The sequence below is a fragment of the Kitasatospora sp. NPDC015120 genome (assembly GCF_043080305.1).
In the GTDB taxonomy this organism is placed as follows: Bacteria; Actinomycetota; Actinomycetes; order Streptomycetales; family Streptomycetaceae; genus Kitasatospora.
Genome location: NZ_JBIBVJ010000002.1, coordinates 795,335 through 851,617, shown reverse-complemented (window position 1 = coordinate 851,617; position 56,283 = coordinate 795,335). Strand labels below are relative to the sequence as shown.

Sequence of the window (56,283 nt, the reverse complement as noted above, 5' to 3'; positions counted from 1 at the left end):
CGTCGGCGAGGCCGTAGGCGCCGAACAGCTCGCCGCTCTCGCGGTACTTGGTGTTGAACGCCTCCTGCTTGGCGATCGCGGCCGGCCACTCCTCGGCCGGGAACGCGTCCCACTTGGCCTGGTTGCCGTAGATCATCGCGACGTACTTCATCTCGGGTGTCCTCCCGTCCCACGCACCCCTCGCGGCGCGTTCTCACCCCGTGGTCGGAGCCGGGCCCGGAGCCTCGACATCCGCCGGAAGATTTTTTCGACATCTTTCCGCACGGTGGCGGCGGGTGCGCGGCGGGTGCGCGGCGCCTGCGCCAGGCAACTGGACGCAGCGCCGTTCGGTCAAGGCGCTCCGGGCTGGTCGCGGGCGGCGGGCAGGGCGACAGTGGGACCGGCCCGGTCCGGGTCGGTGCCCGGGACGCCGTCGGTAGCACCCGTCATCGCGGTCCGCGGCGCCCGGGCTCCCGCGCATCCGGCGGAGCCGCGGTGCGGGTGGAGCCGCGGTGCCCGTCCGGGGAGGCGCCGGGGGGGGAACACTATCGAGATCATCCGTGAACTGACTACCCTTCATGGGCGCTTCGCACCGGGCGCACCGTCCACCGACACGAAGGCGGCACCATGAGGAAAAAAGCCATGAGGGTGCTCATACCCTCCCTGACCGCGCTCCTGCTGGCCCCCTTGCCACCCCTCGTCACTGCCGCCTCCGCCGCGACCGCACCGTCGGTCTGGGTGGAGAGCGGCTACGAGCACGTCTTCTCCTCCTCCCCCGCGCCGTCCCGCGCGACCGACCAGCGGGTCGAGCTGCACGCCGCCCGCAACGAGACCCAGGCCGCCCAGATCGCGGTGCGCTCCGACAGCGCGCTGACCGGCCTGCGGCTGGTCCCCGGTGACCTCACCGGCCCCGGCGGTGCCGTCATCCCCGCCTCGCGGATCACCGTGAACCGGGAGTACAACCACCCGAACATCCACAAGAGCACCAGCCCGGACGACCACCACCAGGAGCCCCCGGACGGCGGGACCAGCTACTACGACGCGCTGGTGGAGAACGACCCCGGCCCGCTCGCGGCGAACACCACCCAGCCGTACTACTACAGCGTCGCCGTGCCGGAGGGCCAGGCCCCCGGGACGTACACCGGCCGCACCACCGTGCAGAGTTCGGCGGGCCCGGTCGACGTCCCCGTCTCGGTGACGGTGTACGCCGCCGCGCTGCCGCCCACCAACCGGTCCACCTTCCGGATGAACAACTGGTTCACCTCGGTCGGCTGGGACTACACGTGGACGTCCAGCGCGATCCCCTCCCAGTACACCAAGAAGGACGAGGACAAGAAGCACGACATCCCGATCGAGGCGTACGACGAGCAGTGGTGGCAGGTCATCACCAACTTCGCGGCCGACCACGCCAAGCACCGCAACAACGTGATCTACGCCGACTTCCAGGCGCTGGCCATCCCGGACACCACCGCGGACGCCCACGGGAACCTCACCTTCACCTGGAAGACCTTCGACCGGTTCGTCCAGATCTTCCAGGACGCCGGGGCCCTCCAGTACATCTACACTCCCACCCTCCTCGCCGGCGGCTACGCCGTCGAGACGCTCGTCCCGGACGGCCACGGCGGCGTCCGGATGGAGAAGCAGAACGCGGGCACCGGGCCGGCGAACGACTACATGAAGAACGTGCTCATCGAGCTGAAGAAGCACCTCGACACCAAGTGCCTCGACGCGGGCACCACCTGCGCCCCCGGACGCCGCTGGAGCGACGTCTTCTACATGAGCGCCTCCGACGAGCCCAGCCCGGCGGACACCCCGCTGATCAACAGCGCCGGCTGGCTCTACGACATCTACCACGAGGTGTTCGGGCCGCAGGCGCTGAGCAACGAGTCCCGCCAGGACCCGGTCTCCGCCATCGACGACAAGCTCAGCACCATCACCTCCATCGGCGGTCCGCAGTACGACGCCAACACGGGCTACTACCAGTCGCGCCGCCTGGACGGCGGCAAGGACTTCTGGCTGTACTACTGCAACAACCCCAACGACAGCCACCTCAACCGCTACATCGCCTACCCGACCTCCGACTCCCGGCTGACGCCGTGGATGGTCGCGGCCACCGGCGGCAACGGCTTCCTCCACTGGGGCTGGAACATCTGGTCCCAGTCGGAAACCGACCCCTCCGCCCGGGACACCTTCGACGGCGAGGAGACCGGTGACAACTACCTCGTCCGCCCCAACAAGGCCACCTACGGCGTCTACGACAGCGTCCGCAGCGAGGCCCTGCTCGCCGGGATCCAGGACTACGAGCTGCTGAACCAGCTCTCCGCCACCAAGCCGGTGCTCACCCGCGCCCTGATCAACTCCCTGATCAGCGGCACCACCAAGTTCTCCAAGTCCGGCGCGGCCACCGACCAGCGCCACCGGCAGATCCTGACCGCCCTCACCACCCCCGGCCCCGACGCCGTCTTCCCGTACACCGACGAGTTCGGCGCCGAGAAGGACACCAACTGGCGGACCGTGCGCGGCTCCTGGAAGGCCACCGGGGACGGCGTCTACGCGCAGACCGACCCCGAGACGGGCTGGGACGTGGTCGCCGGACTGACCGGCCGGGCGTACGGGGACGTCTCCGCCTCCGTCGACGTGCGGATCGACGACGTCCGCGCCGAGGGCGGCCAGAGCAACTGGGCGGGCCTGGTGCTCCACAACCAGAACCCGACCGAGGCGCAGACCGGCTACCTGGTCGCGCTGCGCAACACCGGCCAGGTGTTCATCGACCGCGGCGGCAAGCCCCTCGGCTCCGCGCAGGTCCCGGGCTACACCCCCGGGCAGACCGTCAGCCTGCGGGTCTCCGTCCAGGGCGGCACGATCCGCGTCTACGCCGGTCCGACGCTGCTGCTGACCGCGACCGACACCGGCTACCCGGTCGGCGGCTTCGGCCTCGCCACCGGCGGCGCCTCGGCCCGCTTCCAGCACGTGCGGCTCAACCCCGGCACCGACGTGGCGGAGAACGCCGCCGTCCAGGCCGACACCTCCTACGAGGGCGACGGCTGGAGCACCCGGGCCCTGACCGACGGCCGGCGCGGCCCGGTGGGCGGCACCAACGGCTGGAGCAGCAACGGCACCCCGGGCAGCGACCACAAGGAGTCCGTCACCCTGGACCTCCTCACCGCCCGGCGGATCGGCCGGGTGGACCTCCACCCCCGCGCCGACGGCACCGCCGCGGGCCGGGGCTTCCCGGTGGACTTCACCGTCAAGGTCTCCGCCGACGGCGCCAACTGGACCACCGTCGCCGACCGGACGAACTACCCCACGCCCGTGGACGCCTCCGTGCAGTCCTTCCCCTTCCCGGCCACCGACGCCCGCTACGTCCGGGTCGAGGGCACCCGGCTGGGCACCGACCCCAAGGGCGACTACCGGATGCAGTTCGCCGAGATCGAGGCGACCGGCGGCGAGCTGGCCACCGGCCGTCCGGTGACGGCCTCCAGCACGGTGGGCGACGTCGTCTGGCGTCCGGGCGCGGCCACCGACGGCATCGTCAACTCCACCTCCGACGCCTTCGGCTGGTCCAGCGCGAAGGCCGCCGGTCCCGTGGCCACGGAGTGGATCACCGTGGACCTCCAGGGTCCCAGCCTGATCGGCCAGGTCGCCCTGAACCCGCGCACCGACGGCGCCAACACCGGCCTCGGCTTCCCGGTGGACTACACCGTCAAGGTCTCCGCCGACGGCGTCAACTGGACCACCGTCGCCGACCGGACCGGCACCCCGCGTCCCGGCGCGGCCCCGCTGGTCCACACCTTCGCGCCCACCACGGCGCGCTACGTGAAGGTCACCGGCACCCGGCTGAGCGCCGACCAGTTCGGCGACCACTACCTCCAGCTGGGCGAGATCGGCGTGCGCTGATCCTCACCCTCCCTGTGGGCCGTACAGCATCCCGCCGTACGGCCCGCAGGGGCCCGGCGAAGACGGCTGCTGCGGATCGTCTGCGCTCCACCCGAAGTACCAGGGCGGCCGGCCGAGGACGTTCACCCTGCCCGAGCGCCGGGGAGTCAAGAAGATCGCCGAGGCCAGGCCGGCCGAGCACGGCCTGGCCTTCTCGCCGAAGACCGCACCGTCGAACGAGCGGTCTCCACGTACGACGCCCGCGGACCCGCGATCGACCGGACAACCCGCAAGGCCGCCATCAGCGTCAACACGCTCACAACCGACCCTTTGACGCAGCCCGGAGCGCCTTGACCGAACGGCGTTGCGTCTAGCTCTCCTGGCGCAGGCGCCGGCGGTAGTTGCGCATGGACACCTGGGAGCCGCAGCCGGGGCTGCAGTACAGCCCTCCGCCGTTGCGGGTGCGGTCGAGGAAGCCGAAGTGGCACGGGGGATTCCGGCACGCCTTGACGCGGCCCCAGTCGCCGCTCTGCGCGAAGGTGGCCACCGCGGCCAGCACCGTTCCGAACACCCGCTCCACCCCCGCCTGGGGCGACGCCAGTTCGACACCGCCGGCCGTGACCACCGTCGCCAGCGGGTAGAGCGAGCCCGCGCGCCGCAGGTGCCGTTCGGCGTGCCGCAGCGGCTCGCCCAGGCTCGCCTCGTCGCCGGAGTGCGCGAGCAGCACGGTCACCAGGGCGTCGCGCAGCTCGCGCGCGGCGGCGGCGTCGGCATCGGTCGCCACCGCCTCACCGCCGAACTCGTCGAACTCGTCGAACTCCGCCAGCCAGTCCGCGAACGAGTCCCCGTCCTCGAACAGCTCCCGCCGACCGGTCCCGTCCGCGCGCGTGTTCACGAACGCGAGCACCGTCTCCACTGCCGCCGCAGCCGTACCACCCATAGCCTCACCCTACCTCAGGAAGGAAACGCGCTAACCAATCTAGCGGGCAACCAGACACATTTTCAGGCTTGACGCGTTGCGAGCTAACTCATTACGGTCGCAACATGACCAAGGAATCCAACCAGCAGACCCGTCCCCGCGTCTGGCTGATCACCGGCGCCACGTCCGGCATCGGCCGCGAACTGACGCTCCAGGCGCTCGAAAACGGCGAGTCCGTCGCGGCGCTCGCCCGCGACACCGCTCCCCTGGCCGAGGTGGCCGACGCGTACGGCGAGCGACTGCTCGCCGTCCAGGCGGACGTGCGTGACGAGCAGGCCGTCCGGGCGGCGGTGGAGCGTACGCTCGCCCGGTTCGGCCGCCTCGACGTGGTGGCCAACAACGCCGGCTACGGACTGTTCGGAGCCGTCGAGGAGGCCTCCGACGCGCAGGCCCGCGCCGTGTTCGACACCAATGTCTTCGGAGTCCTCCACGTGCTCCGCGCGACGCTGCCGGTGCTCCGCGCCCAGCGGTCCGGGCACATCCTCCAGGGCTCGTCGGTCTACGGGCAGTCCGCCCACCCCGGCGTGGGGCTGCTGGCCGCGACCAAGCACGCGGTCGAGGGGCTGTCGGAGGCGCTGGTCGCCGAGGTCGCCCCGCTCGGCGTCAAGGTCACGATCGTCCAGCCCGGGCTGACCGCGACCCCCTTCCTGGCCAACCTCGACGTCGCGGCCGGCCTCACCGACTACGACCGGACCGTCCGCGAGGTCCAGCAGGGCATCGGCGAGCTGCCGGCGTCCGCGTTCTCCGCCGCCGCGCGGATCGCCGAAGGCATCCGGGCCGCCGTGGACAGCCCCACCCCTCCGCTGCGCCTGGCCCTCGGCGCCGCCGGCGCCACGCAGATGCGCACCGCGCTGGAGGCACGCATCGCCGGCCTGGACGGCTGGAAGCACCTGACGGACGCCGTCGACCGCTGACCGCAGGGGCGCGCGGGGTTCCGTTCGGGGCGGGAATTCGGGATCGTCGACGGGAGGGCGGCGTGAAGGGGGCGGGTGGGGGTGACGGGGACGACCGCCGTGGCGGCGCCGACCGTGCGCCGGATCGCGGGCTTCGCCGCGCCGGTCGTGCTGAGCGAGGCCGTCGCCCTCGGGGCGCAGTTCGCCGTGGTGGCGATGCTCGGCGCGGCCGGCGGGCACGCGCTCTACCTGCGCTCGCTCTACACCCCCGTCGGCTTCCTCCTGGTGGCCCTGAACTCCGCGCTCTCGGTCGCCCTCCAGGTGGTGGCCGCGCGCGCCGCCGGGGCCGGGCGGCGGTCCGAGCTGCCGGGCCGACTCGCCGCCGCGGCGCGGCTCGGCGCCTGTTGCTACCTCGTGTGCGGCGTCCTGGTGACGGCCGGTGCCGGGCCGCTGGGGGTACTGCTCGACGTGCCCGCCGCCGACCGGACGCCGTTCCTCGCCTTCCTGACCGCGATGGTGGCGGTGAACGCGGTCGGTGCGCTGGGCGAGCTGTGCGCGGCGGTGCTGCGCGGCTCCGGCGCGACCGGGCGGGGCCTGCTGCTCACCCTCACCTCGGCGGGCCTGCTGCTGGCCGGAGTCGGCGGGTTCGGCCTCGGGGCGGGCTGGGGGCTGACCGCGCTGCCGGTCGCCGCCCTCGGGTCCGGGGTGGTCGAGGTGCTGCTCGGCGCGCTGCTGCTGCGGCGGGCGGGGCTGCTGGGCCGTCCGACCGCCCGTCCGACCGCCGACGGGACCGGTGAGGTGCGGGCGGCGGTGGTGTCCGTCGGCCTCCCGGTCGGCGCGTCGTTCCTGCTGCTCTGCGTCGTCAACCTGGCCCTGCTGCGCGTGGTCGCCCCGTTCGGCCCCGGCGCGGTGGCCGGGTTCACGCTCGGCTCGACGCTGCAGAGCGCGGTGATCGTTCCGGCGGTGGGCTTCGGCTCCGCCGTCGCGATCCTGGTCAACCAGGCGGGCGCGGCCGGTGACCGCGCCGCCGCCCGGCGGGCCGTGCGCACCGGGGGCCTGCTGACGGCCGGCTGCTACCTGGCCGTGACGGCGGTGCTGTGGACGGCGGGCGCGCCGCTGGCCGCGCGCCTCTCCGCGGACCCGGCCACCGCCGGGCAGGCCGTCCGCTTCCTCCAGCTGGCCGGGCCGTCGTTCGGCTGCACGGCGCTGGCGCTCACCGCGCTGACGCTGCTGGAGCAGACCGGGCACGGCCTCGTCGCGTTCGCCCTCAACGTGGTGTACTTCGGCGCCGTGATCGCCGTGGGCGGGCCGCTGAGCGCCGCCCGGCACTCCACCGACGCGCTGTACCTGACCATGACGGCCGGGGCCTGCCTGGGCGTCGCGGTCTGCTGGACGGTGCTGTGGTGGCTGCTCCACCGGCCGCTGGGCGCCGCCCGGGGGGACTCGCCCCCGGGCGGCGGGCGGTCCGGCGTCAGGCCGCCGCCAGGCCGAGGCGCTCCAGGCGCTCCGGGTCGGTGAAGATGTCCAGCGCGACGATCCTGCCGCCGCGCACGGTGAACGCCGCGAGCGAGACCGGGCGGCCGTCCACGAAGGCGGCCACCGCCGGTTCGCCGTTGACCAGCACGAGGCGGGACTCCCCGGCGAACTGCGCGCCGAACGCGCTCGCGCCGGCCGCCACCTCGGTCGCGCCGCGCCGGAAGGTGGCCGGCCGCAGGGCGCCGCCGTCGGAACGGGCCACCACGTCCGGGTCGAGGACGGTGAGCAGGGCGTCGAAGTCCCCGCCGCGGGAGGCGGCCAGGAACGCCTCCACCACCTCGCGGCGCAGCGCCAGGTCGGCGTCCGGCGCGGGGGCGGCGCCCTGGACCCGGCGGCGGGCCCGGCTGGCGAGCTGGCGGGTGGAGGCGGAGGTGCGGCCGAGGATCGGGGCGATCTCGTCGAACGGCACCGAGAACAGGTCGTGCAGCACGAACGCCAGCCGCTCCGCCGGGGCCAGGGTCTCCAGCACGATCATCAGCGCGATGCCGACCGAGTCGGCCGTCAGGATCTCCTGCTCCGGGTCGAGTCCCCGGGCTCCTGCGATGAGCGGGTCGGGCAGCCGGACCACCTGCCCGTCCTGGTCCTGCAACGGGTCCTCGCGCCGGGCGGCCCGGGAGCGCAGCAGGTCCAGGCAGACCCGGCCGGTCACGGTGGTCAGCCAGCCGCCCAGGTTGGCGACCTCGCTGACGTCCGAGCGGCTCAGTTTGAACCACGTCTCCTGGACGGCGTCCTCGGCCTCGCTGAGCGAGCCGAGCATCCGGTAGGCGACCGCCCGCAGATGGGGCCGGTGCTCCTCGAAGCGCCCGGCCAGGAAGTCTTCCCCGTTCATCCGTCACATCCTCGCGTCGGGATCCGTCGGTTCCTTGACGGACGCTAGCCGGTCGGCGTGACGCGGACGCGGGCGGTCCTGCCCCGGCGCCCCCGGACCGGACGCGGGAGCGGGGGCTCAGGGGCGGCGCGGGCCGCGGGCGGACGGGGACGGGCCGCCGGAGGGGCGCGGGCGCGGCGGGCGCGGCGGGCGGGCCGCGCCCAGGGCGGCCTGGCGGCGCTGGATCTCCCGCCAGATCCGCGGCGGGCACGGGCCCTGCGGGTGGTCGGAGAGAAAGCTCTCGTACGGCACCCGGCGCGGCGTCATCCCGATCTCGACCCAGGACGGCTTGCCGGTGCGGTCCCAGCCCTCGTTCTCCATCCGGAGGTAGTCGGCGCGGTGGTCCTTGTCCTTGCTGGTGATCTGCAGGACCTCCGCGTACCCGGCCCGGACGCCGACGACCACGCAGTAGTGCCGGGCCGCCTCCGCGCGGTCCCGGAACGGCACCATCGCCACCCACACCTCCCCCGCCGCCGGGCGGGTGACGGTGGCGGTGCGGGAGGAGGCCCGGTCCGGGGCCGCGGCCGTCCGGCGGGGCCGGGCGGGCTCCACCGGGTCGCCGGCCCAGGACCGCACGCCCAGCCGCCAGACCCAGGCGAACACGCCCACCACGAGGCACTGCAGGGCGTAGCCGTTCGCCGAGGCCGGGTCCTGGCCGGTGCCGAAGGCCCTCGGCACGAGGTACGCCCCGGCCAGGTGGGCGGCCAGCGAGCACGCGGCGGTCAGCACGGCCGCCCGCACCGGCACCACCCACCGGGCCACGGGCCTGCGGTGCCGGCCCGCCAGCCAGTCCACCGGCAGGGCGACCGCGTAGGCGATGCCGGCCAGGATCGCCACCTGCCCGGGCGTGGCGTGCAGCGGCGGGGTCTGCGCCCGCATCAGGGCGGGGACCAGGACGGGAACGGCGAGCGGGTATCCCAGCAGCACGCAGAACAGCGGCAGCAGGAGAACGGTCGGGCAGCCGCCCCGGCCGGGCCGCCGTCTTCGCTGCGGAACCGCTGAACTCCCTTGCCGGTACGCCATGTTGCCACCCCCACCGCGATCGTGCGTCCGGCGCAATGTACCGGAGATCCGGGGGCTGCGGGGGTGGCGGGGATAATCCCGCCATGAGCCGCCCCCGAACCACCCGTGACGCCGCTTCGTGGACCGCGTTCGGCGGCGACCTGCACCTCGACCTCGGCGAACGGCGCGCCGCCGGATCCGGGCTGCGCGCGGCGCTGGAGGACGCGCTGCGCGCGGCCGTCCAGGACGGACGGCTCGCGCCCGGCACCCGGCTGCCGTCCTCCCGGGCGCTGGGCGAGGACCTCGGGATCGCCCGGAACACCGTCGTCGAGGCGTACGGGCAGCTGACCGCCGAGGGCTGGCTCAGCTCCCGGCAGGGCTCCGGGACGACGGTCGCCGGACGCGCCGCGCCCCGGCCCGCCGGGCGGGCCGCCGGGGTGCGGGCGGGCGGGCGCCCCACCGGACGGCACGACCTGCTCGCCGGGCGGCCCGACCTCTCGCTGTTCCCGCGCAGCGCCTGGCTGGCCAGTGCCCGCCGGGCGCTGGCGGTGGCCCCGCACGAGGCCTTCGACTACGGCTCGCCACTGGGGCGGATCGAGCTGCGGCGGGCGCTCGCCGACTACCTGGCCCGGGTGCGGGGCGTGCGCACCGACCCGGACCGGCTGCTGGTCTGCGCGGGCTTCGGCCAGGGCCTCGGCCTGCTGGCCGCCGCGCTGCGCGAGCGCGGGGCGGGGCGGGTCGCCGTCGAGGCGTACGGGCTGCCGCCGCAGCGGGAGGCCCTGCGGGCGGCCGGGCTCGGCCTCGCCCCGCTGCCGCTGGACTGCTCCGGGGCGCGGACGGAGCTGCTGGCGGAGCTGTCGGGCGCGGCAGCGGGCGAACGGGAGGGCCGGCGACGGGCGGCGCGGCCGGGGGCTGAGCGGCCGGCGGCGGAGCGGCTGGGGGCGGTGCTGCTCACCCCGGCGCACCAGTTCCCGACCGGCGCGGCCCTGGCCGCCGACCGCCGGGCGGCCGCCGTCCAGTGGGCCCGCGAGCACGACGGCTACGTGATCGAGGACGACTACGACGGCGAGTTCCGCTACGACCGGCAGCCGCTCGGCGCGATGCAGGCGCTCGACCCGGACCGGGTGGTGTACGGCGGCACCGCCGCCAAGAGCCTGGCGCCCGGCCTGCGGCTGGCCTGGCTGGCACTGCCCGACGACCTGGTCGAGCCGGTCGCCCGGCTCAAGGCCAGGGCGGACACCATGAGCCCGGTGATCGAGCAGCTCACCTTCGCCGAACTGATCACCTCCGGCCGCTACGACCGGCACGTGCGGCGCTGCCGGCTGCACTACCGGCGCCGCCGGGACCGGCTGGTCGCGGCGCTCGCCGAGCGCGCCCCGCGGGTGCGGGTCACCGGGATCGCCGCCGGACTGCACGCCGTGCTGGAACTGCCGCCCGGCTCCCGCCCGGAGGCGGAGTCGGTGGAGCGGGCCCGCGCCGCCGGCCTGGTCCTCACCGGCCTCGGCTGGTACCTCGCCGGTGGCACCCCGGCCCCGGACGCCGCCCCGGCCCTGGTCGTCGGCTACGCCACCCCGCCGGAACACGCCTTCCCCGCCGCCCTCGACGCCCTCTGCGAGCTGCTGCGCACGGTGTGAGGGCCCGGGACGGCCCGGGGCCGCCGGGCGGGTGCCTCGGCGGCCGGGGGCGGGACGCGGCGGGGACTACTTGTTGCGGCTGCCCAGTTCGAACAGCAGCATGATGAAGCCGGCGAAGAGGTGGATGCCCGCGGTGTAGATCACCAGGCGGTGGTAGACGCGGCGGTTGGCCCACTTGCCCGCGTCCATGGTCTTCGGGGCGTCCTCGGCCCTGGTGTCCGGGACGGGCACGGCGGTCGGGGCGGGAGTGGCGGCGGTCTCGGCCATCGGGGTTCTCCTCCGGTTGTCCTGACGGCGGGTCAGTGGTGCGGGGCGGCGGGGCCGCCACCGAGGCAGAGTTCGCCGCCGGGGCTCTGCAGCAGGGTGTGCATGAAGAGCAGTTCGACCCCGGACGAGGAGTCGGCGGCGATGCAGTGCGGGGTGAGCGAGTCGAAGTGGGCGGAGTCGCCCACCTCCAGCAGGTGGACGCGTTCGCCGAGGGTCAGCTTCAGCCGGCCCTGGAGGACGTACAGCCACTCCTCGCCGGGGTGGACGCGGACCACTGCGTCCTGCACGCCCGGGGGGACGTGCACGCGCAGCGCCTGCATCGCCCGGCCGGGCGCGCCGGTGCGCCGGTAGCCCCAGCCCCCGGCGCGGCCGGGCTCGATCGCGCCGCCGCGCACCACCGGGTCCGGCTCGGTGAAGGTCTCGCCGAGCAGGCCGGAGACGGTGGTGCCGTAGGCGCGGGCGAGACCGAGCAGCACGGGCAGCGAGGGCTGCCGGCGTCCGGTCTCCAGTCGGGACAAGTAGGCTGGGGACAGACCGATCCGGGCGGCGGCGACCTCCAGGGTGAGGCGGCTGCTGAGCCGGTGGTCGCGCAGCCTGGCGGCGAGGCCGGCCACCTCCTGCGTCTCGTGGTCGCCCGCGGGGGCGACGGGGACGGCGGCGGCGGGAGCCTCGGGCGGACCGGCTGGGCTGGTGGTCATGTGTCCAGTGGACACCCCACATGCCGCCCGGGCAATTTTTTTGCCCCACAGGCAAGGGCCGGTGCCGGACCGCTACGGGCGGGGGATGTTCCTGAGGTTGGACCGGGCCAGGTCGATCATCCGGCCGACGCCGCCGGAGAGCACCGTGCGGCCGGCGGCCAGCGCGAACCCCTTCAGCTGGGCGGCCGTGATGTGCGGCGGGATGGACAGCGCGTTCGGGTCGGTGACCACGTCCACCAGAGCCGGGCCGGGCCGTTCCAGCGCCTCCGCCAGTACCTCCCGCACCCGGGACGGCTCGGTGACCCGCTTGGCCGGGATGCCCATCGCGCGGGCGATCCCGGCGTAGTCGACGTCGCCGTTGTCGATCTCCGACTCCGGGTAGCCGGAGACCAGCATCTCCAGCTTGATCATGCCGAGCGCGCCGTTGTTGAAGACCACCGTCTTCACCGGCAACCGGTGCTTGACCACCGTCAGCAGCTCGCCGAGCAGCATCGACAGGCCGCCGTCGCCCGCCATCGCCACCACCTGCCGCCCGGGGAAGGCGAGCTGGGCGCCGATCGCGTGCGGCAGCGCGTTGGCCATCGAGCCGTGCAGGAAGGAGCCGATCACCCGGCGGCGGCCGTTGGGCTGCAGGTAGCGGGCGGCCCAGACGTTGTTCATGCCGGTGTCGACGGTGAACACCGCGTCGTCGGCGGCCACCTCGTCCAGCACCGAGGCCACGTACTCGGGGTGAATCGGCAGGTGCTTCTCGATGTCCTTGGTGTACGCGCCGACCACCCCCTCCAGGGCCCGGTAGTGGCGGCGCAGCATGTCGTCGAGGAAGGAGCGGTCGGTCTTCCGCTCCAGCAGCGGCAGCACGGCGCGCAGGGTGGCGGAGACGTCGCCGTGCACCGCGAGGTCGAGGGCGGTGCGGCGGCCGAGCCGGGTGGCGTCGTGGTCGACCTGGACGGTGCGGGCCTGCGGCAGGAAGGAGTCGTACGGGAAGTCGGTGCCGAGCAGCACGACGAGGTCGGCGGAGTGCAGCGCCTCGTGGCAGGCTCCGTAGCCGAGCAGACCGCTCATCCCGACGTCGTACGGATTGTCGTACTGGATCCACTCCTTGCCGCGCAGGGAGTGCCCGACCGGCGCGTGCAGCACCGCCGCGAGCTCCATCACCTCGGCGTGCGCCGCGCGCACGCCCGCGCCGCAGAACAACGCGACCCGGCGCGCGGCGTTGAGCGCCCGGGCGAGCTCCTGCACCTGGGACCAGGGCGGGGCGGCGACGGCCTGCTCGGTGAGGAAGTGGCTGGTGCCGGTCGGGTTGGCGGCGGAGAGCGCGGCGACGTCACCGGGGAAGGCCAGCACGGAGACGCCGCGCGCGCCGAGGGCGTGCTGGATCGCGACGCGCAGCAGGCGGGGCAGCTGGCCGGGCGTGGAGAGCATCTCGCACCAGCTGCTGCAGTCGGTGAACACCCGCTCGGGGTGGGTCTCCTGGAAGAAACCGGTGCCGATCTGCGCGGAGGGGATGTGCGAGGCGAGGGCGAGGACGGGGACGCCGCTGCGCTGGGCGTCGTAGAGGCCCTGGACGAGGTGGGTGTTGCCGGGGCCGCAGGAGCCCGCGCAGACCGCGAGGCGGCCGGTCAGCTCGGCCTCGGCGGCGGCCGCGAAGGCCCCGGCCTCCTCGTTGCGGACGTGCACCCAGCTGATGCCCTCGGCCCGGCGGATCGCGTCCACCACGGGGTTGAGGCTGTCGCCGACCACGCCGTGGACCCGTTCCACCCCGGCCTGCCGGAGCACCTCCACCATCTGCTCGGCCACACTCACCACGGGGGATCTCCTGACGCCGGGGACGCGCGACACCAGCACCGTCCACCGCCGGCGGGCGCCCCGCACCCGGGGTGGGCCGGACGGGTGAGGACGGCGGCGGCCTCCGGCCGGACCGAGGGGCGCCCCGGTGGTGCGGGGCGCCCCTCGGGGCGGACCGGTGGGCGGGCTACTCGGCGGCCAGGTGGTCGGGGCCGGAGGTGATCCGGCCGGTGGAGAGGCCGGCCTGGGCCTGGCGGCGGGCCGGTGCGCGGCCGGGGGGCTGGCTGCAGCGTTCCTGGGCGGGCGGGGTGGTGGTGGGCACCGAGACCGGCCGGCCCGCCTTCACCTGGACCGTCTCGCCGTCGTGCCGCAGGTGGATCACCTCGCCCCGGCGCAGCGTGTACGTGGTCTCGTCGTGGTCGATCCGCACCCCCAGCAGCTGTCCGCGGACCAGCAGCGAGAAGCTGAGCCGCATGATCCCGCTGGGCAGCCGGGGCCGGAACCAGAGCACCTCGCCGTGGTCGCGCAGCCCGCCGAAGCCGGCCACCAGGGCGATGCAGGCCCCGGCGAGCGAGGCCATGTGCAGGCCGTCGCGGGTGTTGCCGCCGAGGTCGTGCAGGTCCATCAGGGCGGCCTCGGCGGTGTAGTCGTACGCGAGGTCGAGCTGCCCCACCTCGGCGGCGATCACCGCCTGGGTGCAGGCGGAGAGCGAGGAGTCGCGGACGGTCAGCCGTTCGTAGTAGGCGAAGTTGCGGGCCTTCTGCTCGTCGGTGAAGGCGTCGCCGCGGACCTGCATGGCGAGCACCAGGTCGGCCTGCTTGACCACCTGCTTGCGGTAGAGGTCGAAGTACGGGTAGTGCAGCAGCAGCGGGTAGTTCTCCGGCGGGGTGTTCTCGAAGTCCCAGACCTGGTGGTCGGTGAAGCCGTCGGCCTGCGGATGGACGCCGAGGTTCTCGTCGTAGGGGATGAACATCGCAGCGGCAGCGTCCCGCCAGGCGGCGGTCTCCTCGGTGTCGACGCCGAGCGCCGCGGCCTCGCGCGGGTGCCGGACGGCGGCCTCGGCGGCGGCGCGCAGGTTCGTCTGCGCCATGAGGTTGGTGTAGACGTTGTTGTCCGCGATGGCGCTGTACTCGTCGGGGCCGGTGACGCCCTCGATGCGGAACCGGCCGACGGCGTCGTGGTGCCCCAGCGAGCGCCACATCCGGGCGGTCTCGACGAGCAGTTCCAGCCCGTACTCGCGCTCGAACTCGTCGTCCCCGGTGGCCCGGGCGTAGCGGGCGGCGGCGGACGCGATGTCCGCACCGATGTGGAAGGCGGCGGTGCCGGCCGGCCAGTAGCCGGAGCACTCCTCGCCGCGGATCGTCCGCCACGGGAACACCGCCCCGGCCAGCCCGAGTTGGGCCGCGCGGTCGCGGGCCAGCGGGAGCGTGGTGTGCCGCCAGCGCAGGGCCTGGTTGACGGCGGCGGGCAGGCAGTAGGTGAGCACCGGCAGCACGAAGGCCTCGGTGTCCCAGAAGCTGTGGCCGTCGTAGCCGGGGCCGGTCAGCCCCTTGGCGGGGATGGCGCGTTCCTCGCTGCGGGCACCGGCCTGGAGCACGTGGAAGACGGCGAACCGGACGGCCTGCTGGAGTTCGACGTCACCCTCGATCTCGATGTCGCTGGTTTCCCAGAACTCCTTGAGGAAATCGGCCTGTTCGGCGATCAGACCGTCCCAGCCGGTGTACCGGGCGGCGGTCAGCGCGGCCTCCACCTGGTCCCGGACGGCCGGCAGCGAGCGGGTCGCCGACCAGCCGTAGGCCATGAACTTCACCAGCCGCAGCCGCTCGCCGGGGTGCAGCACGGTGGTGACCGTGATCCGGCAGTGGTCGGCCTCCGACTCGGCGACGGTGTCCATCCGCTCCGGGCCCTCGATCACGTGGTCCATGCCGGCCGCGACCCGGATGCCGCTGTACCGGGTGCGATGGACCAGCACGCCCTTCGTGCCGCCCGCGTGGTGCGCCTCGGCGAGCAGCGGGGCCTCCAGCACGGCGGCGGCCCGCGGGTCGCCCTCGGGGCCGCCGGGCAGCTGCTCGTTGGCGACCAGCTCGCTCTGCAGCACGACCCGCACCGGGCCGTCCACCGCCTCCACGGTGTACTCGACGGCGGCGACGGCCCGTTGGGTGAGCGAGACCAGCCGGGTGGAGTCCACCTTGATGGTCCGCCCGGCGGGAGAGGTCCACTCGGCGGAACGCCGCAGCAGGCCCTCGCGGAAGTCCAGCCAGCGGCGGTGGCTGACGAGTTCGCCGTAGCGCAGGTCGAAGGGCTCGTCGTCCACCAGCAGCCGGATGATCTTGCCGTTGGTGACGTTGATGACGCTCTGGCTGGACTCCGGGTAGCCGTAGCCGCCCTCGCCGTAGGGCAGCGGGCGCAGCTCGAAGACGCCGTTGAGGTAGGTGCCGGGCAGGCCGTGCGGCTCGCCCTCGTCGAGGTTGGCGCGCAGGCCGATGTGGCCGTTGGAGAGCGCGAAGACGGATTCCGCGCGGGCCAGCGCGGTGAGGTCGAGGCCGTGTTCGGCGACCTGCCACGGGTCGACGGCGAAGGGCTGCTCCTGGCGGTCCTTGCGCTCCTGGCCGGTCATGCCGACGCCCCCTCGTGCCGGCCGGGATCGTCGGGGTGCCCGGCGTCGGGGCGGCCGGGTTCGGGCCGGCCGGGTTCGGGGTGCCCGGCGTCGGGCCGGCCGGGACCGTCGGCGTGGTCCGGGTCGTCGGGGATCAGCTCGGCGAGGTCGCGGACCACCACCGTGGCGCCGTCGCGGCGCAGTTCGGCGGCCTGGCCGGTGCGGTCCACGCCGACCACCGCACCGAAGCCGCCCGCCCGGCCGGAGGCCACCCCGGCCAGCGCGTCCTCGAACACGGCGGCGTGCGCGGGCTCGACGCCCAGCGCCCGGGCCGCGGCCAGGTAGGTGTCCGGCGCCGGCTTGCCCGGCAGGCCCTCGCGCTTGGCGACGACGCCGTCCACGATCACGTCGAAGAAGCCCTCGATGCCCGCCGCGCGCAGCACGTCCCGGCAGTTGGCACTGGACGAGACGACGGCGGTGGGCAGGGCGAGCGCGCGCAGCCGGCGCACGTAGCGGACCGAGCCGTCGTACGGGGCGACGCCCTGCTCGCGGATCATCCGCAGCACGGTGTCGTTCTTGGCCCGGCTGACGCCGTGCAGGGTGCGGGCACCCGGCGGGTCGGCGTCGGTGCCCTCGGGAAGGTCGATGCCCCGGCTGTGCAGGAAGGCGCGGGTGCCGTCGAGTCTCGGCCGCCCGTCCACGTGGGCGTCGTAGTCGGCGACGGCGTCGAAGGGGATGAACGGCCCCCCGGTGCGGGCGGCTTCGGCCCGCAGGAAGGCGTCGAAGGTGTCCTTCCAGGCCGCGGCGTGCACCGTGGCGGTCTGGGTGAGCACCCCGTCGAGGTCGAAGAGGAAAGCGCGGATGTCGTCCGGTAGCCCCAGCATGGGTGCAGTCTTACCCGTCCGCGCGCGCCGTACCGCCCATTCCCGGCGGCGCGTCGCGGGAACGGGCGGTCCGCCGGGGGCGGCGGGCGCTCAGGGCGAGTCCGGGGTGGAGGTGACCGCGAAGGCCGCGCCCTGCGGGTCGCGCACCACGGCCATCCGCCCGGCCTGCATGTCGAACGGCGGCTGGATCACCGAGCCGCCCGCCTTGACCAGGGCGTCCACCGTGGAGTCGGTGTCGTCCACCGAGAAGTAGGTCATCCAGTGCGAGGGCGTGCCCGGCGCCAGGTACTCGGCGACCGGCTGCATGCCGCCCACCGTGTGGTCGCCGACGTTGAGCGAGTAGAACCCGTCCATGCCCTGGATGGTCCCCGGGCGCAGGCCGAACGCCTGCTGGTAGAACCGGCCCGCCGCGGCGGTGTCGGTGGTGTTGAGCTCGTTCCAGACCAGCGCGCCGGGCTCGTTGACGATGCCCGCGCCGATGAAGTCCAGCTTCTGCCAGACGCCGAACACCGCGCCGGTCGGGTCCGCGGCGACCAGCATCCGGCCGGTGCCGCCGACCTCCGCCACCGGGTGGACGATCGTGCCGCCGGCGCCGGCGACGGCCTGCGCGGCGGCGTCGGCGTCGTCCGTGGCGAGGTAGGTGGTCCAGCCGACCGGGGGCAGCGGCTGGCCCTCCGGGGCGGAGCGGGCCATGATCCCGGCGACCGGCCTGCCGTTCAGCGAACACACGGCGTAGCCGCCGAACTCGGCCGGGCCGACCTCGCCCTGCCAGCCCAGCAGGTCGCGGTAGAAGTCGAGCGCGGCCTGCTGGTCGCTCGTCGTCAGGTCCACCCAGCAGGGGGTGCCGGGCTTGTACGGTGCGGTGACTACGGGCATTCCTGGGCCTCCAAGCGATGGTCGTCCGCCGCGCGGCCCGCCGGGGGGCGCGGCCTGCCCGGCCGCGCGGCCGACGGCCGTACACCGCCCACGATCGCCGCGCCTCCGCGATCCCGCCACCGGACGGCGTCCCGGCGGGTCGCCGTGCGCCGGGCGTTCACCGGCGGAGCGCCGGCGGTCACGGCGCGTGGTGGTGGCCGCCCGCGGTGTGGAACGGCTGCGCCTTGCCGCTCTGCGCGTAGTCCTTGAGGCGGACGAGCAGCTGCGCCCAGGTGCCGGCCACCATCGGCACGACCTCCTCGCTGCCGGGCTGCCAGCCGCCGTGCCGCAGCAGCAGCCGGGTGCGGTGGCCGGACCCGCCCTGCGCGTCGGGCCGCTCGGCGAGGTCCCAGCTGATCCAGGTGCCGGCCCAGTACGGCGGGAAGGCCCCGGCGTTCGTCCACACCACCCGCTCCGGGCCGGTGCGCTCGCGCCGCAGCCGGTAGGGCTCGGGGTCACCGGGGACGCCGATCAGCAGCAGGTCGTCCTCCCGCTCCACGTCGGTGGTCCACCAGGAGGTGAGGCCGTCGTGGGTGGTCAGCGCGGCCAGGACGACGGTGCGCGGAGCGGCGATGTCGAGCTCCAGGGCGATCTCGGCCATGGGTTCCGCCTTTCGGGCCTGCTGCTCCCCCCGGCGTGTCCGACAGGCCCACCATGGCACGCGGCCGGGGGCCGCGCGCCCCGGGCCTCAGCCGCCGGAACCGTACGTCGTCCTGTCGCAGATGTTGTCGTCGGCCGAGCGGGCGTCCTCGGTGACGCTGGTGGGCAGCGGGGTGGGCACGGCCGGGGCGGAGGGGGCGGACGGGGACGCCGCGGCGCTGGCGGCGGCGCCGGGGGCGGTCGCACCGTTGGCCGCGGCGAAGTCCTTGCCGACGATCACGGTGACGCCCGCCGCGGTGCCGGGCTCGACGACCGCGCCGGGGAACAGCTCGGCGACCTTCTCGGCGTTCGCCTTCTGCCCGGAGCCGTACTGGACCATCGTGGTCGTGTACTTGAGGTTGCTCGCCGGACCGACCGCGGTGGCGGTGAACTTGGCCGCCTTGAGCTGCTCGGTCGCCTTGGTGGCCATGCCGGTGGCGGTGGTGCCGGAGTAGACGGACACCTTGACGTCCTTGTGGGCGGTCCCGGTCGCGAGCGGGGAGGCGGCGGACGCGGCGGCCGTGGCCGCCCCGGTGTCCGGAGCGGTCGGGGCGGCCGGCGGGGCGGCCTCCGGGGGCTGCTCACCGGTGGCGTTCTGGCCGTCGATGGTCCGGTCGGCCTTGAGGGTCTCGAAGAGTCTGTCGGCGTCCGGCTGGACGACGTCGAGCTCCTTGTCGACCTTGCGGAAGCGCCAGGGCAGGGTGACGAACTTGAGGTCGTGCAGGTCGATGTTGCGCAGCGACAGGCCGAAGGACATCAGCTTGTCGGCGCTGTCGAGGCCGGGGTCGACGGTCAGCGACTTGGTGGCGGCGTCGGCCAGCGGCAGCAGGTTCGCCGGGTTGAGGCCCTGGCTCTTGATCTTGGCGGCCAGCGAGCTGATGAAGGCCTGCTGGCGCTTCATCCGGCCGATGTCGGAACCGTCGCCGATGCCGTGGCGCAGCCGGACGTAGTCGAGCGCCTGCTGGCCCTCCACCTTCTGCAGGCCCTGCTTGAGGACCACCGCGCCCTTCTTGCCGAGGTTCGGGTTGACGTCGCCCTCGTGGATGTCCTGCGGCAGGCAGACGTCGACCCCGTCGACCGCCTTGGTCATCGCCGAGAAGCCCGAGAAGTCGACCACCATGGTGTGGTCGACCCGGATCCCGGTGAGCTTCTCCACGGTGTTCTGGGTGCAGGCGGGGTTGCCCTCCTCGGAACCGCCGGTGGCGAAGGCCGCGTTGAACCGCTGGCTCTTCTCGCCCTTGGTCCACGTGCCGTTGGGCAGCTTGCAGGGCGGGATGGCCACCATCGCGTTGCGCGGCAGGGAGATGCCCACGGCGTGCTTGTGGTCGGCGTAGACGTGCAGCAGGATCGTGGTGTCCGAGCGGGCGCCGCCCTCCTCGCCGCCGCCGAGGTCGGAGTTGCTCTTGCCCCGGCTGTCGGAGCCGATCAGCAGGACGTTGACCGGCTTGTTGCCGGCCGCGTCGGCCTGCGCCTCCGGTGGGCGGTCCTTGGCCACCGCGTCCTGGTCGAAGGCCTTGATGTTGCCGTTCAGCTTGTAGTAGATCAGCCCGCCGGTCCCCGCGAGCAGCACGAGCACCCCGGCGGCGGACCAGGCGACGATCTTCTTGGCGCCCCACTTGGGCTTGCGCGCCGCCGCCCTGGCCGCAGCGCGGCCACCGGGCGGTGCCGCCGGCGGCCTGCCCTGGGCGGCCCGGCGGGCCTCGGCACGGCCGCCAGGACGCGGCGGGGGCACCGCGCCGGTGTGCGCGCCGTCGGCCGTGAGCGCACCGGGCGCGTCGTCACCGCGAGCCGGGCCCTCGCCCCACTGACCTGACATGCGTGTACCTTTCACCGCCGGACAGCGCGCCCCCCTACCTCCGGACGCGTTGCACACAGAGAGACGGCCGAGGTCGCCCCGGGGTTGCACATACGACGGTCGCAATAACCGACCAACGCCCCCGGGTCGCGTCCCACGCGGCCCCCACAACGGATCCGTCGTCCCCCAACAGACCCGCTTCGGATCATACAAACTGTTCGTCAGATTAAGACGGTCCACCTACCCCGCGCACCCGCCCGCAACGGCGAAGGCCCGGGGCGGAGGTGGTCCGGCCCGGGCCTTCGTGTCGGTGGGGCGCCAGGGGCTCGAACCCTGAACCTACGGATTAAAAGTCCGCTGCTCTACCCATTGAGCTAGCACCCCGACACCGTGGACATCATGCCAGACCGGGCCGACGCGCGCGGCCGAATGCGGTCCGGGGACGCCCCCGGAGGGGTCAGCCGCGCAGCCGGACCGCCGGGGCACCGGGACGCCGGTGCGTCATGAGCGGCCGGCCGACGGCGAACTCCCGGAACCGGCGGGCCGCTTCGGAGTGGTAGGCGGACCGGTTCCAGACCAGCGTGAGCACCCGGTGACAGCCCGGTGCCTCCACGTGCACCCAGGCGACCGGAACGTGGGTGTCGGTGCCGGACAGCCGGGACATCGCCGGGATGAGGCCGACGCCGAGGCCGCAGCTGATCATGTCCTGGCTGGCGCCCGGTTCGTCCCCCTCGCAGGACAGCCGCGGGATGAGCCCCTCGGCCGCGAACAGCCGGTCCAGCAGGGCGCGCTGCCAGTGCCCCCGGCGGGTGGTGACGAACGGCTCGTCGGCGAGCTCGGCGATGGTCACGCTCCCCCGGCCGTCCAGCCGGTGCCCGCGCGGCACGGCCAGCAGCACCTCCTCCCGGAGCAGTTCGACGGACGCCAGGTCCGGGCCCGTGAGCGGCTGCGAGGCCACGCAGAAGTCGACGTCCCCGCCACGCAGTTGGCGTTCCATCTCGACCGCGTTGGCCTGCGCGAGCCGCACCTCGGCCGCCGGGTGGGCGGCCCGGAAGGCGCCCATCAGATGGGTGACCGTCAGCAGGGTCTCGGAGGCGACGCCGACCCGGCCGAGCCCGCTCTCCCGGGCCTCGCACAGCGCCCGGCACCCGGCGTCGAGCTCGTTCAGCGCGCGGTCGACGTGGCGCAGGAACACCGCGCCGTACTGGTTGAGCCGGATCCGCCGCCCCTGCCGGTCGAACAGCGGGGTGCCCAGGTCGGCCTCCAGCCGGGCGATGGTGCGGCTGAGCGAGGGCTGGGCGATGTTCAGCTCCTCGGCGGCGCGGCTGATGTGCTCGAAACGCGCGACGGCCTGGAAGTGGCGCAACTGCAGCAAATCCACGGTTCACCTCTGCTGATGCCTGACGGGTTATCGGCACATAGCAAAACCGGTCTTGGAACGTATAAGCAATCATCACTTACCGTCGTCGGCGGGGTTCGTCGCACCGGTGGCGGGCAGCGATGCCCGCCACCTCGCACGTACGGGGCGGGGAACCCGCTCCCCCCTCACCCTGCCCGTCCGCCGACCCGGAAGGTCGCCTCATGAGCGCTGCGGATCTGGCCCGACTCCAGTTCGCGGCCACCACCAGCGTGCACTGGCTCTTCGTCATCCTCACCATGGGGCTGGTCCCCCTGGTGGCGTTCATGCACACCCGGGCCGCCTTCACCCGGGACCCCGCCACCCGCGCGGTGCGCGAGCGCATGACCCGGTTCTGGGGCCAGCTGTACGTCATCAACTACGCGGTCGGCATCGTGACCGGCCTCGTCATGGAGTTCCAGTTCGGACTCAGCTGGAGCGGACTGAGCAAGTACGCCGGGAACGTCTTCGGCGCCCCGCTGGCGCTGGAGACCCTGGTCGCCTTCTTCGCCGAGTCCACCTTCCTCGGCATGTGGATCTTCGGCTGGGGCCGGCTGCACCGCGGTGTGCACGTCGCGCTGATCTGGCTGGTCGCGCTCACCGCGTACGCCTCGGCGTTCTGGATCATGGTCGCCAACGGCTTCCTCCAGCACCCGGTCGGCCACGAGGTGCGCTCCGGCGTCGCCTACCTGACCGACTTCGGCGCCCTGCTGACCAACGACAACGCGCTGGTCGCGCTCGGTCACGTCGCGCTCGCCGCGCTCACCACCGGCGGCGTCTTCGTCGCCGGCGTCAGCACCTGGCACTTCGCCAAGGGCACCCGCGAGACCGCGCTGTTCCGCAGCTCGCTGCGGCTGGGCGTCTGGGTGGCCATGCTGTCCTCGTTCTTCGTGGTCGTCGTCGGCAACCTGCAGGTCCCGGTGATCGAGCGGACCCAGCCGATGAAGGCCGCCGTCCTGGAGGGCAGCGGCGTCGCCGAGGAGCAGGCACGGCTGGTCGCCCAGTACGGCCCCGGGGACTACGTGCCCTGGCAGGGCTGGGTGAAGGGCTCGATGGACCTGATGTCGGGCCTCGGCAACCTCGTCTCGACCATCACGTTCGTCGCCGTCTTCCTGCTCCTGAAGGACCTGCTGGTGCGCAAGCGCTGGCTCTGCTACCTGATGACCGCGATCATCCCGCTGCCGTTCATCGCCTCCGTCGGCGGCTGGGTGGTGCGCGAGATCGGCCGGCAGCCGTGGCTCGTCTACGGCGAGCTGACCGTCGACGACGCGCTCTCCCACGTCGGCCGGGGCTCGCTGGCCGTGTCCTGCACGGTGTTCGTCGCCGTCTTCGCCGCCCTCGCGGCGGTCAACTGGACGCTGATCACCCGCTTCGCCCGGCGCGGCCCGGACGGCGCCCAGCTCGGCGCCGCCGATCCGGCCGACGACGAGCTGCCCGAGGCGGGCGGCAGCGGCGAGACGCTGCCGGTCCCGGCCTTCTGAGCCCGGCGAAGGGTCCCGCACCGAGATGAACTCCCCTGACGTGACGGAAGGTTGGGCCGCATGAGCCTGGAGACCCTCTGGCTGGCCCTGCTCGGGCTGCTGCTCGCCGGCTACTTCGTGCTCGGCGGCTACGACTACGGCGTGCAGATGCTGTCCCCGTTCCTCGGCGGCCCGGCCGCCGGCCCGGCCCGGGAACGGGGACCGGAGCCCGGCCCGCGCAATGCCGCGCTGGACGCGATCGCCCCGTTCTTCCTCGGCAACGAGGTGTGGCTGGTCGCCTTCGCCGGTGTGCTGTTCGGCGCCTTCCCGCACCTGGAGGGCGGCCTGCTGTCCGGCCTGTACCCGCTGGTCGTGGCGATCCTGGTCGGCCTGGTGCTCGGCAACGCCGCGGTCCAGCTGCGCGGCCGCTCCCGCGACGCCCGGGCGCTGCGCCGGTGGAACGCCCTGGTGGTGCTCGGCGGCGCGCTGCCCGCGGTGTGCTGGGGCCTCGTGGTCGGCCTGCTGCTGCACGGCGTGCCCCGCCGGGCCGACGGCTCCTTCCACATCGGCCCCGGCGAGGTGTTCGCACCCTTCACGCTGCTCTGCGGGGCGGCCGCGGTGCTGCTCTTCGCCGGGCACGGCGCGGCCTTCCTCGCGCTCCGCTCCGAGCCCGCGCTCGCCGCCGCCGCCCGGCGCACGGGCTCGGCCCTGCTCGCCGCGGCCGGCGCCGCGAGCACCCTCGCGCTGGTGCTCTCGCTGTTCGGGGCGGGCGCCTCGATGACGCGCACGGCCCCCTCGGTGGTCCTGTTCGCGCTCGTGGCCGCCGCCCTCGCGGCCGGCTGGTGGTTCCTCGGCCGCGGCCGCGACGGCCTGGCGTTCACCGCCACCTGCGCCGCGACCGCGCTGCCCGTGCTGCTGATCGGGGCCGGCCAGTACCCGTACCTGCTGACCGCCTCCTCCGGGGCCGGGATGACCCTCGACGAGGCCGTCGCCGACGAGGCCACGCTGAAGCTGCTGATCGGGTTCGGCGCGGTGGTGATCCCGCTGATCCTGGTGTACCAGGCCTGGAGCTGGTGGGCGTTCCGCGGCCGGACCGGCGTGCGCCACACCGGCTACTTCTGACCGTCCCCCGCGGGCCGGCGGCCCACCGCCGCCGGCCCGCGCGATCCATCCGCACCGCACACCGGGCAGGCCCGGGAGGGAGCAACGGGATGAAGCCCGCCGAACGCCGTCTGCGGCGCGAACTCCCGGTGGTGCGGCGCCACCTCACCACCTCGGCCGGACTGGCCCTGCTGGGCGCCGTGCTGGTCGTCGGCCAGGCCGTCCTGCTGGCCGGGCTGCTCGCGGACGGCGTCGCCGGACACGGCCCGCAGCGCACCGCCCTCGCCGCCCTCGGCACCGTCCTCGCCCTGCGGGCCCTGCTCGCCTGGGCCCGCGGCGCACTCGCCCAGCGCGCCGCCGCCGAGGCCCAACGCGCCCTGCGGGAGCGCCTCGTCGAACGGCTGCGGCACACCGGCCCGCGCCGGCTGGCCGCCCGGCGGCACGGCGAGACGGCCACCCTGCTCACCCGCGGCCTGGACGCCCTCGACCCCTACCTCACCGGCTACCTGCCCGCCATGGCCGCCACCGCCGTCGTCCCGCCCGCGGTGATCGGCTGGCTCTGGTGGACCGACTGGGCCTCCGCGCTGATCATCGTGGTCACGCTCCCGCTGATCCCGGTGTTCGGCGCGCTCGTCGGCATGCACACCGCCCGCCGCACGGCCCGGCAGTGGCGGCTGCTCGCCCGGCTCGGCGGCCACTTCCTGGACGTGGTCGCCGGGCTGCCGACGCTGCGCGCGTTCGGCCGTGAGCACCACCAGACGGGCGTGGTGCGGGAGATGGCCGATGCCCACCGGCGGGCCACCATGCGGACCCTGCGGGTGGCCTTCCTCTCCTCCCTCGTCCTGGAGACCGTCGCCACCCTGTCGGTGGCCCTGGTCGCCGTCCCGGTCGGCCTGCGGCTGCTGGCCGGCGAGCTCGACCTGCGCACCGGCCTGGTCGTCCTCCTCCTCGCCCCCGAGGCCTACCTGCCGCTGCGGGCGGCGGGCGCGGCGTTCCACGACAGCGCCGAGGGCATCGCGGTGGCCGAACGGGTCTTCGCGCTCCTCGACGAGGAGGAGCCCACGGCGGCGGCCCCCGTCGCCTCCGTCATCCCCGCCGCTCCCGTCACCCCCGTCACCCCCGTCGCCTCCGCCGTCCCCGACGGCCGGACGGCGCGGCTGTGCCTCGACGCGGTCACCGTCCACCACCCCGGCCGTGCCGCGCCCGCGCTCGACGCAGTCTCGCTCACCGTCCGCCCCGGCGAGCACCTCGCCCTGGTGGGCCCGAGCGGCGCCGGGAAGTCCACCCTGCTCGCACTGTTCCTCGGCTTCACCGCCCCCGACGCCGGCCGGGTGCTGGTCGACGGCGCCGACCTCGCCGGGCTCGACCCCGACGGCTGGCTCACCCAGATCGCCTGGGTGCCGCAGCGCCCGCACCTGTTCGCCGCCAGCGTCGCCGACAACATCCGCCTCGGCCGCCCCGACGCGACCGACGCCGAGGTCCGCGCCGCCGCCCGGGCCGCCTGCGCCGACGGCTTCGCCGAGGCGCTCCCGCAGGGCTACGACACCGTGCTCGGCGAACACGGCGCCGGGCTCTCCGCCGGGCAGCGCCAACGCCTCGCGCTCGCCCGCGCGTTCCTCAAGGACGCGCCGATCCTGCTGCTCGACGAACCGACCGCCCACCTGGACCCGCAGAGCGAGGCCGCCGTGAGCCGGGCCACCGCCGAGCTCATGCGCGGGCGCACCGCGATCGTGGTCGCCCACCGCCGCGGCCTGCTGCCGCACGCCGACCGGATCGTCACCGTCCGGGCGGGCGTCCTGCACCCCGACCCGGCCGCCGAGGGGCTGGTGCTCTCATGACCGCCCCCGCCGTCCCAGCCGCCCCCGCCACCGCCCGCACGGCCGCCCGCACCGCGTCCCGCCCCACCGTGCGGCTGCTGCGGTACCTCCTGCCGCACTGGCGCCGGCTGCTGCCCGCCGTGCTCGCCGCCGCCGGCAGCGAGCTCAGCGGCGCCGCCCTGACGGCCACCGCCGCCTGGCTGATCACCCGCGCCGCCGAACAGCCGCCGCTCTCCGCCGTCGCGGTCGCCGTCGTCGCCGTGCGCGCCCTCGCGCTCGGCCGCGGCACCCTGCGCTACGCCGACCGCCTGCTCGGCCACGACGGCGTGCTGCGCGCCGTCGCCGGCTTCCGCGCCCGGGTGTACGAGGCGCTCGTCCCGCTCGCCCCGGCCGGCACCCCGGCGTTCCGCGGCGGCGACCTGCTGACCCGGCTGGTCGCCGACGTCGACGCCGCCCAGGACCTGCTGCTGCGCGTCCTCCTGCCGGTCACCGCCGCCGTCGTGGTCGCCGCGGCCGCCACCGGCGCGGCCGTGGTGCTGCTGCCCTCCGCCGGGCTCCTGCTCGGGACGCTGCTCGCCGTGGCGGGCCTGCTGGTGCCCGCCCTGGTGCTCGCGCTGTCCCGCCGGGCGGGGCACGCCGAGAAGGCCGCCCGCGCCGAACTGGCCGCGCTCACCGTCGACCTGACCGAGGGCGCGGCCGACCTCGCGGCGTACGGCGCCCGCGGCCGCGCCCACCGGCGGGCCGTGACCACCGTCGAGCGGATCGCCGCCCTGGAACGCCGCGCGGCGCTCACCACCTCGCTCGCCTCCGCCGTGATCCTGCTGCTCCAGGCCGCCGCCGTGGTCGGCGTCACCCGGCTCGGCCTGGACGCCCACGCCGGCGGCCGGCTGCCCGCCGTCCGGCTCACCGTCCTCGCGGTGCTCGCCCTGGTCTCCTTCGACGCCCTGGCCGCGCTGCCCGCCGCCGCCCGCCGGCTCTCCGGCGTCCGGGCCTCCGCCCGCCGGCTCGCCGGCCTCCTGGACACCCCGCCCCCGGTCACCGACCCGGCCGACCCGGCCCCGCTCCCCGCCGACGGCCCGCTCGGCGTCGAGATCACCGGCCTGCGGGTCCGTCACCGCCCCGGCGGCCCGGCCGTCCTCGACGGCGTCAGCCTCCACCTGCCGCCCGGCCACCGGGTGGCCCTGCTCGGCGCCAGCGGCTCCGGGAAGTCCACGCTGGTCGCCGCGCTGATGCGGTTCGTCCCCTACGAGGCCGGCAGCATCCGGGTCGGCGGCCGCGAACTGCGTGACTGCGCGGGCGCCGACGTCCGCCGGGTGATCACCGGCATGACCCAGGACGCCCACGTCTTCCACACCACGATCCGGGCCAACCTGCTCCTGGCCCGCCCCGGGGCCACCGACGAGGAACTGCGCGAGGCCGCCCGCCGGGCCCGGCTGCTCGACTGGATCGAGTCCCTCCCCGACGGCTGGGAGACCGTGCTCGGCGGGGACGGCGCCACCGTCTCCGGCGGCCAGCGCCAACGCCTGCTGCTGGCCCGCGCCCTGCTCGCCGACCCGCCGGTCCTCGTCCTCGACGAGCCCACCGAGGGCCTCGACCCCGACACCGCCGCCGCCGTCCTCGCCGACGTCCTCGACGCCACCCGCGGCCGCACCACCCTGCTGGTCACCCACGACCAGGCCGCCCTCACCGCCGTGGACGCCGTCCTCACCCTCACCCCCGGCCCGGCCCCGGACAGGCGCGAGGCCCGGTCGGCGGTGGCCGACCGGGCCTTCGAGGCAGTGGGCCGCCAGGGGCTCGAACCCTGAACCTACGGATTAAAAGTCCGCAGCTCTGCCAATTGAGCTAGCGGCCCGTGGCCCGGCCGGGTGGCGGCGGGCCGCCGTGATCCTACCCGGTGGGCCCGGAGTCACGCCTGCGTGTCCGGTGGGCGGTGCGTCCAGTGGGCGGCGCGCACCCGGCGGAGCCAGGCATCGGCGGGACGCTCGTCGGGGCGGTCGGGGAGGACGCCGGGGCGGTCGAGCCGCTCGGCGGCCGCCGCGAGGAGGCGCTCGGCGCGGGCCGGGTCCTCGACGATGCGCTCGCCGAGGTCGCGGACCCGCCCCGCGTCGGGCAGCCGGACCAGGTTGCGGCCGCTCTCGTGCAGGTGGACGGCCTGGTCGAGCAGCCGGACCAGGTGCCGGGCGTGCTTGGCGGCCCGGGCACGGGTGACCGGGTCGGAGGTGTCGCGGGTCCGCAGCTTGCGCAACTGCTGGGTGGCGTAGCCGAGATAGGCGGAGCGAACGGCCCGCGCGCCGAGGAAGGAGCCGCGGATCGCGATCAGCTCCTCGCCGAGCGGGGTGCGGACCTCGTAGAGCTCGTCGGGCAGCCAGACCAGCTCGGCGGCGGTGGGGTTGCCGGCGAGCGCCAGCCGGCACCACTTGGCGGCCTCGTGCAGGGTGCGGTCGGGGGCGGTGGTGACGTGCGACTCGGCGGGGCGGTGCAGGCCGTGGATGTCCTCGGTCGGGGCGGCGAACACGCCGAGCCGGTCGACGTCGGAGCCGGCGTGGGCCAGCCCGTACGCGGTCGAGCCGACGATGCCGGAGAGCAGGACGGTGCCGGGCGCGGTGGACACGGATCGGGCTCCTCCCGTCGGCCGGTGACGGGAGCCCCCGGGAGCGGGGGTCCGCCGGTACCGGGAGTCTGCCGGTCGGGGCCGCCGCGGGCCAGCGAATTCCCGGCGCCGGGGCACCGCGGCGGGCGGCGCGTAGGGTACGGGGCATGGCCACCGCGAACGGTTCCGAGCAGCCCGACGTCGTCCTGATCACCGGTGCCGGACGCGGCATCGGCGCCGCCACCGCGCTGCTCGCCGGGCGGCGCGGGTACCGGGTGTGCGTCAACTACCGGGCGGACGAGGCCGCCGCCGCCTCGGTGGTGGAGGCGGTCCGGGCCGAGGGCGGCACCGCGCTCGCCGTCCGCGCGGACGTCACCCGCAGCGCCGAGGTGGCCCGGCTGTTCGACACCGTCGACGCCGAGCTCGGCCCGCTCACCGCCCTGGTGAACAACGCCGGCACGCTGGAGCGGCAGTGCCGGCTGGAGGACATCGACGAGGCACGGCTGAACCGGATCTGGGCCGCCAACATCACCGGCCCGTTCCTGTGTGCCGCACAGGCCGTACGCCGGATGTCCACCCGGCACGGCGGACGCGGCGGCGCGATCGTCAACGTCTCCTCGGCGGCCTCCCGGCTCGGCTCGCCCAACGAGTACGTGGACTACGCGGCGGCGAAGGGGGCCGTCGACTCGATGACGCGCGGACTGGCCCTGGAGGTCGCCGCCGAGGGCATCCGGGTCAACGCCGTGCGGCCCGGCCTGATCCACACCGGCATCCACGCCCTGGGCGGCGAGCCCGGCCGGGTCGACCGGGTCGCCCCGGCCCTGCCGATGCGCCGCGGCGGCCGGCCCGAGGAGGTCGCGGAGGCGATCCTCTTCCTGCTGTCCCCGGCCTCCTCCTACAGCACGGGCGCGTTCCTGGACGTCTCCGGCGGCCGCTGACCGGGCAGCCGGACCGTTTCCTTCCCCTGACCCGGGGGCCGACCGTACGGTGGTGGCCATGACCGACGACGCGCAGTCCGCCTTCATCGACATCCCCGGTGTCCGCAACTTCCGTGACGCCGGGGGCGTCGGGGCGCTCCGCCGGGGTGTGCTGTTCCGCTCCGGCTCCCTCCACACCCTCACGCCCGAGGGCGCCCTGCGGCTCAAGGCCCTCGGCCTGCGCACCGTCATAGACCTGCGCAGCAGCACCGAGATCGCCGCCTTCCCCGACCTGCGGCACGACCTCGACCACGAGACGCTCAGCCTCCCCACCCTGCCCGCCAACCGGGAGGACACCGCGTGCCCCTGGCCGGAGGACCAGGCCGAGCTGTACCCGTTCATGGCCGCCACCGCCGGCCCGTCCCTGGTCGCCGCGATCCGCCGCCTCGGCGCCCCCGGCACCCTGTCGGCCGTCGTCCACTGCGCCGTCGGCAAGGACCGCACCGGCCTCACCATCGCCGTCGTCCAGTCCCTGCTGGGTGCCTCCGAGGCCGACATCACCGCCGACTACCTGCTCTCCAACACCGGCCTCGGCCTGCTGGACGGCCCCACCCCCTACATCGACGAGACCGGTGCCGAGCGGATCTCCCGCCCGGTCTCGGCGGAGCTCCTCACCTCGTCCTTCACCTGGATCCACGACCACCACGGCACCGTCCCCGCCTACCTCCGCGCCCACGGCGCCACCGACGCCGAACTCGACGCCCTGCGCGCCAACCTGGCCGCGTAGGCCGCGGGACGGGGCGGCAGCGCACCGGCGGGCGGAGGACTACCGGCGTTCCAGGTGCCACCACTGGGCCGGGGAGTCGGTGTCCTCCCACTGGTGGACGGGGGCCGTCGGGTCCTCGGCCGGGGCGGTGAGGGGCTTGCCGCTGATGAAGCTGGTGAGGGTGAAGGTGCCGGGCGCGTCGACGTGGTGCTCGACCAGCCACTCCTGCGCGCCGAAGGCGTTGGCGGACCACTGCTGGACGGGCACGCCGTCCTCGGTCGAGGCGCCGGTGACGTCCAGGCGCTTGCCGCCGGCGACGTTCTCGACGTGGAACAGCGCGCCGCCCCGGTGGACGGCGGTCAGCCGCCAGAGCTGGGCGTCCGAGCCGTCCTCGGCGCCGAGTTGCACCTTCACGCCGCTGCGGCGGCTGCCGCCGGGGACCTCCAGCAGCAGGCCGGTGGCGACGTTCCGGATCCGGTAGAGGCCGTCGGTGATCTCGTGGTCGGTCACCGGGTGAGTCTCCCACCCGGCACTGACAGCCCCAGGCCCTATGCTGCGGCGAATGGTGTTCGACCCTCATTCCGCGCAGGACGGCCGCCCCGGCGGGCCGTCGGACAGTCAGCAGTCCCCCCTCGCCGGGGCGGTGGGTGCCCTGGAGGCCGCCGTGACCGGTCCGGCGGACGGACCGGACGGGGGTGAGCGGTTCGAGGCGGCGCTGCGCCGGGTCGGCGGGACGCTCGGGCCCGCCGGGCAGGCGGAGTCGGCGGCCGTCGGCCCCCGGCTGGCGGCGCTGCTCACCGACACCCCGCCGTTCCCCCGGGCGCACCTGGCGATGATGGTCGGCGCCTGTGTGGAGCGCGGCGCCGACCCGGTGGCCTGTGCCGACCAGGTGCTCGGCGGGCTGCGCGAGGCGCTGACCGGGGCGCTGCTGCTGCTCGACCGGTGGGCCGAGGACCCCGGGGACGCCCTGCCGGACCCCGACCGGGACGATCCCGGCCCGGTCCACGCCCGGCTCGCCGGGGACGGGCGGACGGGGCCCCGGCACGCCCTCCGGGCGGTGGCCGGCTGGTGGACGCTCGACCTGTGGCAGCGGGCCGCGTTCGCGCTCTGCACGCACGCCGCCGTGCGCCGCCCGGCCCGCGCCGAGGGGGTGACGGAGGTCCTCGGCGAGCTGATCGACCGCTACCGCGAGCGGTCCGAGCAGCACGACCTCAAGGGCCTGCGGTACCTGGCCGCGGCCCTCGACGACGAGCCGCTGCTCGTCCTGCACCGGCCGAGCGGCACCGGCTACCTGTTCCGGATGGACGGCCTGACCGACAACTTCCAGCTGCACACCCTGCTCGCCGAGGCGCTGATCGGCGGGGGCCACCTGCCCGGCACCCGACCCGACCCGGAGGTGGTCGCGCTCAGCCGCACCGCGTGGCTGGACGGGCGCCGGTTCATCGCGACGGGGGCGTTCAACCTGGTCGCACCGGACGGCGGTTGGATCTGGAACGAGGGCATGCCGGAGTCCATCCCGGTGGTGGACGGCGTACGGACCCTCGTCCTGGACCCCCAGCCGTACGAGCGGAGCTGGGCGGCCGGGCGGTTCGTCGAGCAGGTGCCCGGCGACCTGCGGCTGGAGCGGGTCCTGGCCCCGGAGGAGGCCGCGGCGCGGCTGGCGGCCGCGGCGCCCGCGCTGTCCTTCGAGCAGGCGGCGCGGTAGCCGGGCCCGACGGCGGCGGGCGGGGTCCCGGGCGGGCCGGTGGGGGCGGCGGGTTATGGTCGGAAGCCCCCGGGGAGGACCCGGAACCCGCCGCGGATCCGCACCGGATCCGCCGAGGAGTGGAGTCGACGATGGCGAGGATCCCGAACGCGCTCGCGAGCACCGCACCGGCCGCCCTGACCGCCGCGAGCGGCCTGGTCGGCGGCTACGGCGTCGCCCGGTGGACCGGGAAGCGGCAGCTCGGCGGGGCGGTGCTGGCGGTGGCCGGCGCGGGCGCCGCCGCGCAGTGGCACCGGCGCTCGGGAGCGCCCGCCGCGGCCGCGCTGACCGGCCTCTACGTGGCGGCCTTCGGCGGCTCGCACCCGCTGGCGAAGAAGATCGGCGCCTGGCCGTCGGTCCTCGCCGTCACCGGGGTGGTGACCGCCGCCTCGGCGCTCACCTCGGCGCTGGTGACCCGCAAGGCCTGAGGGCGGGACGCCCTACCCGCCGAACCGGGCCTCGAAGGCGGCCCGGTTCGGCGAGACCGGCGTCCGGTCCCAGACCGCGAAGACCACCCGGTCGAAGGCGGCGCCGTACCGGGCCAGCGCGTGCGCGAAGGCCTCCGCGACCTCGGCCGGGTCGTTGCGGAACACCCCGCAGCCCCACGCCCCGAGCACCAGCGCGCGCACCCCGTGCCGGGCGGCCGCCGCGAGCACCCGCTCGGCCCGTTCGGCGAGCACGCCCCGCACGTCCACGCCCCCGGGTGTGCGCAGGGCGAGTTGGCCGGCGTTCGGCGCCGGCGAGGTCAGGAAGGTGACCGGGTACGGCCGCGCCAGCAGTTCGCCGTCCTCGCCCCGCACCACCGGCACACCGGGCGAGACGATCACCCGGTGGCTGTAGCGGAGGTCGGTGGAGGCCCGGTGCGCCTCGTAGTAGTCCGGCGCCTCCAGCAGGCAGGTGTACAGCAGGGCGCTGCGGCAGAGGTCCTCCTCCTGGGCGCGGGCGCCGCGCAGGTAGCCGCCGCCGGGGTTGCGCGCGGAGGCGAAGTTGAGCACCCCGACCGTGCCGGCGCCCTCCTCGACCAGTCGGCGGGCCGCCTCGATGCTGCCTTCGGCCGTCACCTCGACGGTGGCCGGGTCCGCCACCGGACCGGGGCCGCCCGCCGCGAGCAGCGCGTCCAGCCCGGCCGGGTCGTACGACACCGTGCCGGCCCGCGCCGCCCTCAACTGCTCCGCCACTTCGACGAGTTCGCCCCCGGCCGCGCGGTAGTCCCCCCGTTCGACGATGCCCTCGTTCACCGCCGCCACCTGCGTTCTGCTGCTCATGCCCCCGACCGTAGGCGAGGGGGGAGGCGCCGCGCCACTGGTTATTCTCGATCGCAGAACAACGGCGGCCGCGCAGACGGCGACGGGCCCGCCCCACCGGAGTGGAACGGGCCCGTCGCGGGTGCGTCAGGTGCTACGCGGCGTCAGTTCTTCCAACGCGGCTTGCGGTCGTCGCGGTTGAAGCCGGAGTTGAAGCCACCGGAGCGGCCACCGCGGTCGTCACGGTCGCGGTTGAAGCCACCGGACTGCGGACGGCCGCCGGAGCGGTGGTCGTCGCGGCGGGCGAACGGACGGTTGTTGCTGCCGCCGCGCTCGTCGCGGTCGCGGCCGAAGGAGCGGTCGCGGTCGCCGAAGGAACGGGCCGGGCGGTCGCCGAAGGAGCGGCCGCCGCGGTCGTCGCGGTCACGGTTGAAGCCACCGCGCTCACGGTCGCCGAAGGAGCGGCCACCGCGGTCGTCGCGGTCACGGTTGAAGCCACCGCGCTCACGGTCACCGAACGAACGGCCACCGCGGTCGTCGCGGTCACGGTTGAAGCCACCGCGCTCACGGTCACCGAACGAACGGCCGCCACGGTCGTCACGGTCACGGTTGAAGCCACCGCGCTCACGGTCACCGAACGAACGGCCCCCACGGTCGTCACGGTCACGGTTGAAGCCACCGCGCTCACGGTCACCGAACGAACGGCCACCGCGGTCGTCGCGGTCACGGCCGAAGGAACGGCCGCCGCGGTCGTCACGGTCACGGTTGAACGGGCGGTCGCCGCGCTCGCCGCGCTCGCGGTTGAACGACGGGCGCTCGGTACGCGCCTCGCGGTACGACGGGGTGCGCTCCTCGGTCACCGCGGCCGGCTCGGCGGCGGCCGCCGGGGCAGCGGTCTCGTCGGTGGTGGCACCCTCGGCCGTCCCGGCCTCGGCGGCCGGGGCCTCCTCCTCGATGCCCAGCTCGGCCCGCTCGCGCGCGGCCCGCGCGGCCAGGCGGTCGGCCTCGTCGCGCAGCTCGCCGGCGCGGCGCTGGGCGCGCTCCAGCTGGCGGGTCATGTCGGCGACCTCGCGCTCGGCGGCGCCGGCGATGTTGGCCGCGCTCTCCGCCTGGACCTCGACCAGCGAGCGGGCGCCGGTGATCCGGGCCACCTCGGCGTCGAAGGCGTGGTCGAGGATGTGGCGGCTGGCCTCCACGCCCGCGTCCTCCATCAGGCGGAAGACGCCACGGCGCTGGTGCGGCAGCACCAGGGTGACGACGGTGCCGGAGCGGCCGGCCCGGGCGGTGCGGCCGGAGCGGTGCAGGTAGTCCTTGTGGTCGCCGGCCGGGTCGACGTTGAGCACCAGGTCGATGCCGTCGACGTGGATGCCACGGGCGGCGACGTCGGTGGCGACGACGACGTTGACGTAGCCGTCCTTGAAGTCGCCGAGCACCCGGGTGCGGGCGCCCTGGGTCATGCCGCCGTGCAGCGCGTCGGCCTTCACCCCGGCCTCGACGAGCTGCTCGGCGACGCGGTCGGCGCCCATCTGGGTGCGGACGAAGATGATCGTGCGGCCCTTGCGGGCGGCGATCGCGTTGGTGATCGGCGCCTTGTCCTTGGGCTTCACCACGAGGATGTGGTGGGTCATGGTGGTGACGGCACCGGCCGACGGGTCGACCTCGTGGGTGACCGGGCTGTTCAGGTAGCGCTTCACCAGGGTGTCGATCTCGTTCTCCAGGGTGGCGGAGAACAGCAGGCGCTGGCCGCCGGCCGGCACCTGGTCGAGGATCTCGGTGACCTCGGGCAGGAAGCCCATGTCGGCCATCTGGTCGGCCTCGTCGAGGACGGCGACCTGGACGTCGTCGAGCTTGGCCGAGCCGCGGTTGATCAGGTCGCGCAGGCGGCCCGGGGTGGCGACCAGGACGTCGACGCCGCGCTCCAGCGCGTAGATCTGGTTCGACATCGAGGTGCCGCCGCAGACGACCTTGAGGCGCAGGCCGAGCACCGAGCCGAACGGCTCCAGGGCGTCGGCGACCTGCATGGCCAGCTCGCGGGTCGGGACCAGGATCAGGCCGCGCGGGTGCTTGGCGCGGGTGCGCTCGCCGTCGGCGAGGCGGGTCAGCAGCGGCAGGCCGAAGCTGAGGGTCTTGCCGGAGCCGGTGCGGCCGCGGCCGAGCACGTCCTTGCCGGCCAGGGCGTCCGGGATGGTCGCGGCCTGGATCGGGAACGGGGTGGTGACGCCGCGCTTGGCGAGGGCGCGGACGATCTCGTCCGGCAGGCCCAGGTCGCCGAAGGTGACGGTCGGCTCGGCGTCGGCCTCGGCGGCCTCGTCGGCCTCGTCGGACGCGTCCTCGGCGGCGACGGCGGTGTCCTCGGCGTCGGCGGTGGTGGTGTCGGTGTCCTCGACGGCGTCGACGGCGGCGATCAGCTCGGCGTCGGCCTCGGCGGGAACGGTGGTGGTGGCATCGGCGGCGGACTCGCTCGCGGGCATGGCGAAGCGGGCGTCGTCAACGAGAGACATGCAAAACCTTCCGGAAGTGGCACGCGCCAAAGTCCGGGGTTCTGTTTCACAACCGCCTCTATGCGGTCAGCCACGGATCGCCGGAACGCGCCAAGGGCGCCAGATGGGAGTAGGGCGCCAGTCAAATGGATCAAACGAACGATCTACCACCATAGAGGAACCTGGCGATCGGAGGCAAATGCCCTGGCCAAGCTGTGGTTCGGCGCTCAGTGGCCGCCCGACGCACCCGAGCTGGGGGGCGCCGTGGTGCTCGGGGCGGGGGTGGGTTCCGGGGCCGTGGTGGCGGTCGGAGCGGGGGTGGTGTGGCCGGGTTCCGGGGAGGACGGGCGCCCGGTCGGGCTGGCCGCCGGAGCGGGCGCCGTCGTGCCGCCGGAGCCTCCCCCGGTGCCGCCGCCCGTGGTGGCCCCGGCGCCGCCGGAGGGGTGGCCGCTGCCGCCCGCACCGCCGCCGCTGCCCGCCGCACCGCCGGACGGCCCGCCCGTGGCGGCGCCGACGGCTCCCGGGCGGGGCGCGGGGCTGGTGTTCACGCCCCCGGCGCCGCCGGTCGCGCCGGGCGCGGACTCGCCGGTGGCCGCCGCCGGGACCGGCTCATTGCCGGCGGGCGCGCCGTTCACCCCGCCTGCACCGTTGCCGCCGCCCGCGCCCGCCGCCCCGTTCACGCCGCCGCCCGCCTCACCGGGGGCCGCGTTCATGCCCCCGGTCGGCGCGCTCTGCGCCTGCGCGCCCGCCGCCCGCTCCGAGCGCCCCGCCGCGACCCCCGGGTGTCCGGCGCCGCTCGGCGAGGCCGAGGCGGTCGTCCCGGGCCTGGTCGGCGTCCCCGCCTGGCCGACCGGCACCACACCGTGCCGCTCGTCCGCGCCCGGTCCGACCGACATGCAGCCGGTCAGCCCCAGCCCGGCCACCGCCAGGACCGCCGCGCCGCGCACCACGGCACTCCGGACCACCGCCGTGTCCCGCTCCGTCACCGCACGCACCACCCGCACCGCACGCATCGCCGCCACCGAGTCCCTCTCCTGCACCCGCCCCGCCCCGGCCGCCCACCCACGCGCACGGCCACCCTTGCGGGTGTCCAACGCCCGCCCGGGGCGCGCGGACACGGGTGGGGCGGCGGGAAGCACCCGGACGAGCACCCGGGGCAGCCCCGGCCGGGCACCCGCAGGAGCCCCGGACCGCCCGCGGTCAGCCCCAGAGCGCCGCGGCCAGCTCCGCCCCCGCGTACACCGCCGCCAGGCCCGCCACGACGCTGCCCGCCACGTTCGCCAGCGCGTACCGCCCGGCCCCGCTCTCCGCCAGCCGCAGCGTCTCGTACGAGAACGTCGAGTACGTGGTCAGCGCCCCGCACAGCCCGGTTCCGAGCAGCAGCTGGACGTGCGAGGACGCCGCACCGGCCGCCACCGCCCCGGTCACCAGTCCGAGGACCAGACAGCCGGACACGTTCACCACGAAGGTCCCCCACGGGAACACCGAGTCGTGCCGGGACTGCACGGCCCGGTCGGTCAGGTACCGCACCGGCGCGCCGACCAGCGCGCCGGCCACCACCAGCAGCCAGTTCACGCCGCCCCGCCCTCCTCCGCCGCCGGGGCCGGCCCCGGCCCGCCGGCCCGCCCGGCGTACCGGAGCACCTCGCACCGCTCCAGGGTCACCAGCCCCTCCACCGCCAGTCCCTCCAGCTCGGGCAGGAACGCCCGCACCCGCTCCTCCGTGTCCACGATCACCACCGCCACCGGCAGGTCCTCGCTCAGCGACAGCAGCCGCGCCGTGTGCACCATCGAGGACGCGCCGAACCCCTCGACGCCCCGGAACACGCTCGCCCCGGCCAGCCCGGCCGCCCGCGCCCGGTGCACGATCTCGCTGGACAGCGGGCGGTGCCGGCACCGGTCGTTCTCGCCGACCAGCACCGTCAGCCGCAGCGCCGGTCCGCCCAGCCGGGGCCGCTCCGCGCCCGTCACCCGCGCCTCCCGGCCCCGCGCAGCAGCAGACGGCGCGTCACCGCGGCCGCCGCCCAGACCGCCGCCAGCGCCGCCACCAGGGTCAGCCCCAGGTACGCCACGGCCGGTCCGGGCCGCCCCTCCTCCAGCAGCCGGCGGGCGTCCACCGCGTACGTCGAGAAGGTCGTGAATCCGCCGAGCACGCCCGTGCCGAAGAACGGCCGCAGCAGCGGATGGGCCGGCCGGCCCTCGGTGACCACCACCAGGAAGACCCCGATCACGGCGCACCCGACCACGTTCACCAGCAGCGTCGTCCACGGGAACGCCGAGGGCCCGGTCGTCCACAGCAGCCCCGCCCCGTACCGGGCCGTCGCCCCCAGCGCCCCGCCGACGGCCACCACCGCCACCGCCGGCCCCTGCCCGCGCAACACCGGCGGACGCCGCCGCCGGGCCGCCCCGGCCGCCGCACCGTCCGCCACCACGTCCTCCGAGGTCGCCACAGACCCATGAAACACCGACCCCGACCGCCTGGCACACCGTCACCGCAGACCCGACAATGAACCGGTGGAGATGACCCGGGAAGAGTTCGAGGTACTGGTCGCCGACGCGCTCGACCGGATCCCGCCGCAACTCGCCGCGATGATGGACAACGTCGCCGTCTTCGTCGAGGACGAGCCCGACCCCGCCGACCCGGAACTGCTCGGCCTCTACGAGGGCACCCCGCTCACCGAGCGCGGCGAGTGGTACGCGGGCGTCCTGCCCGACCGGATCATCGTCTACCGCGGCCCGACCCTGCGCCTGTGCGAGGACCGCGAGCAGGTCGTCGAGGAGGTCCGCACCACGGTCATCCACGAGGTCGCCCACCACTTCGGCTTCGACGACCACGAGCTCGACGAACTCGGCTGGTCCTGACCCCGCCGCCCACCCGGCCGAAACCCGTTTTGGCGTTCGGCCCCGCATCCCATATGCTTCTCGACGTCCCCGAACGCTGGAAACAGCCGGACAGGCCGCAAGCCCTCATCGTCTAGTGGCCCAGGACGCCGCCCTTTCAAGGCGGTAGCACGGGTTCGAATCCCGTTGGGGGCACGCAGTACCGTAGTAAAGTGTTGTGCCGCAAGACCTGAGTGGTTCGCCACTACAAGGTCCCGTGGAGCAGTTGGTTAGCTCGCCACCCTGTCAAGGTGGAGGTCGCGGGTTCAAGTCCCGTCGGGATCGCTCGTCTCGCAAGAGACGGTGCAGTACGGCCAGGTAGCTCAGTTGGTACGAGCGTCCGCCTGAAAAGCGGAAGGTCGCCGGTTCGACCCCGGCCCTGGCCACATAGCCTGACCAGGCACGGTGCCCCTGAAGCGAATCGCTTCGGGGGCATTTTCGTGCCGTTCGGCGCCCACAGCCCGGGCAGCTCGGCCGGGCTACCCGGAGGGCCGGTACGGCGTGACGCCGATCACGATCGTTCGGCTTCGGCCATGGTGCCGTCGGGGCCGTACGTGAAGGTCCGGGGTGGCCCCATCCGGCTGATGGCGGCCCGCATCGCGGCTTCCTCCTCCTCCGGAGCCGGCCCGCCGGGACCGGTGAGACGGAAGCCCTGGAGGACCACCTCGTACGGATCCACGTCTTCTGGCCCCGGCACACCCTCCAGCACGAAGCCGAAGAAGAACCGCAGCGCCTCCTCTCCCAGGCCGAGGGGATGGAACGGCAGCGCCACCCGGGCCGGCCTCGGCCTGCACGACATCGGACCCGAGCAGCGACGGGAGGGGACAGCGGGGCACACGGACGGCGCTTCGACTACCGGCGGAGGTCGACCTGGATCACGGCGTGGCGACCGTTGGTGCGCCATGGCGTCCCCGTGCTGTCGAGCTGAGCGACGACGGCAGCGTCGACACCACGCCATCCGCCGCTACGACGACCTCCTCGGCGAAGGAGAGCACGACCGGCTCACCAAGGGCGTCGCAGGCCGGGTGTCCTTCGGGATCCACCGCCGGTTCCCGGCCCGCCATCTGAAGCACGATCAGCGCGCTCTGGAGATCGGCGCCGGCCCCGGGCTCATGGGGCCACGCCGTGCCCTGGCTCGTTCGATCAAGAGCGGAAGGTCGCCGGTTCGAGCCCGGCCCTGGCCACAGGTGCCCGAGAAGGCGGGAAGGCTCCGGAGGGATCCTCTCCGGGGCCTTCCGCGTGTCCGGGCGCGCCCCCGGGCGGTCAGCTGTCCAGCCACCCCCCGTCGGCGGCGATCAGCGAGCCGTCGGCCGCGTAGAGGCGGAGCTCGGCCGGGATGCCGCGCTTGGCGACGGCGATCCAGCGGGCCTCGGAGTCGCCGAGCGCGAGGATGGCCGGTTCGGCGGTCACGCCGTCGCGCCACCGGACCTCCGCGCGGGCGACGCCCGGGCCGACCAGTCCGGCCTGGGCCCGGGGGACGTGGAACAGCGGGTCGGCCTCGCCGTTCTTGGACTGGCGGCCCAGCCAGACCTTCGAGAACCGCTCGCCGGGGGCGTCGGCGAAGCCGGCCGGGGCGCCCGGCGGCGCGACCAGGGCTTCGGCGGGAGTCGCCAGCCGCTTGCCGTCCAGGACGTAGTAGAAGACCACGCGGTCCGCGTCCGGTCGCCCGTACTGGTCGACGTAGTCCTCGGTCGGCGCCGCCCCGGTGTAGCCGGCCGAGGCGTCCTCGGCCCAGATCAGCCGGGCCTGCTCGTGGATCCGCTCCTTGCCCGGGGCCGGCCACAGGGCCGCGAAGACGCTCCACGGCTTGCCGTCCACGGTGCCGGTGAGCACCTGGATCCGGGCCGGGTTCAAGGGGTCGCGGGGATCCTGCGGGGCGGCCTGGCCGCCCGGGGCGGCGCCCGGCACCAGCACCCCCGGGAGGCCGGCGGTCGAGATCGCCACCGCCGCGGGTCCGGCCGGTCCCGCCGGTCCGCCCGCTCCGCCGCCCACCCCGCCCTGCACCGCCGCGACGCCGCCCGCCATGGCGACCAGGGCCAGCGCCAGCGCCGCGCCCAGCGACGTCCGCCGCCGGGCCACCCGCCGCCGGCCGCCGGCCAGCACGGCCTCGTACGGCGCCGGGCCGCTCTCCACCGTCCGCGCCAGCCCGGACAGGGCCCGGGCCACCTCCTCGCCGTCCTCGGCCACCGCGTCCGCGGGCGTCCCGTCGTGGTTCATGCCGCACCTCCGATGCTCGTCGTGCTGATGAGTGAGGAGAGCTCGCGCAGCTTGGCGATGCCCTTCGACGCCTGGCTCTTGACCGTGCCGACCGAGCAGCCCATGGCGGCGGCGGCCTGGGACTCGCTCAGGTCCTCCCAGTACCGCAACACCACCGCCTGGCGCTGTCCGGGCGGCAGCGTGCCGAGGGCCTCCAGCAGGGCGGCCCGGTCGTCCAGGCGCGCGAAACCGTCCGGGCCGGTGCGCTCCGGTACGGCGGTCACCAGCTGCTCCGGCACCCGGCGCCGGAAGCGGCGGGCATGCTCGTTGACCACGATCCGGCGCACGTAGGCGTACGGCTCGTCGGCCCGGGTGACCCTCCCCCAGGCGGCGTAGGTCCGTTCCAGTGCGGTCTGGACCACGTCCTCCGCCAGGTAGCGGTCCCCGGTCAGCAGGAACGCCGTCCGGATCAGACGTGGCCAGGCCCCGGTCACGAACGCGTTGAACTCCGCGTCCCGCTCGGCCTTCTTGGCTCCCATGAGCACCTCCTCACCCCACCAGAGCCCGCCGCGGCCCCGGACCGTTGCCGGGAACGCCGGCGGCCGGCCCGGGAGGACCGGCCGAACGGGCAGAACGGGAGGCCAGGGCCTCGGCGGGCCGGGTCAGCGGTTGTCGCCGGAGGCCCTGGTCATGATCTCAAGGTTGTGGCCGCTCGGGTCCTCGAAGTAGGCGCCGCGGCCGCCGGACCAGTCGTTGACCCGGCCGGGGTGGCGGTGGAAGGGGTCGGCCCAGTAGGTGAGCCCGCGCTCCCGGACCCGGCCGAGGACGGCGTCGAACTCCTCCTCGCCGACCAGGAAGGCGTAGTGCCCGGTGGGAACCGGTCCGTCGACCCGGAGCACGTCCAGGGCGACGTCGTTGGCGAGCCGCACGACCAGGAAGGGCTCGCTGCGCACCGGGGCGGGGAGGCCGAGGACCTCGGCGAGGAAGCGGGCGGTCTCCTCCTCGTCCCGGGCCGGGACGATCGTGTGGTTGAGCTGGACGGCCATGGAACGTTCCCTCCTGAGCCGGCGGACGTCTGCCGAGCGTAGGACCTCAAGTCCGCTTCACCTCAAGGGCGCCCGGGCCGGGCCGGGAGCCCGGCCGGGAGCCGCGCGGCGGGACGGACCGCGTCGCGCGGCGGCGGCCGGCTCCACTCATGACCTTTTCATCATCAGATCATCACAACTACGATGAGTTCCCGTGGGCATGATCGATCGTCATCTCCAGGTCTGCGTCATCGGCGCCGGTCCTCGCGGCCTCTCGGTACTGGAGAGGCTCTGCGCCAACGAACGAACCGGGCCCGGCGGGGCCACCGTCACCGTGCACCTGGTGGATCCGGCACTCCCCGGCCCCGGCCGGGTCTGGCGCACCGACCAGTCCCGCCACCTCCTGATGAACACGGTGGCCTCGCAGATCACCGTGTACACCGACGACAGCGTACGCATCGAGGGCCCGGTCGAACCCGGTCCGAGCCTGTACGAATGGGCCCGATCGCTTGCCCGTGAGGGCGGTTCTCCGGACCATCCGGCCCGCCACGACGCCCTGACGCTGGCCGAGGCCGCCGCGCTCGGCCCGGACACCTACCCGACCCGCGCCTTCTACGGGCACTACCTGCGCGACGCCTTCCGGGCCGTGGTCGCCGCCGCACCGCCCACCGTCACCGTCCGGGTGCACCGCTCCCGGGCGGTCGCGATGGCCGACGCGCACGGCTTCCCCGGCGGCCCGCAGGGCGTCCGGCTGGAGGACGGCACCCGGCTGAACCGGCTGGACGCCGTCGTGCTCGCCCAGGGCCACGTCCCCGCCCGGCTCACCCCGCGCGAGGAGCGCACCGCCGGCCTGGCCCGGATCCACCACCTCGACTACCTCACCCCCGCCAACCCCGCCGACGTGCAGGTCACCGCCCGTCCCGGCCAGAGCGTCCTGCTGCGCGGCCTCGGCCTCAACTTCTTCGACCACATGGCGCTGTTGACGCTCGGCCGCGGCGGCCGCTTCGAGCGGGTGGACGACACCCTGGTCTACCGGCCCTCCGGCGCCGAGCCGAAGCTCTACGCCACCTCCCGGCGCGGCATCCCGTACCACGCCCGCGGCGAGAACGAGAAGGGCGCCCACGGGCGCCACCTGCCCCGGCTGCTCACCACCGAGGTGGTCGCCGGGCTGCGCGAACGCACCCGCCGGGGCGAGCCGGTGCGCTTCGCCACCGACCTCTGGCCGCTGGTCTCCCGCGAGGTGGAGGCCGTCTACTACGGCGCGCTGCTCACCGCCGGGGGCCGCGACGCCGAGCGCGAGGCCTTCACCGACCGGTTCCTGACCGCCGCCGACCCGGCCGCGGTGCTGGACGCCTTCGACGTCCAGCCGGACCGCCGGTGGTCCTGGGACCGGCTCGCCCGCCCGTACGCCGGGCGGGAGTTCACCGACCGCGCGGACTTCCGCGACTGGCTGCTCGGCCATCTGCGCCAGGACGTCGCCGAGGCCCGGGCGGGCAACGTCAGCGGCCCGCTGAAGGCCGCCCTGGACGTGCTGCGCGACCTGCGCAACGAGATCCGGCTGGCGGTCGACCACAGCGGCATCGACGGCGTCTCCTACCGGGACGACCTGGACGGCTGGTACACCCCGCTGAACGCGTTCCTGTCGATCGGCCCGCCGGCCGAACGGATCGAGCAGCTGATCGCGCTGATCGAGGCCGGCGTGCTGGAACTGCTCGGCCCCGGCACCGAGATCAGGATCGACCCGGTCGACCCGGCGTTCACCGCGCACTCCACCACCGTCCCCGGCCCGCCGGTCCGGGCCTCGGTGCTGGTCGAGGCCCGGCTGCCCGAGCCGGACCTGCGCCGTACCGACGACCCGCTGCTGCGCCACCTGCTGGACACCGAGCAGTGCGCCCCCTACCGGATCCCCGGCGAGTCCGACGGCGGCTACCAGACCGGCGGACTCGCCGTCACCGAGCGGCCCTACCGGCTGCTGGACGCCCGCGGCCGGGCGCACCCGCGCCGCTTCGCGTACGGCGTGCCGACCGAGTCCGTGCACTGGGTGACCGCCGCGGGCATCCGTCCCGGCGTCGACTCGGTGACCCTGGGCGACTCCGACGCCATCGCCCGCGCGGTGCTGGCGCTCTCCCCCGCGCCCGAGTGGCCCGCGGTGCCACCGCCCCGCGACGGCGGCGAGGGCACCGACGGCGCCGCCGGGACGTTCCCGCTGAACGGGACCGGAGGGACCGGCCACACCGGAGGCACCGACCGGCCCGGCCCCGCCCCGTCCGACCGGTCCGACGAGACCGACGAGACCGAACCGAGAGGCGTCGTCGTATGACCGACCAGCACCCCGACCCGGCCGGGTCGGACACCGACTCCGGACTGCTCTCGCCCGTCCGGGCCGGGACCCCGGTCGAGGCCGCCGTCTCCGACCGCGCCTGGCTCCAGGCCATGCTGGACGCCGAGGCCGCGCTGGCCCGCGCCCAGGCCGGGCTGGGCACCGTGCCCCCCGCCGCGGCCGCCGCGATCACCCGGGCCGCCCGGGCCGAGCACTTCGACGTCCGCGCCCTCGCGCTGGCCTGCCGGGAGACCGCCAACCCGGTGGTCGGCCTGGTGCAGGCGCTGAGCCGGGTGGTGGCCGCCGAGGACCCGGCCGCCGCCGAGTACGTGCACCGCGGTTCCACCAGCCAGGACGTCCTGGACACCGGCGCGATGCTGGTCGCCGCCCGGGCCCTGCGGCTGATCCGGGCCGACCTGGACCGCACCGCCCGCGCGCTCGCCGCGCTGGCCGCCGGGCACCGTGACACCCTGCTGGCCGGCCGCACCCTGGCGCTCCAGGCGGTGCCCACCACCTTCGGCCTCAAGGCGGCCGGCTGGCGGCAGCTGGTGCTGGACGCCGACCGCCGGCTCGCCGCCGTCCTGGCGGACGGCCTGCCGGTCTCGCTCGGCGGCGCCGCCGGCACCCTGGCGGGCTACCTGGAGTACGCCCGGCTGGACGGCCCGGACCCGGACGTCGAGGCCGGCGACTACCTGGACCGGCTGGCGGAGGCCTTCGCGGCGGAGACCGGTCTGGCCCGCCCGGTGCTGCCCTGGCACGTGCTGCGCACCCCGATGGCCGACCTGGCCGCCGCGCTGGCCCTCACCGCCGGGGCGCTCGGCAAGATCGCGGTGGACGTGCAGTCGCTGACCCGCACCGAGGTCGGCGAGGTGGTCGAGCCGGCCGTCACCGGACGCGGCGCCTCCTCGGCGATGCCGCACAAGCGCAACCCGGTGCTGTCCACCCTGCTGCGCAGCGCCGCCCTCCAGGTGCCGGTGCTGGCCGCCGGGCTGGCCCAGTGCCTGGTCACCGAGGACGAGCGCTCCGGCGGGGCCTGGCACGCGGAGTGGCTGCTGCTGCGCGAGTGCCTGCGGCTGACCGGCGGCGCCGCGCACACCTCGGTGGAGCTGGCCGAGGGCCTGCTGGTCCGCCCGGAGCGGATGCGGGCCAACCTGGAGCTCACCGGCGGACAGCTGGTCTCCGAGCGGATCGCCGCGCGGCTGGCGCCGAAGCTGGGCAAGGCGCAGGCCAAGCAGCTGCTGACCGACGTCTCGCTGACCGCCGACCGGGAGGGCCGGACGCTGGCCGAGGTGCTCGGCGGGCGGCCGGAGCTGGCCGGGCACTTCACCCCGCGGGAGATCGCCGCGCTGTGCGACCCGGCCGGGTACACCGGTGCGGCCGGCGCCCTGGTGGACCGGGCGCTGCGGGACTGAGCGCGCCTGCCGGGGCCGTCCCGGCAGGCGTCCCAACCGCGCCTCCCGCCCCGGGCGATGACGGCCGGTCACCCGGGGGCTAGGGTGTCGACCGTGGACGAACTGACCTTCCGCGCGAAGGACCGGTACCGCTGGTCATGGCCTTTCGCCGTCGTGGCCGGGACCGCCGTCTTCGCGGCCGGCGTCCGGGTCGTGCACGACTTCGGCACGACACCCCTCTTCTGGGCGGTCGGCGCCCTCCCGGTCCTCCTCCTCGCCCGGCTGCCGGCCCGCGGGTCGTGGAGCACGGTGGGAGCCGCCGGGATCACCGTCCACGGGCCCTTCACCCGGCGCGGCCGCACCTACCCCTGGCACGAGGTCCGGTGGATGGAGGTGTACCGGCAGGAGACCCGGTTCGGGACGTACCGGACCCTGCAGATCCACTTCGCCAACGGGCGCAGCCGTTTCCTGCCCGGGCTCGTCCAGAACCACTCGCACCCCTCCCCCGACTTCGAGGAGCAGGTGTACCGCGTCCGCGCCTGGTGGCAGCTGAGCACCGACCCGGCCGACCGGGTCCGCCCGCCGAAGAAGTTCCTCGACCTCCCGACCTCCCAGCTGGTGGGCCTGGTCGCCCTGCTCGCCCTCGGCCTCGCCCTCCCGGCGGTCATCCTGCACACCTGGTAGGAACGCCCCGCCCTCACGCACCGCATCCGTCCCGGTCCGGACGGTGAGCGCGGCACCCCGGACCGCCGTTGGCAGCGGACGGGCGTCCCCTGTGACACTGGAGTCGCTCGAAAACCGAGGTGCGCTCCGCCGCATCTCCTTGCGAACCTAGAGGGATGCCCGCCGTGAGTTCTCCCGCAGTCCAGTCCGCCGCCGAGTCCGCCCCGGGCGACGGGCCCGGCATCGGCGAGCTGGCCGCGCGCCTGCCCGAGCTGACCCTGCGCGACCAGGTGCGGATCGGCCGCCGGCTGGACGGCGCGCGCCGGGTCCGCAAGCCCGAGGCCCGCGCGAAGATCGCCGCCGAGATCGCCGCCGACGTCGCCAGGGCCGAGCTGCTGGTCGAGCGCCGCCGCGCCGCCGTGCCCGCCATCGACTACCCCGCCGAGCTGCCGGTCAGCCAGAAGAAGGACGAGATCCTCGAAGCCGTCCGCGACCACCAGGTGGTGATCGTGGCGGGCGAGACCGGCTCCGGCAAGACCACCCAGATCCCGAAGATCTGCCTGGAGCTGGGCCGCGGCGTGCGCGGTCTGGTCGGCCACACCCAGCCCCGCCGGATCGCCGCCCGCACGGTGGCCGAGCGGGTCGCGGAGGAGCTGCGCAGCCCGCTCGGCGAGGCGGTCGGCTGGAAGGTCCGGTTCACCGACCAGGTCGGCCCGGACACCCTGGTCAAGCTGATGACCGACGGCATCCTGCTCGCGGAGATCCAGACCGACCGCGAACTGCGCCAGTACGACACCCTGATCATCGACGAGGCGCACGAGCGCAGCCTCAACATCGACTTCCTGCTCGGCTACATCAAACAGCTGCTGCCCCGCCGTCCCGACCTCAAGGTGATCATCACCTCGGCGACCATCGACCCGGAGCGGTTCTCCCGGCACTTCGAGGACGCCCCGATCGTCGAGGTCTCCGGCCGCACCTATCCGGTCGAGGTCCGCTACCGCCCGATCGTGGACGAGGCCGGCGAGGACGGCGACGCCGACGAGGCGGACCGCGACCGCGACCAGATCCAGGCGATCTGCGAGGCCGCCGAGGAGCTCCAGGCCGAGGGCCCGGGCGACATCCTGGTCTTCCTCTCCGGGGAGCGCGAGATCCGCGACACCGCCGACGCGCTCGCCAGGCTGAAACTGAAGAGCACCGAGATCCTGCCGCTCTACGCCCGGCTGAGCTCCGCCGAGCAGCACAAGGTCTTCCAGCGCTCCTCCTCCCGCCGGATCGTGCTGGCCACCAACGTCGCCGAGACCAGCCTCACCGTCCCCGGCATCAAGTACGTGATCGACCCGGGCACCGCCCGGATCTCCCGCTACAGCCACCGCACCAAGGTCCAGCGGCTGCCGATCGAGGCGATCAGCCAGGCCAGCGCCAACCAGCGCAAGGGCCGCTGCGGCCGCACCTCGGACGGCATCTGCATCCGGCTCTACTCGGAGGAGGACTTCCTCTCCCGCCCCGAGTTCACCGACGCCGAGATCCTGCGCACCAACCTGGCCTCGGTCATCCTCCAGATGACCGCCGCCGGCCTCGGCGACATCGCCGCCTTCCCGTTCCTGGACCCGCCGGACTCCCGCAACATCAAGGACGGCGTCAACCTCCTGCACGAGCTGGGCGCGCTCGACCCGGAGGAGAAGGACGTCCGCAAGCGGCTCACCCCGCTCGGCCGCAAGCTGGCCCAGCTCCCGGTGGACCCGCGGATGGCCCGGATGGTGCTGGAGGCGGACAGGAACGGCTGCGTGCGCGACGTCATGGTGATCGCCGCGGCGCTCTCCATCCAGGACCCGCGCGAGCGCCCCGCCGAGAAGCGCCAGGCCGCCGACGAGCGGCACCGCCGGTTCGCCTCGGAGACCTCCGACTTCCTCTCCTTCCTGTCGATGTGGCGCTACGTGCGCGAGCAGCAGCGCGAGCTGTCCTCCTCCGCGTTCCGCCGGATGTGCAAGGCCGAGTTCCTCAACTACCTGCGGATACGGGAGTGGCAGGACATCTACTCCCAACTGCGCACGGTCGCCAGGCAGCTCGGCGTCACCATCGAGGAGGCGCACGACGACGCCGAGCCGGACGCCGACCGGATCCACCAGTCGCTGCTGGCCGGCCTGCTCTCCCACCTCGGCCTGTACGACGTGGAGAAGCGCGAGTACGGCGGCGCGCGCGGCGCCCGGTTCGCGGTCTTCCCCGGCTCCGGCCTGTTCAAGAAGCCGCCGCGCTGGGTGATGTCCGCCGAGCTGGTGGAGACCTCCCGGCTCTGGGCCCGGATCAACGCGAAGATCGAGCCGGAGTGGGTCGAGCCGCTGGCCGGGCACCTGGTGAAGCGCAGCTACAGCGAGCCGCACTGGGAGAAGAAGGCCGGGGCCGTCATGGCCTTCGAGAAGGTCACCCTCTACGGGGTGCCGGTGGTCGCCCAGCGCAAGGTCAACTACGGCCGGATCGACCCGGAGCTCTGCCGCGAGCTGTTCATCCGCAACGCCCTGGTCGAGGGCGACTGGGAGACCCACCACCGCTTCTTCGCCGAGAACCGCAAGCTGCTCAGCGAGGTCGAGGAGCTGGAGAACCGGGCCCGCCGCCGGGACATCCTGGTCGACGACCAGACGCTGTTCGACTTCTACGACGGCCGGCTGCCCGACGACATCGTCTCCACCCGGCACTTCGACTCCTGGTGGAAGCAGGCCCGCCGGGAGCAGCCCGACCTGCTCAACTTCGAGAAGTCGATGCTGATCAACGACGCCGCCGACGGCGTCGCCGAGGCCGACTACCCGGACTACTGGCAGCAGGGCGCGCTCCGCTTCAAGCTCACCTACCAGTTCGAGCCGGGCAGCGACGCGGACGGCGTGACCGTGCACATCCCGCTGCCGGTGCTCAACCAGGTCACCGCGGAGGGCTTCGACTGGCAGATCCCCGGCCTGCGCGAGGAGCTGGTCACCGCCTGGATCAAGGCGCTGCCGAAGGCGGTGCGTCGCAACTTCGTGCCCGCCCCGGACTACGCCCGCGCCGCGCTGCGCGAGCTGAGGAACCACCAGGAGCGCCAGGAACCGCTGCTGCCGGCCCTGGAACACGCCCTGAAGCGCCTGACGGCGGTCACCGTGCCCCCGGAGGCCTGGGACGGGGAACGCGTCCCCGAGCACCTCAAGGTGACCTTCCGGGTGGTGGACGGCCGCAAGAAGCTCGCCGAGTCCAAGGACCTGGAGGACCTCCGGCTGCGGCTCAACCCGAAGCTGAAGGAGACGCTCTCCTCGGCCGCCTCCGGCCGGGGCATCGAGCGGTCCGGGCTGACCGCCTGGCCGGAGGACCTGCCGGTGCTGCAGCGCACCTTCGAGCAGCGCTCCCGCGGCCACTCGCTGCGCGCCTACCCGGCGCTGGTGGACGAGGGGGAGACGGTCGGCATCCGGCTGTTCGACACCCCGGAGGCGCAGGAGGCGGCGATGTGGGAGGGCACCCGGCGGCTGCTGACGCTCTCCACCACCTCGCCGGCCAAGTCGATCCAGGGCCGGCTGGGCAACCAGGCCAAGCTGGCGCTGTCGTACAACCCGCACGGCTCCGTCCCGGCGCTCTTCGAGGACGTGGTGGCCTGCGCCGCGGACCGGCTGATGACGCTGGCCGGCGGCCCGGCCTGGGACGGGGCGGCGTTCGGCGTGCTGCGCGACAAGGTCCGGGCCGACCTGTACGACCTCTCGGCGGACACCACGCTGAAGACGGCCACCGCGCTGATCGCCTTCCACAAGGCGTCGACCCGGCTGAAGTCGGTGAGCAGCCCGGTGCTGCTGAACGCGGTGAACGACATCCGGCTGCACCTGGCCTCGCTGGTGCACCCGGGCTTCGTCACCGAGACCGGCTGGCAGCGGCTGCCGGACCTCAAGCGCTACCTGCTGGCGGTGGACCGCCGGCTGGAGGCGCTGCCCAACCACCCGCAGCGCGACGCCCAGCAGCTGCTGAAGGTGCAGCAGGTCCAGCGGGCCTACGGGGAGCTGCTGGCGGCCGTGCCGGCCGGGCGGCGGCCGTCCCCGGAGGTGCGGGCGATCCGCTGGATGATCGAGGAGCTGCGGGTCAGCTTCTTCGCACAGTCGCTGGGCACGCCCTCGCCGGTCTCGGAGAAGCGGATCACCAAGGCGATGGAGGCGGCCAGGGCCACGCTCTGAGCTGCGCCGGGGGCCCCCGGGGGCCGGTTCGGAGCCGGTTCGACCTGGGGCCCCCACATGGGCTACGATCTGTCTTGTTCGCAGCGCGGCCCGCAAGGGAGAGCGGAGCGGACGGATCAGGAACACTCTGGTCCCGTGGAGCAGTTGGTTAGCTCGCCACCCTGTCAAGGTGGAGGTCGCGGGTTCAAGTCCCGTCGGGATCGCCGTAGGCGAAAGGCCCGGAACCGTTTGGTTCCGGGCCTTTCGCGTTTCCCGGTCCGGCCCTTTTACCCGGACTAGGTCTAGACCACAAGTGACCGTGCGTGTGATGGTCGTCACCCGCCTTTCCCGGGAACCGCCCGTTCGGACACCCTTCCCAGAAGCCACTAATTTAATATGTAAAATTGTACTGCTATTCACAGTAAATCCCCCCCACCTCTCCCCCCTCAAATCGTTATCCGGAGTTCAACATTCCGGGGTGGATCGCATCAGTACGACAGTCCTGTAGAACGAACTCCCGCGAGGGTGCGCCGGGACAAACAAAGGGGCTGCTTACCGGACCCGGCGGAGTCCGGTAAGCAGCCCCTTCGAAAGAGCCTTGGGCGTTCGACCTGTCAGGCCTCGGTGCGCTGCGCCGGAATACCGGCCAGCAGGGCGCGCACCTCCGCCTCACGGTAACGGCGATGGCCGCCCAGCGTGCGGATGGACGTGAGCTTGCCGGCCTTGGCCCAGCGGGTCACGGTCTTGGGATCCACACGGAACATGGTGGCGACCTCTGCCGGAGTCAGCAGGGGCTCGGCATCGGGGGTACGAGCGGTCATGAGCGGCCTCCTCGGGAGAACCGAACCAGGGCGGTTCTATCCTTCAAATTCTGCACCTTGGCCCGCGATGCCCGAAATGGCATAGACGGGCCGAGTCGGTTATAGGACGAACGGCTTGTCCTGGTGTCTACAACTACACCATCCGTCCAGCCCTATCGACCAAACCGCCAAAATTGACCCCTCACGGGTTCAAGCCCGGCGGATGGCGATGGACCACCCCATAACGGGCGGTCACCCTATAGTGACATTCGGTTACGAGGGGACCAGACCCGCCGTTTCCCCGCAAAGCACGCATCGACTCCAGAACCACCCAAAAGTGGGCACGCTCACGTGAACTTGGGCTGGTTGTCCCATTTTTGCACATAGGGGTGAGTTCGCGTCAACAGTGAGTAGTGTCACGTTCGACAGGTATTGACCCGAACCGGGACCTTGGTCATACGGCTCGGGCCGTAGGACTCTTACAGTCTTACAAGTACCACCGACGCCTGCTCCGGCCAGCGGTGACGCCTCCTCAGCCGCCTCGCGCCCGGCCGCACCCGTGCCCGTGGCCGCCCGCACGCGGCCCGCCCGGCTCAGTTCGCGTGGCGCAGCGCCAGCACCTGCCGCCAGCGCACCGTCAGCGCCTCGTAGGCCCGCAGCGCCTCCGCCGCGTCCCCCGCCCGCAGCGCCCGCAGCCCGTCCTCCAGTTCCCCCGCCGAACGGTCCGCCAACAGCCGCTCCGGCCCCAGCAGATGCACCAGCCCCCCGTAGTCCAGCTCCACCAGCGACCGCGGATGGAACTCCTCCAGCCACCGCCCGACCTGCTCCGCCCCCCGCACCAGCTCCCCTTCCGGCACCGCCTCGCGCAGCGCCCGGTACGCCCGGGCCACCCGGCGGCGCGCCTGCGCCATCGGCGTCAGGTAGAACAACGACGCCCGGTCCCCCCGGACCCCTTCCCCCTCCTTCTCCCCCGCCCCTGCGGGAACGAAGCATCGATCCTCGTCCCCGAACGGCAGGAACCACCGCACCGGCACCTCCCACCGGCTGGTGAGGATCCACGGCCGGGCGTCCGGGTGGTCCGCCCGCCAGCGCTCCCGGTCCGCCTCCGCCTCGGCCCGGGTGGCCGGCGGCAGCGCGGTGTCCAGCAGCGCCACCGGCGCCCCGGCCCGCAGTTCCTCCAGCGCCTGCCAGTTGCGCAGCCTGGTCGCCCACGGGCAGATGTACAGCACCCCGTCGACCAGCCGGACGAAGGCCCGCTCGCTCTCCCGCTCCGGCAGCGCCCGCGGGGTCCGGCCGACCAGCTCGGCCAGCGCCGTCCGCTGCTCGGCCAGCGCCGCCGCGGCCACCGAGCGGCCCGCCTCCGGCGCGTCCGGGCCGTGCTCCGCCGCGTAGACCTGCCAGTGCTCCCGCTCGGGCTCCGGGTAGGCGGCCAGCGGCTCGTAGACCCGCAGGTGCGCGGCGTAGGGCGGCAGCACGGAGGTACGCACGACGGTCACGTCCTGCATCGTCGCACGCACCCCCCGCCGCCCGGGAGTCTCCGGCCGCCGCGGGCCGGCGGGCGCCGGGCGGCGGCGCCGTCCGCGGACACGTCCCGGGGACCCGAACGGGCTGCTGGCGCCCCCTTCGTCTCACCCCTCGGACAACCGGCCCGAGCTTCGTCAAGGGTGCGGATCGGCGGCGCCCTCGGGGCTACGCTTCGCCCTAGGCGCCCGCACCACAGCAAGCGGGCCTCGAATACTGGAGTCACCACAGTGACCGACGTACAGACCGCCGCCCCCACGCACCCCGTACCCGGCGTGCTCGGCAGGATCTTCGGCACCACCCAGGACGGCGCCACCGGCGACGGCCACGAGCAGGTCGTGCTCTGCCACGACCGCTCCTCCGGGCTGAAGGCGATCATCGCCATCCACTCCACCGCGCTGGGCCCGGCCCTCGGCGGCACCCGCTTCTTCCCGTACGCCTCCGAGGAGGAGGCGCTGGAGGACGCGCTCAACCTCTCCCGCGGCATGTCCTACAAGAACGCGCTCGCCGGCCTCGACCTCGGCGGCGGCAAGGCCGTCATCATCGGCGACCCGAACAAGGACAAGAACGAGGCGATGCTCCGCGCCTACGGCCGCTTCGTGGAGTCGCTGCGCGGCCGCTACATCACCGCCTGCGACGTGGGCACCTACGTCCAGGACATGGACGTCGTGGCGCGCGAGACCGAGTTCGTCACCGGCCGCTCGCCCGAGCACGGCGGCGCCGGCGACTCCTCCATCCTGACCGCCTTCGGCGTCTTCCAGGGCATGCGCGCCTCCGCCCAGGCCCGCTGGGGCCAGCCCACCCTGCGCGGCAAGCGGGTCGGCGTGGCCGGCGTCGGCAAGGTCGGCCACTACCTGGTCGGCCACCTGGTCGCCGACGGCGCGACCGTCGTCGTCACCGACGTCTCCGAGGCCGCCGTCAACCGGGTGCGCGCCGCCCACCCGGAGGTGGAGGTCGTCGCCGACACCGCCGCACTGCTCCAGGCCAAGCTGGACGTCTACGCGCCCTGCGCGCTCGGCGGTGCGCTCACCGACGACAGCGTGGCCGCGCTGGGCGAGCACGGCACCGTCGTCGTCTGCGGCGCCGCCAACAACCAGCTGGCCCACCCGGGCGTCGAGAAGGACCTCGCCGACCGCGGCATCCTCTACGCCCCGGACTACCTGGTGAACTCCGGCGGCGTCATCCAGGTCGCCGACGAGATCGACGGTTTCAACTTCGAGCGCGCCAAGAACAAGGCGACGAAGATCTTCGACACCACCCTGGAGATCTTCACCCGGGCCGCCGCCGACGGCGTGCCGCCGGCCGTCGCCGCCGACCGGCTCGCCGAGAAGCGGATGCGGGAGATCAGCGCGCTGCGCTCGGTGCTGCTGCCGGGCGCCCGCCGGGGCTGATCCCCGCCGGAGCGCGAGCGGACCCCGGCCCGGTGACCGGCCGGTGACCGACCGGTGCTGCGCGGGGGGCGTCCCCATCCGTCCCCCGCGCATCACAATGTGGAACCGGATTCTCACTTCTGCACCCGATCAGGTGATCCAACGTCCCCCTTGGGGGGATAATCGGTGGGGAAACAACGGACCTGAGACACCTGCGGACCGCGTGCAGAAAGCCGCAAAACCTCCCCTGACCTGGGACGACCTGGTCGCGGGTGCGGTTGGTACGCGCCACGTCACACCGACGACGTACCGTCCAGCGGCAGAAACAGGTACCGTTGATGCTCCAAGGGACGGTTCTCCCCATTCGGGCAGGCCGCTCCTGATCATGAACACGTGTCAGACTCGGGGCCGTGAGCCCCATCGTTGAGGGGGTCGACCCATGGGGCGCGGCCGGGCCAAGGCCAAGCAGACGAAGGTCGCCCGCGAGCTGAAGTACAACAGCGGCGGGTTCGACGCCAATCGTCTCTCCAGCGAGCTGGGCGTATCGCCCTCCACCTCCCCGATCGAGCCGGAGCCGATCGAAGAGGACGAGGACGACGACCCTTACGCGGAGTACGCGGCTCGTTACGCCGATGACGGCGAGGACGACGACACCGAGTCGGGTACCGGGCCCTCCCAGGCCCGCCGTCGCGCGTAGTCTCCCAGTCTGACCGGACCGGCTCCGGTGCCCAGCGCACCGGAGCCGGTCTTCGGCGTTCCCGCACGACCGCACCGGCGGGCCCGCCCCGGACGGCGCGGCGGGCGGACGCGAAGGGCCCCTCCGGCGGTGCCGGAGGGGCCCTCGTGCGTCACCGGAGGGGCTCAGCCCGCCGTGAAGCCCTCGTAGGCGTTGTAGAGGGCCGCGCCCTCGGTGTGCTCGTCGGTGCGCTCGACGATGTCGCCCAGCACCCAGGACTCCACGCCGCGGTCCTCCAGGACCGCCAGCACGGCGTCCACCGAGTGCGGCGGGACGACCGCGACCATGCCGACGCCCATGTTGAGCGTCTTCTCGATCTCCAGGGTGGCCACCTTGCCGACCTCGGCGACGGTGCGGAAGACCGGCAGCGGGGTCCAGGTGCCGCGGTCCAGGCGGGCGTGCAGGCCGGCCGGGATCACCCGGGCCAGGTTGGCCGCCAGGCCGCCGCCGGTGACGTGCGAGAAGGCGTGCACCTCGGTCGCCCGGATCAGCGCCAGGCAGTCCAGCGAGTAGATCCGGGTCGGCTCCAGCAGCTCCTCGCCGAGCGTGCGGCCGAACTCCTCGACCTTGCGGTCCAGCTTCCAGCCGGCCTGGTTCAGCAGCACGTGGCGCACCAGCGAGTAGCCGTTGGAGTGCAGGCCGGAGGCGGCCATCGCGATCACCACGTCGCCCGCCCGGACGCGCTCGGCGCCCAGCAGCTCGTCCGCCTCGACGACACCGGTGCCGGCGCCCGCGACGTCGTACTCGTCCGGCCCGAGCAGGCCGGGGTGCTCGGCGGTCTCGCCGCCGACCAGGGCGCAGCCGGCCAGCGCGCAGCCCTCGGCGATGCCCTTGACGATCGCGGCGACCCGCTCCGGGACGACCTTGCCGACGCAGATGTAGTCGGTCATGAACAGGGGCTCGGCGCCGCACACCACGATGTCGTCGACGACCATGCCGACCAGGTCGTGGCCAATGGTGTCGTGCTTGTCCATGGCGGCCGCGAGGGCCACCTTGGTCCCCACGCCGTCGGTGGCCGAGGCCAGCAGCGGCCGCCGGTAGTCCTTGAAGGCGGAGACGTCGAAGAGGCCGGCGAAGCCGCCGAGACCGCCGACCACCTCGGGGCGGTTGGCCTTCTTCACCCACTGCTTCATGAGCTCGACGGCGCGGTCGCCCGCCTCGATGTCGACGCCGGCGGCGGCGTAGGTGGCGCCGTTCTGGTCGGTAGTCACTGCTGTGCGGCCCTCTCGGGTCTGTGGTGGGGGTTGGAACGGCGGTGGGGGGGCGGGGGGGGGGCCCCCCCCCCGGGGGGGGGGTTGGGGGGGGGGCGCGCCGGGGGGGCGCCCGGCCCCCCCCGCCGCGCAGCGGCGGCCGCCCCGGAGCTG

General features: G+C 74.5%; 46 protein-coding genes, 6 tRNA genes and 2 pseudogenes (1 of these 54 running past the window's edge). 24 read left to right on the top strand and 30 right to left on the bottom strand.

The annotated features are described in order from the left end of the window. A protein-coding gene (locus tag ACF1AK_RS08580; RefSeq protein ID WP_391497972.1) for a YciI family protein crosses the window boundary here: on the bottom strand, nt 1–151 show its start. 221 nt of this gene lie to the left of the window's left edge; the window shows 151 of its 372 coding nt (coding positions 1–151); it begins with the start codon at nt 149–151; the stop codon falls past the left edge of the window. Between the two features lie 470 nt (nt 152–621). On the opposite strand from ACF1AK_RS08580, the gene ACF1AK_RS08575 reads away from it, so the two are divergent. Both ACF1AK_RS08575 and ACF1AK_RS08570 read left to right on the top strand, forming a co-directional pair. Further along, the gene (locus tag ACF1AK_RS08575; protein WP_391497971.1) at nt 622–3,876 is read left to right on the top strand and encodes a discoidin domain-containing protein; all 3,255 of its coding nucleotides are present in this window, start codon (nt 622–624) and stop codon (nt 3,874–3,876) included. A 73-nt stretch (nt 3,877–3,949) separates the two neighbouring features. Next, nucleotides 3,950–4,072: pseudogene (locus ACF1AK_RS08570) on the top strand (helix-turn-helix domain-containing protein); the annotation flags it as partial. A 153-nt stretch (nt 4,073–4,225) separates the two neighbouring features. Here ACF1AK_RS08570 and ACF1AK_RS08565 read toward each other — a convergent pair. Beyond that, nucleotides 4,226–4,795: a CGNR zinc finger domain-containing protein gene (locus ACF1AK_RS08565; protein WP_391497970.1), complete on the bottom strand. Its 570-nt coding sequence runs from the start codon at nt 4,793–4,795 to the stop codon at nt 4,226–4,228. 104 nt (nt 4,796–4,899) lie between these two features. Here ACF1AK_RS08565 and ACF1AK_RS08560 point away from each other — a divergent pair, with 104 nt between their 5' ends. Further along, entirely contained in the window at nt 4,900–5,748 is an 849-nt protein-coding gene (locus ACF1AK_RS08560) for an SDR family NAD(P)-dependent oxidoreductase (protein WP_391497969.1), read from the top strand. An 81-nt stretch (nt 5,749–5,829) separates the two neighbouring features. Then, nucleotides 5,830–7,245 (top strand): MATE family efflux transporter, encoded by a 1,416-nt coding sequence (locus ACF1AK_RS08555; RefSeq protein ID WP_391497968.1) that lies wholly within the window; start codon nt 5,830–5,832, stop codon nt 7,243–7,245. On the opposite strand, the gene ACF1AK_RS08550 is transcribed toward ACF1AK_RS08555, so the two are convergent. Both ACF1AK_RS08550 and ACF1AK_RS08545 read right to left on the bottom strand, forming a co-directional pair. After that, the gene (locus ACF1AK_RS08550; protein ID WP_391497967.1) at nt 7,199–8,092 is read right to left on the bottom strand and encodes a sigma-70 family RNA polymerase sigma factor; all 894 of its coding nucleotides are present in this window, start codon (nt 8,090–8,092) and stop codon (nt 7,199–7,201) included. The two genes, ACF1AK_RS08555 and ACF1AK_RS08550, sit on opposite strands and share 47 nt — an antisense overlap. Before the next feature lie 117 nt (nt 8,093–8,209). Beyond that, a complete protein-coding gene (locus ACF1AK_RS08545; RefSeq protein WP_391497966.1) occupies nt 8,210–9,154 on the bottom strand; it encodes a hypothetical protein in 945 nt (314 codons plus the stop codon). Between the two features lie 83 nt (nt 9,155–9,237). Here ACF1AK_RS08545 and ACF1AK_RS08540 point away from each other — a divergent pair, with 83 nt between their 5' ends. Continuing rightward, nucleotides 9,238–10,767, top strand: a complete 1,530-nt coding sequence (locus ACF1AK_RS08540; protein WP_391497965.1) for a PLP-dependent aminotransferase family protein — start codon at nt 9,238–9,240, stop codon at nt 10,765–10,767. A 66-nt stretch (nt 10,768–10,833) separates the two neighbouring features. Here ACF1AK_RS08540 and ACF1AK_RS08535 read toward each other — a convergent pair whose 3' ends face one another. From ACF1AK_RS08535 to ACF1AK_RS08490, 10 genes and pseudogenes are all read right to left on the bottom strand, one after another. Further along, nucleotides 10,834–11,034 carry a DUF6126 family protein gene (locus tag ACF1AK_RS08535; protein WP_380291006.1) on the bottom strand — a complete coding sequence of 67 codons (201 nt, stop codon included), beginning with the start codon at nt 11,032–11,034 and terminating at the stop codon, nt 10,834–10,836. 32 nt (nt 11,035–11,066) lie between these two features. Next, entirely contained in the window at nt 11,067–11,732 is a 666-nt protein-coding gene (locus ACF1AK_RS08530) for a helix-turn-helix domain-containing protein (protein WP_391497964.1), read from the bottom strand. Between the two features lie 72 nt (nt 11,733–11,804). Beyond that, on the bottom strand, nt 11,805–13,517 hold the full coding sequence (locus tag ACF1AK_RS08525; RefSeq protein ID WP_391498048.1) for a pyruvate dehydrogenase: 1,713 nt from the start codon (nt 13,515–13,517) through the stop codon (nt 11,805–11,807). 187 nt (nt 13,518–13,704) lie between these two features. Next, nucleotides 13,705–16,134, bottom strand: a complete 2,430-nt coding sequence (locus tag ACF1AK_RS08520; RefSeq protein ID WP_391497963.1) for a glycoside hydrolase family 65 protein — start codon at nt 16,132–16,134, stop codon at nt 13,705–13,707. A 131-nt stretch (nt 16,135–16,265) separates the two neighbouring features. Beyond that, nucleotides 16,266–16,997, bottom strand: a pseudogene (locus ACF1AK_RS08515) (HAD family hydrolase); the annotation flags it as partial. Nucleotides 16,998–17,087: 90 nt separating this feature from the next. Further along, complete coding sequence (locus ACF1AK_RS08510) at nt 17,088–17,873, bottom strand: VOC family protein (protein WP_391497962.1); 786 nt, start codon at nt 17,871–17,873, stop codon at nt 17,088–17,090. 178 nt (nt 17,874–18,051) lie between these two features. Then, complete coding sequence (locus ACF1AK_RS08505; RefSeq protein ID WP_391497961.1) at nt 18,052–18,513, bottom strand: SRPBCC domain-containing protein; 462 nt, start codon at nt 18,511–18,513, stop codon at nt 18,052–18,054. 87 nt (nt 18,514–18,600) lie between these two features. Next, the gene (locus ACF1AK_RS08500) at nt 18,601–20,367 is read right to left on the bottom strand and encodes an LCP family protein (RefSeq protein WP_391497960.1); all 1,767 of its coding nucleotides are present in this window, start codon (nt 20,365–20,367) and stop codon (nt 18,601–18,603) included. A 290-nt stretch (nt 20,368–20,657) separates the two neighbouring features. Further along, a tRNA-Lys gene (locus tag ACF1AK_RS08495) sits at nt 20,658–20,730 on the bottom strand. A gap of 73 nt (nt 20,731–20,803) precedes the next feature. Next, complete coding sequence (locus tag ACF1AK_RS08490; protein ID WP_391497959.1) at nt 20,804–21,727, bottom strand: LysR family transcriptional regulator; 924 nt, start codon at nt 21,725–21,727, stop codon at nt 20,804–20,806. A gap of 200 nt (nt 21,728–21,927) precedes the next feature. Here ACF1AK_RS08490 and ACF1AK_RS08485 point away from each other — a divergent pair, with 200 nt between their 5' ends. From ACF1AK_RS08485 to cydC, 4 genes are all read left to right on the top strand, one after another. Next, a complete protein-coding gene (locus ACF1AK_RS08485) occupies nt 21,928–23,223 on the top strand; it encodes a cytochrome ubiquinol oxidase subunit I (protein ID WP_391497958.1) in 1,296 nt (431 codons plus the stop codon). 60 nt (nt 23,224–23,283) lie between these two features. Beyond that, complete coding sequence (locus ACF1AK_RS08480; protein WP_391497957.1) at nt 23,284–24,324, top strand: cytochrome d ubiquinol oxidase subunit II; 1,041 nt, start codon at nt 23,284–23,286, stop codon at nt 24,322–24,324. Nucleotides 24,325–24,413: 89 nt separating this feature from the next. Beyond that, complete coding sequence (gene cydD / locus ACF1AK_RS08475) at nt 24,414–26,141, top strand: thiol reductant ABC exporter subunit CydD (RefSeq protein ID WP_391497956.1); 1,728 nt, start codon at nt 24,414–24,416, stop codon at nt 26,139–26,141. Then, nucleotides 26,138–27,925: a thiol reductant ABC exporter subunit CydC gene (gene cydC, locus ACF1AK_RS08470; protein WP_391497955.1), complete on the top strand. Its 1,788-nt coding sequence runs from the start codon at nt 26,138–26,140 to the stop codon at nt 27,923–27,925. Before cydD ends, cydC begins: the two co-directional genes overlap by 4 nt. On the opposite strand, the gene ACF1AK_RS08465 is transcribed toward cydC, so the two are convergent. Together ACF1AK_RS08465 and ACF1AK_RS08460 are read right to left on the bottom strand one after the other, a co-directional pair. Next, nucleotides 27,900–27,972: transfer RNA gene (locus ACF1AK_RS08465), tRNA-Lys, on the bottom strand. The genes cydC and ACF1AK_RS08465 overlap by 26 nt on opposite strands. A gap of 54 nt (nt 27,973–28,026) precedes the next feature. Further along, a complete protein-coding gene (locus ACF1AK_RS08460; protein WP_391497954.1) occupies nt 28,027–28,731 on the bottom strand; it encodes a DNA polymerase beta superfamily protein in 705 nt (234 codons plus the stop codon). 146 nt (nt 28,732–28,877) lie between these two features. Between ACF1AK_RS08460 and ACF1AK_RS08455 the strand changes: the two genes are divergently transcribed. Continuing rightward, nucleotides 28,878–29,648 carry an SDR family oxidoreductase gene (locus ACF1AK_RS08455; RefSeq protein WP_391497953.1) on the top strand — a complete coding sequence of 257 codons (771 nt, stop codon included), beginning with the start codon at nt 28,878–28,880 and terminating at the stop codon, nt 29,646–29,648. Nucleotides 29,649–29,706: 58 nt separating this feature from the next. After that, on the top strand, nt 29,707–30,414 hold the full coding sequence (locus ACF1AK_RS08450) for a tyrosine-protein phosphatase (protein WP_391497952.1): 708 nt from the start codon (nt 29,707–29,709) through the stop codon (nt 30,412–30,414). 39 nt (nt 30,415–30,453) lie between these two features. Here ACF1AK_RS08450 and ACF1AK_RS08445 read toward each other — a convergent pair whose 3' ends face one another. Continuing rightward, the gene (locus tag ACF1AK_RS08445) at nt 30,454–30,903 is read right to left on the bottom strand and encodes an RICIN domain-containing protein (protein WP_391497951.1); all 450 of its coding nucleotides are present in this window, start codon (nt 30,901–30,903) and stop codon (nt 30,454–30,456) included. Nucleotides 30,904–30,955: 52 nt separating this feature from the next. Here ACF1AK_RS08445 and ACF1AK_RS08440 point away from each other — a divergent pair, with 52 nt between their 5' ends. Both ACF1AK_RS08440 and ACF1AK_RS08435 read left to right on the top strand, forming a co-directional pair. Continuing rightward, nucleotides 30,956–32,098, top strand: a complete 1,143-nt coding sequence (locus tag ACF1AK_RS08440) for a hypothetical protein (RefSeq protein ID WP_391497950.1) — start codon at nt 30,956–30,958, stop codon at nt 32,096–32,098. Nucleotides 32,099–32,229: 131 nt separating this feature from the next. Beyond that, nucleotides 32,230–32,565 carry a hypothetical protein gene (locus tag ACF1AK_RS08435; protein WP_391497949.1) on the top strand — a complete coding sequence of 112 codons (336 nt, stop codon included), beginning with the start codon at nt 32,230–32,232 and terminating at the stop codon, nt 32,563–32,565. Nucleotides 32,566–32,577: 12 nt separating this feature from the next. Here the strand turns inward: ACF1AK_RS08435 and ACF1AK_RS08430 are convergent, their stop codons facing one another. From ACF1AK_RS08430 to crcB (ACF1AK_RS08405), 6 genes are all read right to left on the bottom strand, one after another. Further along, nucleotides 32,578–33,402, bottom strand: a complete 825-nt coding sequence (locus tag ACF1AK_RS08430) for a TIGR02452 family protein (protein ID WP_391497948.1) — start codon at nt 33,400–33,402, stop codon at nt 32,578–32,580. Nucleotides 33,403–33,545: 143 nt separating this feature from the next. Beyond that, the gene (locus ACF1AK_RS08425) at nt 33,546–35,882 is read right to left on the bottom strand and encodes a DEAD/DEAH box helicase (RefSeq protein ID WP_391497947.1); all 2,337 of its coding nucleotides are present in this window, start codon (nt 35,880–35,882) and stop codon (nt 33,546–33,548) included. A gap of 206 nt (nt 35,883–36,088) precedes the next feature. Next, nucleotides 36,089–36,883 (bottom strand): hypothetical protein, encoded by a 795-nt coding sequence (locus tag ACF1AK_RS08420; RefSeq protein WP_391497946.1) that lies wholly within the window; start codon nt 36,881–36,883, stop codon nt 36,089–36,091. A 178-nt stretch (nt 36,884–37,061) separates the two neighbouring features. Beyond that, nucleotides 37,062–37,436 (bottom strand): fluoride efflux transporter CrcB, encoded by a 375-nt coding sequence (gene crcB / locus ACF1AK_RS08415; protein WP_391497945.1) that lies wholly within the window; start codon nt 37,434–37,436, stop codon nt 37,062–37,064. Continuing rightward, complete coding sequence (locus ACF1AK_RS08410) at nt 37,433–37,831, bottom strand: DUF190 domain-containing protein (RefSeq protein WP_391497944.1); 399 nt, start codon at nt 37,829–37,831, stop codon at nt 37,433–37,435. The genes crcB (ACF1AK_RS08415) and ACF1AK_RS08410 overlap by 4 nt, the downstream gene beginning before the upstream one ends. After that, nucleotides 37,828–38,310 (bottom strand): fluoride efflux transporter CrcB, encoded by a 483-nt coding sequence (crcB, locus tag ACF1AK_RS08405; RefSeq protein WP_391497943.1) that lies wholly within the window; start codon nt 38,308–38,310, stop codon nt 37,828–37,830. Before crcB (ACF1AK_RS08405) ends, ACF1AK_RS08410 begins: the two co-directional genes overlap by 4 nt. Nucleotides 38,311–38,380: 70 nt before the next feature. Between crcB (ACF1AK_RS08405) and ACF1AK_RS08400 the strand changes: the two genes are divergently transcribed. The 4 genes from ACF1AK_RS08400 (at nt 38,381) to ACF1AK_RS08385 (ending at nt 39,126) form a co-directional block, all read left to right on the top strand. After that, a complete protein-coding gene (locus ACF1AK_RS08400) occupies nt 38,381–38,722 on the top strand; it encodes a metallopeptidase family protein (RefSeq protein ID WP_350547852.1) in 342 nt (113 codons plus the stop codon). A gap of 101 nt (nt 38,723–38,823) precedes the next feature. Further along, a tRNA-Glu gene (locus ACF1AK_RS08395) sits at nt 38,824–38,896 on the top strand. 55 nt (nt 38,897–38,951) lie between these two features. Then, a tRNA-Asp gene (locus tag ACF1AK_RS08390) sits at nt 38,952–39,025 on the top strand. Between the two features lie 27 nt (nt 39,026–39,052). Continuing rightward, a tRNA-Phe gene (locus tag ACF1AK_RS08385) sits at nt 39,053–39,126 on the top strand. Between the two features lie 125 nt (nt 39,127–39,251). Here the strand turns inward: ACF1AK_RS08385 and ACF1AK_RS08380 are convergent. The 4 genes from ACF1AK_RS08380 to ACF1AK_RS08365 all read right to left on the bottom strand — a co-directional run bounded on the left by ACF1AK_RS08380 (nt 39,252) and on the right by ACF1AK_RS08365 (nt 41,982). Then, complete coding sequence (locus tag ACF1AK_RS08380) at nt 39,252–39,539, bottom strand: DUF6928 family protein (protein ID WP_391497942.1); 288 nt, start codon at nt 39,537–39,539, stop codon at nt 39,252–39,254. 464 nt (nt 39,540–40,003) lie between these two features. Further along, nucleotides 40,004–40,957 carry a hypothetical protein gene (locus ACF1AK_RS08375; RefSeq protein WP_391497941.1) on the bottom strand — a complete coding sequence of 318 codons (954 nt, stop codon included), beginning with the start codon at nt 40,955–40,957 and terminating at the stop codon, nt 40,004–40,006. Further along, complete coding sequence (locus tag ACF1AK_RS08370) at nt 40,954–41,475, bottom strand: SigE family RNA polymerase sigma factor (RefSeq protein WP_391497940.1); 522 nt, start codon at nt 41,473–41,475, stop codon at nt 40,954–40,956. The genes ACF1AK_RS08375 and ACF1AK_RS08370 overlap by 4 nt, the downstream gene beginning before the upstream one ends. A gap of 123 nt (nt 41,476–41,598) precedes the next feature. Next, nucleotides 41,599–41,982 (bottom strand): VOC family protein, encoded by a 384-nt coding sequence (locus ACF1AK_RS08365; protein ID WP_391497939.1) that lies wholly within the window; start codon nt 41,980–41,982, stop codon nt 41,599–41,601. A gap of 199 nt (nt 41,983–42,181) precedes the next feature. On the opposite strand from ACF1AK_RS08365, the gene ACF1AK_RS08360 reads away from it, so the two are divergent. The 5 genes from ACF1AK_RS08360 (at nt 42,182) to ACF1AK_RS08340 (ending at nt 50,716) form a co-directional block, all read left to right on the top strand. Then, nucleotides 42,182–44,281 (top strand): FAD/NAD(P)-binding protein, encoded by a 2,100-nt coding sequence (locus tag ACF1AK_RS08360; protein WP_391497938.1) that lies wholly within the window; start codon nt 42,182–42,184, stop codon nt 44,279–44,281. Continuing rightward, a complete protein-coding gene (gene pcaB / locus ACF1AK_RS08355) occupies nt 44,278–45,693 on the top strand; it encodes a 3-carboxy-cis,cis-muconate cycloisomerase (protein WP_391497937.1) in 1,416 nt (471 codons plus the stop codon). Before ACF1AK_RS08360 ends, pcaB begins: the two co-directional genes overlap by 4 nt. Before the next feature lie 93 nt (nt 45,694–45,786). After that, complete coding sequence (locus ACF1AK_RS08350; protein ID WP_391497936.1) at nt 45,787–46,356, top strand: hypothetical protein; 570 nt, start codon at nt 45,787–45,789, stop codon at nt 46,354–46,356. 155 nt (nt 46,357–46,511) lie between these two features. After that, nucleotides 46,512–50,513, top strand: coding sequence for an ATP-dependent RNA helicase HrpA (hrpA, locus tag ACF1AK_RS08345; protein WP_391497935.1), 4,002 nt, complete (start codon nt 46,512–46,514; stop codon nt 50,511–50,513). Between the two features lie 129 nt (nt 50,514–50,642). Beyond that, nucleotides 50,643–50,716 (top strand) — tRNA-Asp (locus ACF1AK_RS08340). A 390-nt stretch (nt 50,717–51,106) separates the two neighbouring features. Here ACF1AK_RS08340 and bldC read toward each other — a convergent pair. Together bldC and ACF1AK_RS08330 are read right to left on the bottom strand one after the other, a co-directional pair. Further along, complete coding sequence (gene bldC, locus ACF1AK_RS08335) at nt 51,107–51,313, bottom strand: developmental transcriptional regulator BldC (RefSeq protein ID WP_014137253.1); 207 nt, start codon at nt 51,311–51,313, stop codon at nt 51,107–51,109. 572 nt (nt 51,314–51,885) lie between these two features. Next, nucleotides 51,886–52,797 (bottom strand): hypothetical protein, encoded by a 912-nt coding sequence (locus ACF1AK_RS08330; RefSeq protein ID WP_391497933.1) that lies wholly within the window; start codon nt 52,795–52,797, stop codon nt 51,886–51,888. Between the two features lie 246 nt (nt 52,798–53,043). Here ACF1AK_RS08330 and ACF1AK_RS08325 point away from each other — a divergent pair, with 246 nt between their 5' ends. After that, entirely contained in the window at nt 53,044–54,204 is a 1,161-nt protein-coding gene (locus ACF1AK_RS08325) for a Glu/Leu/Phe/Val dehydrogenase dimerization domain-containing protein (RefSeq protein WP_391497932.1), read from the top strand. A 418-nt stretch (nt 54,205–54,622) separates the two neighbouring features. Next, complete coding sequence (locus ACF1AK_RS08320) at nt 54,623–54,880, top strand: DUF3073 domain-containing protein (protein WP_327679361.1); 258 nt, start codon at nt 54,623–54,625, stop codon at nt 54,878–54,880. Between the two features lie 164 nt (nt 54,881–55,044). On the opposite strand, the gene purM is transcribed toward ACF1AK_RS08320, so the two are convergent. Then, nucleotides 55,045–56,130, bottom strand: coding sequence for a phosphoribosylformylglycinamidine cyclo-ligase (gene purM / locus ACF1AK_RS08315; protein ID WP_391497931.1), 1,086 nt, complete (start codon nt 56,128–56,130; stop codon nt 55,045–55,047). Nucleotides 56,131–56,283: the final 153 nt, after the last annotated feature.

Excerpts from the sequence above, each read along its gene's own strand:
- ACF1AK_RS08375 (WP_391497941.1), bottom strand. The coding sequence starts at position 40,957 with ATGAACCACGACGGGACGCCCGCGGACGCGGTGGCCGAGGACGGCGAG.
- ACF1AK_RS08425 (WP_391497947.1), bottom strand. The coding sequence starts at position 35,882 with ATGTCTCTCGTTGACGACGCCCGCTTCGCCATGCCCGCGAGCGAGTCC.
- ACF1AK_RS08400 (WP_350547852.1), top strand. The coding sequence starts at position 38,381 with ATGACCCGGGAAGAGTTCGAGGTACTGGTCGCCGACGCGCTCGACCGG.
- ACF1AK_RS08540 (WP_391497965.1), top strand. The coding sequence starts at position 9,238 with ATGAGCCGCCCCCGAACCACCCGTGACGCCGCTTCGTGGACCGCGTTC.
- ACF1AK_RS08430 (WP_391497948.1), bottom strand. The coding sequence starts at position 33,402 with ATGAGCAGCAGAACGCAGGTGGCGGCGGTGAACGAGGGCATCGTCGAA.
- ACF1AK_RS08505 (WP_391497961.1), bottom strand. The coding sequence starts at position 18,513 with ATGGCCGAGATCGCCCTGGAGCTCGACATCGCCGCTCCGCGCACCGTC.
- ACF1AK_RS08440 (WP_391497950.1), top strand. The coding sequence starts at position 30,956 with ATGGTGTTCGACCCTCATTCCGCGCAGGACGGCCGCCCCGGCGGGCCG.
- bldC (WP_014137253.1), bottom strand. The coding sequence starts at position 51,313 with ATGACCGCTCGTACCCCCGATGCCGAGCCCCTGCTGACTCCGGCAGAG.
- ACF1AK_RS08485 (WP_391497958.1), top strand. The coding sequence starts at position 21,928 with ATGAGCGCTGCGGATCTGGCCCGACTCCAGTTCGCGGCCACCACCAGC.
- ACF1AK_RS08565 (WP_391497970.1), bottom strand. The coding sequence starts at position 4,795 with ATGGGTGGTACGGCTGCGGCGGCAGTGGAGACGGTGCTCGCGTTCGTG.
- ACF1AK_RS08530 (WP_391497964.1), bottom strand. The coding sequence starts at position 11,732 with ATGACCACCAGCCCAGCCGGTCCGCCCGAGGCTCCCGCCGCCGCCGTC.
- ACF1AK_RS08520 (WP_391497963.1), bottom strand. The coding sequence starts at position 16,134 with ATGACCGGCCAGGAGCGCAAGGACCGCCAGGAGCAGCCCTTCGCCGTC.
- ACF1AK_RS08550 (WP_391497967.1), bottom strand. The coding sequence starts at position 8,092 with ATGAACGGGGAAGACTTCCTGGCCGGGCGCTTCGAGGAGCACCGGCCC.
- ACF1AK_RS08560 (WP_391497969.1), top strand. The coding sequence starts at position 4,900 with ATGACCAAGGAATCCAACCAGCAGACCCGTCCCCGCGTCTGGCTGATC.
- ACF1AK_RS08510 (WP_391497962.1), bottom strand. The coding sequence starts at position 17,873 with ATGCCCGTAGTCACCGCACCGTACAAGCCCGGCACCCCCTGCTGGGTG.
- pcaB (WP_391497937.1), top strand. The coding sequence starts at position 44,278 with ATGACCGACCAGCACCCCGACCCGGCCGGGTCGGACACCGACTCCGGA.
- ACF1AK_RS08500 (WP_391497960.1), bottom strand. The coding sequence starts at position 20,367 with ATGTCAGGTCAGTGGGGCGAGGGCCCGGCTCGCGGTGACGACGCGCCC.
- hrpA (WP_391497935.1), top strand. The coding sequence starts at position 46,512 with ATGCCCGCCGTGAGTTCTCCCGCAGTCCAGTCCGCCGCCGAGTCCGCC.
- ACF1AK_RS08525 (WP_391498048.1), bottom strand. The coding sequence starts at position 13,517 with ATGGTGGAGGTGCTCCGGCAGGCCGGGGTGGAACGGGTCCACGGCGTG.
- cydD (WP_391497956.1), top strand. The coding sequence starts at position 24,414 with ATGAAGCCCGCCGAACGCCGTCTGCGGCGCGAACTCCCGGTGGTGCGG.
- ACF1AK_RS08320 (WP_327679361.1), top strand. The coding sequence starts at position 54,623 with ATGGGGCGCGGCCGGGCCAAGGCCAAGCAGACGAAGGTCGCCCGCGAG.
- ACF1AK_RS08450 (WP_391497952.1), top strand. The coding sequence starts at position 29,707 with ATGACCGACGACGCGCAGTCCGCCTTCATCGACATCCCCGGTGTCCGC.
- ACF1AK_RS08480 (WP_391497957.1), top strand. The coding sequence starts at position 23,284 with ATGAGCCTGGAGACCCTCTGGCTGGCCCTGCTCGGGCTGCTGCTCGCC.
- ACF1AK_RS08330 (WP_391497933.1), bottom strand. The coding sequence starts at position 52,797 with ATGCAGGACGTGACCGTCGTGCGTACCTCCGTGCTGCCGCCCTACGCC.
- ACF1AK_RS08360 (WP_391497938.1), top strand. The coding sequence starts at position 42,182 with ATGATCGATCGTCATCTCCAGGTCTGCGTCATCGGCGCCGGTCCTCGC.
- ACF1AK_RS08380 (WP_391497942.1), bottom strand. The coding sequence starts at position 39,539 with ATGTCGTGCAGGCCGAGGCCGGCCCGGGTGGCGCTGCCGTTCCATCCC.
- ACF1AK_RS08575 (WP_391497971.1), top strand. The coding sequence starts at position 622 with ATGAGGGTGCTCATACCCTCCCTGACCGCGCTCCTGCTGGCCCCCTTG.
- ACF1AK_RS08435 (WP_391497949.1), top strand. The coding sequence starts at position 32,230 with ATGGCGAGGATCCCGAACGCGCTCGCGAGCACCGCACCGGCCGCCCTG.
- ACF1AK_RS08370 (WP_391497940.1), bottom strand. The coding sequence starts at position 41,475 with ATGGGAGCCAAGAAGGCCGAGCGGGACGCGGAGTTCAACGCGTTCGTG.
- ACF1AK_RS08535 (WP_380291006.1), bottom strand. The coding sequence starts at position 11,034 with ATGGCCGAGACCGCCGCCACTCCCGCCCCGACCGCCGTGCCCGTCCCG.
- ACF1AK_RS08545 (WP_391497966.1), bottom strand. The coding sequence starts at position 9,154 with ATGGCGTACCGGCAAGGGAGTTCAGCGGTTCCGCAGCGAAGACGGCGG.
- cydC (WP_391497955.1), top strand. The coding sequence starts at position 26,138 with ATGACCGCCCCCGCCGTCCCAGCCGCCCCCGCCACCGCCCGCACGGCC.
- ACF1AK_RS08455 (WP_391497953.1), top strand. The coding sequence starts at position 28,878 with ATGGCCACCGCGAACGGTTCCGAGCAGCCCGACGTCGTCCTGATCACC.
- ACF1AK_RS08365 (WP_391497939.1), bottom strand. The coding sequence starts at position 41,982 with ATGGCCGTCCAGCTCAACCACACGATCGTCCCGGCCCGGGACGAGGAG.